General features: G+C 68.0%; 47 protein-coding genes. 21 read left to right on the plus strand and 26 right to left on the minus strand.

Annotated elements, in window-relative coordinates; genetic code table 11:
- Positions 1–116 precede the first annotated feature (116 nt).
- Positions 117–1,376 (plus strand): HNH endonuclease signature motif containing protein, encoded by a 1,260-nt coding sequence (locus DMH03_RS41655; RefSeq protein ID WP_125797499.1) that lies wholly within the window; start codon positions 117–119, stop codon positions 1,374–1,376.
- Between the two features lie 625 nt (positions 1,377–2,001).
- Here the strand turns inward: DMH03_RS41655 and DMH03_RS41660 are convergent.
- The gene (locus tag DMH03_RS41660; RefSeq protein WP_125797500.1) at positions 2,002–2,214 is read right to left on the minus strand and encodes a hypothetical protein; all 213 of its coding nucleotides are present in this window, start codon (positions 2,212–2,214) and stop codon (positions 2,002–2,004) included.
- Positions 2,215–2,229: 15 nt separating this feature from the next.
- Here DMH03_RS41660 and DMH03_RS41665 point away from each other — a divergent pair, with 15 nt between their 5' ends.
- Entirely contained in the window at positions 2,230–2,601 is a 372-nt protein-coding gene (locus tag DMH03_RS41665; protein ID WP_125797501.1) for a hypothetical protein, read from the plus strand.
- Here DMH03_RS41665 and DMH03_RS41670 read toward each other — a convergent pair.
- Positions 2,598–3,506 (minus strand): helix-turn-helix transcriptional regulator, encoded by a 909-nt coding sequence (locus tag DMH03_RS41670; RefSeq protein ID WP_233611956.1) that lies wholly within the window; start codon positions 3,504–3,506, stop codon positions 2,598–2,600. The genes DMH03_RS41665 and DMH03_RS41670 overlap by 4 nt on opposite strands.
- 209 nt (positions 3,507–3,715) lie before the next feature.
- Here DMH03_RS41670 and DMH03_RS41675 point away from each other — a divergent pair, with 209 nt between their 5' ends.
- Both DMH03_RS41675 and DMH03_RS41680 read left to right on the plus strand, forming a co-directional pair.
- The gene (locus DMH03_RS41675; RefSeq protein ID WP_125797503.1) at positions 3,716–4,162 is read left to right on the plus strand and encodes a hypothetical protein; all 447 of its coding nucleotides are present in this window, start codon (positions 3,716–3,718) and stop codon (positions 4,160–4,162) included.
- A 38-nt stretch (positions 4,163–4,200) separates the two neighbouring features.
- Entirely contained in the window at positions 4,201–5,214 is a 1,014-nt protein-coding gene (locus tag DMH03_RS41680; protein ID WP_125797504.1) for a hypothetical protein, read from the plus strand.
- 35 nt (positions 5,215–5,249) lie between these two features.
- Here the strand turns inward: DMH03_RS41680 and DMH03_RS41685 are convergent, their stop codons facing one another.
- Positions 5,250–5,846 carry a TetR/AcrR family transcriptional regulator gene (locus DMH03_RS41685; protein WP_233611957.1) on the minus strand — a complete coding sequence of 199 codons (597 nt, stop codon included), beginning with the start codon at positions 5,844–5,846 and terminating at the stop codon, positions 5,250–5,252.
- A 113-nt stretch (positions 5,847–5,959) separates the two neighbouring features.
- Here DMH03_RS41685 and DMH03_RS41690 point away from each other — a divergent pair, with 113 nt between their 5' ends.
- Genes DMH03_RS41690 through DMH03_RS41700 form a run of 3 tightly spaced genes read left to right on the plus strand, consistent with a single transcriptional unit; the run spans position 5,960 to position 8,667 of the window.
- A complete protein-coding gene (locus DMH03_RS41690) occupies positions 5,960–6,775 on the plus strand; it encodes an oxidoreductase (protein WP_125797505.1) in 816 nt (271 codons plus the stop codon).
- 27 nt (positions 6,776–6,802) lie between these two features.
- The gene (locus DMH03_RS41695; RefSeq protein ID WP_125797506.1) at positions 6,803–7,828 is read left to right on the plus strand and encodes an NADP-dependent oxidoreductase; all 1,026 of its coding nucleotides are present in this window, start codon (positions 6,803–6,805) and stop codon (positions 7,826–7,828) included.
- Positions 7,825–8,667 carry an alpha/beta fold hydrolase gene (locus DMH03_RS41700; protein WP_125797507.1) on the plus strand — a complete coding sequence of 281 codons (843 nt, stop codon included), beginning with the start codon at positions 7,825–7,827 and terminating at the stop codon, positions 8,665–8,667. Before DMH03_RS41695 ends, DMH03_RS41700 begins: the two co-directional genes overlap by 4 nt.
- Here the strand turns inward: DMH03_RS41700 and DMH03_RS41705 are convergent.
- Positions 8,664–9,509 (minus strand): metalloregulator ArsR/SmtB family transcription factor, encoded by an 846-nt coding sequence (locus DMH03_RS41705; protein ID WP_125797508.1) that lies wholly within the window; start codon positions 9,507–9,509, stop codon positions 8,664–8,666. The genes DMH03_RS41700 and DMH03_RS41705 overlap by 4 nt on opposite strands.
- A gap of 102 nt (positions 9,510–9,611) precedes the next feature.
- Between DMH03_RS41705 and DMH03_RS41710 the strand changes: the two genes are divergently transcribed.
- On the plus strand, positions 9,612–10,949 hold the full coding sequence (locus DMH03_RS41710; RefSeq protein ID WP_125797509.1) for an FAD-dependent oxidoreductase: 1,338 nt from the start codon (positions 9,612–9,614) through the stop codon (positions 10,947–10,949).
- Between the two features lie 268 nt (positions 10,950–11,217).
- Here DMH03_RS41710 and arsB read toward each other — a convergent pair whose 3' ends face one another.
- Both arsB and DMH03_RS41720 read right to left on the minus strand, forming a co-directional pair.
- A complete protein-coding gene (arsB, locus tag DMH03_RS41715) occupies positions 11,218–12,297 on the minus strand; it encodes an ACR3 family arsenite efflux transporter (protein ID WP_125797510.1) in 1,080 nt (359 codons plus the stop codon).
- A 33-nt stretch (positions 12,298–12,330) separates the two neighbouring features.
- A complete protein-coding gene (locus DMH03_RS41720) occupies positions 12,331–12,735 on the minus strand; it encodes an arsenate reductase ArsC (protein ID WP_125797511.1) in 405 nt (134 codons plus the stop codon).
- A 127-nt stretch (positions 12,736–12,862) separates the two neighbouring features.
- On the opposite strand from DMH03_RS41720, the gene DMH03_RS41725 reads away from it, so the two are divergent.
- Entirely contained in the window at positions 12,863–13,264 is a 402-nt protein-coding gene (locus tag DMH03_RS41725; RefSeq protein WP_199749238.1) for a helix-turn-helix transcriptional regulator, read from the plus strand.
- Here DMH03_RS41725 and DMH03_RS41730 read toward each other — a convergent pair.
- Positions 13,258–14,733 carry a SulP family inorganic anion transporter gene (locus tag DMH03_RS41730; RefSeq protein WP_125797512.1) on the minus strand — a complete coding sequence of 492 codons (1,476 nt, stop codon included), beginning with the start codon at positions 14,731–14,733 and terminating at the stop codon, positions 13,258–13,260. The two genes, DMH03_RS41725 and DMH03_RS41730, sit on opposite strands and share 7 nt — an antisense overlap.
- A gap of 236 nt (positions 14,734–14,969) precedes the next feature.
- Here DMH03_RS41730 and DMH03_RS41735 point away from each other — a divergent pair, with 236 nt between their 5' ends.
- Positions 14,970–16,583 carry a peptide chain release factor 3 gene (locus tag DMH03_RS41735; protein ID WP_125797513.1) on the plus strand — a complete coding sequence of 538 codons (1,614 nt, stop codon included), beginning with the start codon at positions 14,970–14,972 and terminating at the stop codon, positions 16,581–16,583.
- A 492-nt stretch (positions 16,584–17,075) separates the two neighbouring features.
- Here DMH03_RS41735 and DMH03_RS41740 read toward each other — a convergent pair whose 3' ends face one another.
- Together DMH03_RS41740 and DMH03_RS41745 are read right to left on the minus strand one after the other, a co-directional pair.
- Positions 17,076–17,771 (minus strand): hypothetical protein, encoded by a 696-nt coding sequence (locus tag DMH03_RS41740; protein WP_125797514.1) that lies wholly within the window; start codon positions 17,769–17,771, stop codon positions 17,076–17,078.
- Positions 17,772–17,809: 38 nt separating this feature from the next.
- Entirely contained in the window at positions 17,810–20,797 is a 2,988-nt protein-coding gene (locus DMH03_RS41745; RefSeq protein WP_233611961.1) for a glycoside hydrolase family 3 protein, read from the minus strand.
- Between the two features lie 253 nt (positions 20,798–21,050).
- On the opposite strand from DMH03_RS41745, the gene DMH03_RS41750 reads away from it, so the two are divergent.
- The gene (locus tag DMH03_RS41750) at positions 21,051–23,240 is read left to right on the plus strand and encodes a glycoside hydrolase family 3 C-terminal domain-containing protein (RefSeq protein ID WP_233611964.1); all 2,190 of its coding nucleotides are present in this window, start codon (positions 21,051–21,053) and stop codon (positions 23,238–23,240) included.
- Positions 23,241–23,278: 38 nt separating this feature from the next.
- The gene (locus tag DMH03_RS41755; protein ID WP_125797516.1) at positions 23,279–24,286 is read left to right on the plus strand and encodes a LacI family DNA-binding transcriptional regulator; all 1,008 of its coding nucleotides are present in this window, start codon (positions 23,279–23,281) and stop codon (positions 24,284–24,286) included.
- 75 nt (positions 24,287–24,361) lie between these two features.
- Here the strand turns inward: DMH03_RS41755 and yicI are convergent, their stop codons facing one another.
- From yicI to DMH03_RS41780, 5 genes are all read right to left on the minus strand, one after another.
- On the minus strand, positions 24,362–26,614 hold the full coding sequence (gene yicI, locus DMH03_RS41760; RefSeq protein ID WP_125797517.1) for an alpha-xylosidase: 2,253 nt from the start codon (positions 26,612–26,614) through the stop codon (positions 24,362–24,364).
- The gene (locus tag DMH03_RS41765; RefSeq protein ID WP_199749239.1) at positions 26,611–27,423 is read right to left on the minus strand and encodes a carbohydrate ABC transporter permease; all 813 of its coding nucleotides are present in this window, start codon (positions 27,421–27,423) and stop codon (positions 26,611–26,613) included. The genes yicI and DMH03_RS41765 overlap by 4 nt, the downstream gene beginning before the upstream one ends.
- Entirely contained in the window at positions 27,420–28,304 is an 885-nt protein-coding gene (locus DMH03_RS41770; RefSeq protein WP_125797518.1) for a carbohydrate ABC transporter permease, read from the minus strand. Before DMH03_RS41770 ends, DMH03_RS41765 begins: the two co-directional genes overlap by 4 nt.
- On the minus strand, positions 28,301–29,578 hold the full coding sequence (locus DMH03_RS41775; RefSeq protein WP_125797519.1) for an ABC transporter substrate-binding protein: 1,278 nt from the start codon (positions 29,576–29,578) through the stop codon (positions 28,301–28,303). The genes DMH03_RS41770 and DMH03_RS41775 overlap by 4 nt, the downstream gene beginning before the upstream one ends.
- 312 nt (positions 29,579–29,890) lie before the next feature.
- A complete protein-coding gene (locus tag DMH03_RS41780) occupies positions 29,891–31,057 on the minus strand; it encodes a carboxylesterase family protein (RefSeq protein WP_199749240.1) in 1,167 nt (388 codons plus the stop codon).
- Positions 31,058–31,083: 26 nt separating this feature from the next.
- On the opposite strand from DMH03_RS41780, the gene DMH03_RS41785 reads away from it, so the two are divergent.
- The gene (locus tag DMH03_RS41785) at positions 31,084–32,007 is read left to right on the plus strand and encodes a LysR substrate-binding domain-containing protein (protein ID WP_125797521.1); all 924 of its coding nucleotides are present in this window, start codon (positions 31,084–31,086) and stop codon (positions 32,005–32,007) included.
- A 5-nt stretch (positions 32,008–32,012) separates the two neighbouring features.
- On the opposite strand, the gene DMH03_RS41790 is transcribed toward DMH03_RS41785, so the two are convergent.
- From DMH03_RS41790 to DMH03_RS41825, 8 genes are read right to left on the minus strand one after another with little or no spacing between them, the layout of a single operon-like run.
- Positions 32,013–33,008 carry an amidohydrolase family protein gene (locus tag DMH03_RS41790; RefSeq protein ID WP_125797522.1) on the minus strand — a complete coding sequence of 332 codons (996 nt, stop codon included), beginning with the start codon at positions 33,006–33,008 and terminating at the stop codon, positions 32,013–32,015.
- Position 33,009: 1 nt separating this feature from the next.
- The gene (locus DMH03_RS41795) at positions 33,010–33,531 is read right to left on the minus strand and encodes a 3-hydroxyanthranilate 3,4-dioxygenase (protein ID WP_125797523.1); all 522 of its coding nucleotides are present in this window, start codon (positions 33,529–33,531) and stop codon (positions 33,010–33,012) included.
- Positions 33,528–33,956 (minus strand): RidA family protein, encoded by a 429-nt coding sequence (locus DMH03_RS41800; RefSeq protein ID WP_125797524.1) that lies wholly within the window; start codon positions 33,954–33,956, stop codon positions 33,528–33,530. The genes DMH03_RS41795 and DMH03_RS41800 overlap by 4 nt, the downstream gene beginning before the upstream one ends.
- Positions 33,953–34,720, minus strand: coding sequence for a 2-keto-4-pentenoate hydratase (locus DMH03_RS41805; RefSeq protein ID WP_125797525.1), 768 nt, complete (start codon positions 34,718–34,720; stop codon positions 33,953–33,955). Before DMH03_RS41805 ends, DMH03_RS41800 begins: the two co-directional genes overlap by 4 nt.
- Positions 34,717–35,724, minus strand: a complete 1,008-nt coding sequence (gene dmpG / locus DMH03_RS41810; protein WP_125797526.1) for a 4-hydroxy-2-oxovalerate aldolase — start codon at positions 35,722–35,724, stop codon at positions 34,717–34,719. The genes DMH03_RS41805 and dmpG overlap by 4 nt, the downstream gene beginning before the upstream one ends.
- Complete coding sequence (locus tag DMH03_RS41815; protein ID WP_125797527.1) at positions 35,721–36,653, minus strand: acetaldehyde dehydrogenase (acetylating); 933 nt, start codon at positions 36,651–36,653, stop codon at positions 35,721–35,723. The genes dmpG and DMH03_RS41815 overlap by 4 nt, the downstream gene beginning before the upstream one ends.
- A complete protein-coding gene (locus tag DMH03_RS41820) occupies positions 36,650–37,441 on the minus strand; it encodes a 2-keto-4-pentenoate hydratase (RefSeq protein WP_233611967.1) in 792 nt (263 codons plus the stop codon). The genes DMH03_RS41815 and DMH03_RS41820 overlap by 4 nt, the downstream gene beginning before the upstream one ends.
- The gene (locus DMH03_RS41825) at positions 37,438–38,907 is read right to left on the minus strand and encodes a 2-hydroxymuconic semialdehyde dehydrogenase (protein ID WP_125797529.1); all 1,470 of its coding nucleotides are present in this window, start codon (positions 38,905–38,907) and stop codon (positions 37,438–37,440) included. Before DMH03_RS41825 ends, DMH03_RS41820 begins: the two co-directional genes overlap by 4 nt.
- 543 nt (positions 38,908–39,450) lie before the next feature.
- Between DMH03_RS41825 and DMH03_RS41830 the strand changes: the two genes are divergently transcribed.
- Positions 39,451–40,797, plus strand: coding sequence for an MFS transporter (locus DMH03_RS41830; RefSeq protein ID WP_125797530.1), 1,347 nt, complete (start codon positions 39,451–39,453; stop codon positions 40,795–40,797).
- Positions 40,798–40,807: 10 nt separating this feature from the next.
- Entirely contained in the window at positions 40,808–41,530 is a 723-nt protein-coding gene (locus DMH03_RS41835) for a dienelactone hydrolase family protein (RefSeq protein ID WP_125797531.1), read from the plus strand.
- A 12-nt stretch (positions 41,531–41,542) separates the two neighbouring features.
- Here DMH03_RS41835 and DMH03_RS41840 read toward each other — a convergent pair whose 3' ends face one another.
- Positions 41,543–42,985 carry a CoA transferase gene (locus DMH03_RS41840; RefSeq protein WP_233611968.1) on the minus strand — a complete coding sequence of 481 codons (1,443 nt, stop codon included), beginning with the start codon at positions 42,983–42,985 and terminating at the stop codon, positions 41,543–41,545.
- A 120-nt stretch (positions 42,986–43,105) separates the two neighbouring features.
- Between DMH03_RS41840 and DMH03_RS41845 the strand changes: the two genes are divergently transcribed.
- The 3 genes from DMH03_RS41845 to DMH03_RS41855 all read left to right on the plus strand — a co-directional run bounded on the left by DMH03_RS41845 (position 43,106) and on the right by DMH03_RS41855 (position 44,857).
- Complete coding sequence (locus DMH03_RS41845; protein WP_125797533.1) at positions 43,106–43,951, plus strand: LysR family transcriptional regulator; 846 nt, start codon at positions 43,106–43,108, stop codon at positions 43,949–43,951.
- Between the two features lie 93 nt (positions 43,952–44,044).
- Entirely contained in the window at positions 44,045–44,230 is a 186-nt protein-coding gene (locus DMH03_RS41850; protein ID WP_125797534.1) for a hypothetical protein, read from the plus strand.
- 30 nt (positions 44,231–44,260) lie between these two features.
- A complete protein-coding gene (locus tag DMH03_RS41855) occupies positions 44,261–44,857 on the plus strand; it encodes a gamma carbonic anhydrase family protein (RefSeq protein WP_125797535.1) in 597 nt (198 codons plus the stop codon).
- A 750-nt stretch (positions 44,858–45,607) separates the two neighbouring features.
- Here the strand turns inward: DMH03_RS41855 and DMH03_RS41860 are convergent.
- Both DMH03_RS41860 and DMH03_RS41865 read right to left on the minus strand, forming a co-directional pair.
- A complete protein-coding gene (locus tag DMH03_RS41860; protein WP_125797536.1) occupies positions 45,608–46,435 on the minus strand; it encodes a hypothetical protein in 828 nt (275 codons plus the stop codon).
- 103 nt (positions 46,436–46,538) lie between these two features.
- Positions 46,539–47,252: a GntR family transcriptional regulator gene (locus DMH03_RS41865; RefSeq protein WP_125797537.1), complete on the minus strand. Its 714-nt coding sequence runs from the start codon at positions 47,250–47,252 to the stop codon at positions 46,539–46,541.
- 99 nt (positions 47,253–47,351) lie between these two features.
- Between DMH03_RS41865 and DMH03_RS41870 the strand changes: the two genes are divergently transcribed.
- Positions 47,352–48,506 (plus strand): FAD-binding oxidoreductase, encoded by a 1,155-nt coding sequence (locus tag DMH03_RS41870; RefSeq protein ID WP_125797538.1) that lies wholly within the window; start codon positions 47,352–47,354, stop codon positions 48,504–48,506.
- Positions 48,507–48,605: 99 nt separating this feature from the next.
- Here DMH03_RS41870 and DMH03_RS42210 read toward each other — a convergent pair whose 3' ends face one another.
- Entirely contained in the window at positions 48,606–48,917 is a 312-nt protein-coding gene (locus DMH03_RS42210; RefSeq protein WP_158633173.1) for a hypothetical protein, read from the minus strand.
- Between DMH03_RS42210 and DMH03_RS41880 the strand changes: the two genes are divergently transcribed.
- Both DMH03_RS41880 and DMH03_RS41885 read left to right on the plus strand, forming a co-directional pair.
- Complete coding sequence (locus tag DMH03_RS41880) at positions 48,916–49,398, plus strand: DUF4396 domain-containing protein (RefSeq protein ID WP_125797539.1); 483 nt, start codon at positions 48,916–48,918, stop codon at positions 49,396–49,398. The two genes, DMH03_RS42210 and DMH03_RS41880, sit on opposite strands and share 2 nt — an antisense overlap.
- A 9-nt stretch (positions 49,399–49,407) precedes the next feature.
- A complete protein-coding gene (locus tag DMH03_RS41885; protein ID WP_125797540.1) occupies positions 49,408–50,208 on the plus strand; it encodes an alpha/beta fold hydrolase in 801 nt (266 codons plus the stop codon).
- The last annotated feature ends 364 nt before the right edge of the window (positions 50,209–50,572 follow it).

Below are 50,572 nucleotides of genomic sequence, written 5' to 3' on the forward strand. Positions count from 1 at the left end.
TCCGCGACGCCATCACCGGAAACCCTTGGCTACCAACAAACATCAAAATAGCCTGAACAGTTACGTTGCTTAAAATTACGAACGCTTGTTCGATTGTTTTGCGGTATTCTTGAGGGGTGTCCGAGACTTTCCTTCCCGAGTTGCCGCAGGAACTGTGGCGCGCTGGCAAGCTGGAGCTTGCCCAGGGCGTGCAGCAGTCTTTGCAGGTGATCAGGATGGCCACCGCCGGATTAGGTCAGTTCTTGGCGGAGATCGAGTCTCGGGGCGTCAAAGACTTGTACGGCTATGGCCGCACGGATAAGTGGTTCGCCGATATAGCGGGATTGTCGGTCGGTGAGGCGCGTACGGTGGTGAATCGGGCCATCGCATTGAACCCGACCCGAGCGTTGGACGGCACCGAGGTTCCGCCTGTGGCTCCCGCGACCGCCGCGGTGGCGGCGGAGGGGTTGGTCGGGGATGAGCGGATCGACCAGATCCTGGACATCTTGAAGAACCTCCCGGCCGACACCTCCGCTGAGGATCGGGCCAGTGCGGAGAAGATCCTCGCCAACCTGGCCCCGAACGCCGGGCCACGACAGTTGGTGGACGCCGAAGCGAAACTGCTGGGCTGGCTGGACCCCGACGGCAACGAACCCAAGGAACCCGAACCCAAGGAACCGCGCCGCGAGATCACCCTGGAGCGCCGCAAAGACGGTTACTGGAAACTCACCGGCTTGCTCGACGATGAGACCGGTGCCCGCACCGCGGCGGCTTTGGAGGCGCACGCGGCGCCGCGGCCGGTGGACGAATTCGGCCAAGCCGATCTGCGGATGAAGTGCGAACGCATGGGTGATGCCTGGGTCGACATCCTGGATCTGGCCATCGCCTGCCCGGACCAGCCGGGTACCAGCGGCTACCGCACTCTGCTGCATGTCACCATCGGACTCGACGCACTCAAAACCGGTCTCGGCACCGCGTGCCTCGACTTCGTCGGGACCATGACCGCCCGCGAGGCCCGACTGGCGGCCTGCGACTGCCTGATGCTCCCGGTCGTCATGAGCGCCGCCGGTGAACCCCTCGATGTCGGGCGGCTGCGACGGTTCGTCACCCCCGGCCAGCGACGCGCGTTGAACATCCGGGATGGCGGCTGCGCGTTCCCCGGCTGTCATCGGCGGCCCAAGAACTGCCACGCACACCATATTCATCACTGGGCAGACGGAGGCCCTACGGACCTCCGGAATCTCGTGCTGCTCTGCGGCTTCCACCATCGACTGATCCACCACGGTGATTGGCAAGTCCGGATGGCCGCCGATGGGTTACCGGAGTTCATCCCACCCCAATACCGAGATCCACTCCGAAAACCCCGCCGCAACACCCTCCACCGCATCACCGCTTGATCCGAGGAGCCCGTGGGCCACACCGGCGACGGGCCCCTCGGCATGCCCAGCGGACAACCCTGCGCCAAGGGAGCGTGTTCTGGCAGCCCCTTGCTCACGCACCTACTCGCGACCTGCGGCACCCTCATCTCACGACAGGATTCCGACTTGGAGATGGCGAGCCTCCCGAGCGAGACGCCCCTGTGTGACTACCGGTACCGCTGAGACCCGTGGGGACGTTCCCGTTCCGTGAAGGCCTCCTTGAGGGACTCTGGGTCCCTCAAGGAGGCCTTCACGGAACGACGATCAGGAACCTAGCCAGCAGAAAGCCCTGACAGGACCGGTCACAGCACAACCGTGTGGATTTCGGCTCATCCAACGCACCAAAATCCACACAGTCGCCACTCTCCACACGGCCGAGCCCGCCAGCCATGCCTGCACCTCAAGCAAACCATCCCGCAAGTATCGCCTGATGACCCTGCTGGCCGCCGGCATCGCCGTCGCGACGACGATGGTCGCGCCCGCGACCGCTGTGGCCGCGCCAAACTGCACGTCGGATCTGTGCCTGTGGTCGCGCCGACTACACCGGCACGAAGAGCTCGGCGGGCTACTTCGACAAGAACACCCACTGCTACCCGGACAAGCACTACAACTCCGCGGTCAGCCGCACCGGGTACAGCATCCGGATGTACAACGGCTCCTCGTGCAACGGCCCGTCATTCGTGCTCGGCCCGGGCAAGCAGGTCGCGAAGACCCAGTTCGTGGTGCACAGCTTCCGCCGCGCCTGATCGAAGGGCCGCGCGGCTCCCTCGGTGTCACGTTTCCGGCGGCTCTCTCGTCCGACCGGGGACACGTCCATCGAAGGAGAACCTCAATGCCGAAACCGTTGCGCGTCGCGATCGTCGTGCAGACCCTCGCCGTCTTCCTCACCCCGATCACGGCGGGGCTCCTGCTGACCGTGCCGTACGGCCACGCACTGCACAGCGCCACGTCTTACACGCTGTTCGTCGTGGCGGTGCTGCACGTGCTCACCGCGGTTCTCGTCTGGCGACCGGGCGGCGGCTCCCCCAAGCCGATCGTGCCCGCGGCCGTGTTCCTCGCGCTCACGCTGACCCAGGTGTTCCTGGGGTTGGCGCACGTGACGGCCGTCCACGTTCCGCTCGGTGTCGTGCTGTTCGGCTTCAGCCTCATCCAGCTGGACCGTATTCGGCCCGCTCGGGAAACCGCCGTGCGCTCCGCGTACTAGCGGCCTTCTTCCAGCAGACCCGCCGCCTGGGGGGTCCGCTGGTACAACACGTAGCGCCCGTCTCGGGCCTTGGTGACGAGGCGCGCCCGGTGCAGCGCGGCGAGATGGTAGGAGACGGTGCCGGGCGCGTATCCGAGCCGGGCGGCGAGTTCCGTGGTGGATCGGGCGGTTTCGAGGTCCGCCAGCAGGGCCGCTCGGGCGTTGCCGAGCACTTGCGCGATCGTTTCGGACCGACGGTCCCGGACAGTGCCGATCCCCTGGGCCGGGTAGTAGAGGACGAACTGCCCGGGGGTGTCGACCTGGATGATGACGTCGGGCCAGTTGAGCACGCCGGGCGCGAAGACCAGATCCCGGCCGGTGACGTCGATTTCGCCGTCCCACGATTTGGCGACGGTGACGGCGTCGCCCGCCCAGGCGATGTCGGGGTGGAGCGCTCCGAGCGCCCGGCCGATGCCGTGGGTGGCGATGGCCGTCGCGCGGTGGGCGATGTCCTGGTCGATGATCGAGCGCAGTTCGGGCCAGCCCTCGGCGAGGGCGTCCCGCCAGAACCGGGCGAAGCCGTTGGCGAGACGTCGCTGCATCCGCCCCGATTCCGCGATCCGGCGGGTCGTGGCGAGCAACGGCCTGTTCCAGTGGGTGCGGGTGAAGGTGAAGATCTGGGTTTCGAGGTCTTCCTGCGGCACGGCTTCGATCCGCGCGATCTGCTCGTCGAGCACGTCACGATGCTGCGCGCCGGTCCCCGGCTGCGGGGTGAGCAGGTCGGGTGCATAGGTGTCGCCGTCCTGTGGCAACAGATCCGCGAGCAGAGCGACGTCGGGATGGGCGAGTGCCGAGCGGGCGAGCGGCCCGGGATCTCCGAACACCGGATGCCGTCCCGACGCGGCGGTGAGTTTCAGCCACGCCATGGACTCCGCCGCGGGAGAAGGGGCCAACCGCGTTCTGGACACCGTGTCGGCATCTACACGTAGCGTGAGCACCACCTCGACGGTAGCAGGATTTGAACCGGCTCGAATCCTTTCCGGCCCGAGGTCCGCGTGGGGTTGAGTGATGGAGCCGGACAACGGCGGCAACGTTCTTTCGCATCCGATACCCGAAGAACCTGGGAGTGGTCGTCATGTTGAGGCTCAAGCACAAGGCCGGCGCGGTCGTGGCGGTGGCGGCGTCGGTCGCCGGAATGGTGTTCGCGGCTGCGCCCGCCTCCGCCACCGTCGCCGCGTATCCCACCAGCGACTTCTCGATCGAGGTCGGGGCGAGCTACTACAAAGGCACGGTCACCTGGTACAACCGCTCGGTCAGCGTCAACGGAGCGTTCAAGGCCTCCGGATGCCGCCGGGTGTACGCGGAGGCCATCGCGGGCACCAGATGGCTCGACTGGCAGAGTTCCAGCACCTGGTGCGACGAATCCGGACCGGCGCCCCTTCACCTCAACGCCGACGTCGACGGCGGGGCCACCAAGGTCAATGTCTGGATGACCACCGAAAACGCCTCCAAGGGCCTCGAATACTTCGTCTGCACTCGCGGCTACAGCTTGTGCGCCGGTCCTTATGTGGGAATGCCGTGACGAATCCAGAACGGAAAGCACCGATGAGGAGATCCCCTTTGAACGTCCGCACCTTGGCCGCGACGGCGGTGTTCGCACTGATCGCCTGTCTGCTGGCCGCCACACCGGCACAGGCGGCGACTTCCGCCACCTTCACCCCGCAAACGATTCTGGCGCCCGGGCTCCCGGCGGGAGGCGGGGTCGACCAGAACGTCACTCCCGTCGGCACCATCTCGCTGAACATGACCGCCACGCAAACCGCGTACGTGGTCTCGAAAATGCGAGTCAACAACGCCACCATCCGCAGCCTCTTCGACAACGAGGTCGTCTGCCGGGGTCCGGGCGGCTGGAGCAAGAACATGGTGATCGGGCAGAACGTCTACGACGTGAACTCCGGCTCCCCGTTGCAGGACGCGACGCTCTACACCCGTTTCCTCGTCCACCCCGGCGTCGCCGGCACGGTGACCTGCACCGCGAACGTGCGGGGTAATTCGCTCAACGCCAACGACGCCACCTACCGCTTGGTCAGCGGGTACATCACGTTCGCCGACACCTCGGTCACCAACGCCACCGACGGGCAGCCGGTGCAGTCCAGCGTGAGCGCGGCGGGCGCGCCCCTCAACTCCGGTGCCCCGGTGGTGCGGCAGCCCGCGCTCGACTATTTCGACCTGCCGTCGACCGTGCAGGGCCTGAACGTGGTCGGCGATGTCGAACTGCAGGTCTGCGTGCCGAACACGCCGTGCGACAAGCAGAAGACGGCCTTGGTGAAGTTCACGCTCTTCATCAACCAATGGAAGTCGGACGGCACACTCTGCAAGACCGACAGCAGTGTCGAGGTCACGCACGACGTGCCGTACTGGGTGCACCACAAGTACGTGCCGCTCAACAAGCCGGACTTCACGGTCAGCAAGGCGCCGGGCTGCGTCCCCCGGTTCAACGCCTACGTCAAGGCCGAGTGGCTGGGCGGCGAGACCGCCGGCATCCAGGGGACGGCGCTCAGGCTCACCGACTCGCGCGGCTCGACGACCACGCATGCCTCCGACATGAGCCACGCGTACGTCCTGCCGTACTGATCACTTCCACCTGAAACCTGGGCAGTGCGGTGCACTCAGTGCGCCGCACTGTCCAGTGCCATCAAGGCGTTTCGCACGCCCTGCTCGAGGATGTCGTCGGCGAGTTTCCGGTCGGACAGCGCGCGGGAGAGCTGAAGAGTCCCGACCAGTGAGGCGTAGACGCTGAGGACCTTGACGCGCGCCGACGCCGGATCGTGCGGCGCCAGCCGGGCGGCGATGTCGTCGATGAACGCGAGCACGCTGTCGGTGTAGGCCTGTTTGGTCGGATCGGTGCACCGGGTGATCTCGTCGAGCAGGGCCGCGGACGGGCAGCCTCCCTCGGGATTGTCGCGATGCTCGGGCGAGAGGTACTCGCGCACCATCTGCTCGATTCCGGCGCGGCCGGGCGCGATCGAGTCGAGCCACTCGCGCTGTTCGCGCAACTGTTCGGAGACCGCGGTGGCGACCAGGTCCTCCTTGGATTCGAAGTGCGCGTAGAAGGCGCCGTTGGTCAGCCCGGCGTCCTTCATGAGCGTGGCCACCCCGGAGCCGTCGATGCCGTCGCGTTTGAACCGGCGGCCCGCCGTCTCGACGATCCGGCGCCGCGTCTCCAGCTTGTGCTCTTTCCCGTACCGCACCACGCGCTTCTCCACTCGCCGCGACCGTCACCCATGTTAGTACGATCATAATCCAAATCAGGCCGAACTCTTGCGTCGGGACTCAACCCGTGCTTATGGTATTACGACCATAATCTAAAGGAGTGGCCATGACAACGACCAAGCCGGTGGCGCTGGTGACCGGCGCATCGTCCGGTATCGGCAAGGCGGCCACGCTCGCCCTCTCCGACGCCGGTTTCCGCGTGATCGGCACGAGCCGCGACACCTCGCGGGCCACGGCCGTCGAGGGCGTCACGTTGCTCGACCTCGACGTGACGAGCGACGATTCGGTCGCCTCCGTGGTCCAGGAGGTGATCGCCCGCTTCGGACGTATCGACGTCCTGGTCAACAACGCCGGTGTGGGCGCGAACGGCGCCGCCGAGGAGATCTCCGCCGACCAGGCGCGGCGGGTCTTCGACGTCAACGTCTTCGGCCTCATACGCATGACCAGGGCAGTCCTGCCGCGGATGCGCGAACAGAGTGGCGGCCGCATCGTCAACGTCTCGTCCGTCGGGGGTTTCGTGCCCAACCCGTTCATGGCCGTGTACGTCTCGACCAAGCACGCGGTCGAGGGCTATTCCGAGTCGTTGGACCACGAAGTCCGCGAACACGGCGTGCGGGTGCTGCGCGTCCAGCCCGGCCCCGTCAACACCCCGTTCGACGCCAACGTGGTGCAGGCCGACGCCCCACTGGAGGTCTACGCGCACCAACGGGGTGTCTTCGAGGACGTGATGCGGGAGTCGATGCGCGGCGGTGAAGATCCCGCCGCCGTCGCCAAGGTGATCGTCGCGGCGGCCACCGACGCGAAGCCGAAGTCGCGGTACCTCGCCGGCTCGACCGCCGCCCGCGTCGCCGTACTCCGCCGCGTCGCGCCTGCCCGCGTCTTCGACCGGGGTGTCCGCAAGCTCAACCGGATGACCGGCTGACATTTTCCGTACGGGGAAAGGCAAGCCATGAAGGCATTCATCGTCGACCGCTACGGAAGCAGTGACGGCAACGTCCGGGCGGCCGAAATGCCGGAGCCCGACGTCGGCCCGCACGACGTACTGGTCCGCATCCACGCCGCGGGGGTCAACGCCCTCGACCTCAAGATCAGGGACGGCGAGTTCAAGCTCATCCTCCCCTACCGTCCGCCGTTCATCCTGGGCAACGACGTGGCGGGAGTCGTGGTCCGGGTCGGCGCATTGGTGCGGAAGTTCCAGGCGGGCGACGAGGTCTACGCACGTCCGGACAAGGACCGGATCGGCACCTTCGCGGAGTTCATCGCCGTCCACGAGAACGATCTGGCGATCAAACCGAAGCAGCTGACGATGGAACAAGCCGCCTCGATTCCGCTGGTCGGTTTGACGGCTTGGCAGGCGCTGGTCGAAATCGCCGACGTGCGGCCGGGGCAGAAGGTCCTCGTCCACGCGGGCTCCGGCGGCGTGGGGACGTTCGCGATCCAGCTGGCGAAACATCTCGGCGCCACCGTGGCCACGACCGCCGGCACGGCCAACGTCGATCTGGTCGAACGCCTCGGCGCGGACATCGTCGTCGATTACCGGCAGGAGGACTTCGAGTCCGTCCTGCGGGATTACGACGTGGTGCTCAACAGCCTGGACGACAAGACACTCAAGAAGTCCCTGACCGTGCTGAAACCCGGCGGAAAGCTCATCTCGATCTCCGGCCCTCCGGATCCCGCCTTCGCGCGGGAGCTCGGCAAGCCGTGGATCCTGCGGCCGGTGACGCGGGTGCTGAGCCACCGGATCCGGAAAGCCGCCCGCCGCCGCCAAGTCGCCTACTCGTTCCTCTTCATGCGGGCGAACGGCGCTCAGCTGAGCGAAATCACCTCGCTCGTCGACTCCGCCGTGATCAAGCCGGTCATCGACCGGGTGTTCCCTTTCGAAGCGACCAAAGAGGCCCTGGCGTACGTCCAAAAAGGACGTGCCAAGGGCAAGGTCGTCATCGCCGTCCGAGAGAACCAGAAGGAGACGTCATGACCGTGCTCGCCGGCTACCGGAACGCACCGACCAAGACCATCGACGTCGGCGGAACGACCTTCGCCTACCGCCGGCTCGGCCCGGAGCACGGCACTCCGGTGATCTTCCTCAATCACCTGGCCGCGGTGCTGGACAACTGGGACCCACGGGTCGTCGACGGCATCGCGGCGAAGCGCCCCGTGATCACCTTCGACAACCGCGGAATCGGTGCCTCGCAAGGTAAAACACCGCGCTCGGTGGCGGAGATGGCACGCGACGCCATCGCCTTCATCCGGGCATCGGGCCACGACGAGGTCGATCTGCTCGGCTTCTCGCTGGGCGGTTTCGTCGCCCAGGTGATCGCCGAAGAAGAACCGCGGCTCGTCCGCAGAATGATCCTCGCCGGCACCGGCCCTGCCGGGGGCGCGGGCATCGACAAAGTCACTCCGATCACCCTCCTCGACACGCTGAAAGCCGCCCTGACCTTCAAGGACCCGAAGGAGTACCTGTTCTTCACCCGCACGGCCGACGGCAAGGCGAAAGCGCGTCAGTTCGTGAACCGGCTGAAGGAACGCACCGAAGACCGCGACAAGCCCATCTCCGTCACGGCTTTCCGCAACCAGCTCAAGGCGATCCACCGCTGGGGACGCCGGCGGCCGTCGGATCTGACGGTGATCCGGCAGCCGGTCCTGGTGGCCAACGGTGACCAGGACCGGATGGTGCCGAGCCGCAATTCCGCCGACCTGGCCCGGCGGCTGCCGAACGGCCGGCTCGTCCTCTACCCCGATGCCGGGCACGGCGGCATCTTCCAGTACCACGCGGAGTTCGTCGACGAAGCCCTGAGGTTCCTCGACGCCTAGTTGACGGGGCTGCGGCGTTCGAGGAAGACGGTGTCGTGCCAGACGCCGTCGCGCTGGGCGATGCGTTCTCGGATGCCGACAGTGCGGTAACCGGCGCTGTGGTGCAGGGCGATGCCGGCCCGGTTGTCGGTGAAGATCGAGGTCTGCAAGGTCCACAACCCGGCCGCGTCAGCCTCAGTGACCTGCTTGAAGAGCAGCGCTTTCCCGACTCCGCGTCCGCGATGGTTTTCGGCGACGTAGACCGATGTCTCGGCGACTCCTTGGTAGCACTCGCGCTCCGAGACCGGGGTGGCCGCCGTCCAGCCGGCGACCTGCCCGTCGATCTCGGCGACCCACCGATGCCCGGTCAGCCATTTCGCGTCGAGAGCTTTCCTAGTCGGGACTTCGGTTTCGAAGGTGGCGAACCCGGTCGCGATGCCTTCACCGTAGATCCGGCGGACCGCGTCCCAAGCGTCGTCGCGAAGGGCTCGGATGGTGACGTCCTCCGGCACGTTGTCCGGGCAGCACGGACGCGGCGCGAGCAGGCCCATCACCGCGTCGGCCGCGTGCGGGAGACCGCTGCAGCACGCCTGGTTGATCGTCACGACCGTGGCCGTGCCCTCTTTCCGCAGGTGAACGAAACCCACGTCAGCCAGTTTCCGTACGTGGTGGGAGCAGGTGGACTGACTGGTCCCGAGGATTTCGGTGAGCGCGCCGACGGTCAGGCCGCGGGGCGAGGTCGCGACGGCGTGCAGCAGCTTCACCCGCGTCGGCTCGGCCAGACAGGCGAACCACCCGGCATAGGTCGCGGCTTCGGGCTCAGGCAGGAGACCGGCGAGGGGAACGGGTACGACCGTCGTCATGCGACCCAGTATCGACCAGAATCGATGGTTGCGTCAATCGACGACGGTCGATACATTCCCTGCATCGGTTCAATCGAGCCGGATCGATGAAAGGTGCATGGGATGAACGAGCTGCCTGTCGTGGTGATCGGAGCGGGACCGGTGGGGCTGGCGGCCGCCGCCGAACTGGTGGAGCGGGGTTTCGAGCCACTGGTGCTGGAGCGTGGCGCGCGGGCCGGAGCGGATGTGGCCGAGTGGAACCACGTGCGGTTGTTCTCACCGTGGTCCGAACTCGTCGCCCCCGCGGCCGGGCGGCTGCTGGAGAAGACCGGCTGGACCCGGCCCGACGGCGAGACGTATCCGACGGGTTCGGAGTGGGCCGGCCTGTATTTGCGCCCGCTCGCCGCGGCGCTCGGTGACCGGGTGCGTTTCGGCGCCGAGGTGATCGGGGTGGCACGCCGAGGACGCGACCGGGTCGTGGACAGCGGCCGGGACGAAGAACCGTTCACGGTCCACGTTCGCGCCGCCGACGGCTCGGAAGAGCGCGTCACCGCCCGGGCGGTGGTCGACGCCTCCGGGACCTGGTCGACGCCGAATCCCCTTGGCGGCGAAGGACTTCCCGCCGTCGGCGAACGGTCGGCGGCGGACCGGATCGCCTACCGCGTCCCGGACCTGGGCGACGAGACCGTGCGGGCACGGTATGCGGGCAAGCATGTGGTGGTCGCGGGCAGCGGGCATTCGGCGTTGACGGCGTTGGTCGCGTTGTCCGGCCTGGCGGACGACGGCACGCGGATCAGCTGGGTGCTCCGCCGCGGCGCGGTCGGCAACACCTTCGGCGGCGGCGACGCCGACCAGCTCCCGGCGCGGGGCGCGCTCGGCCTGCGGGCGCGGGCGGCGGTCGAGTCCGGGCAGATCACGGTGGTGACCGGGTTCCGCACCGACGTCGTCGAACGCGACACCGGCGGACGGCTGACCTTGATCTCCTCTGGCGGACAGCGGATCGAGCAGGTCGACGAGGTCGTGACCCTGTCCGGTTTCCGGCCCGACCTGACCTGGCTGTCGGAGATCCGGCTCGAGCTGGACCCGACGTTGCAGGCACCGGTCGCGCTCGCGCCGCTGATCGACCCGAACGTCCACTCGTGCGGAACCGTGTATCCGCACGGCGCCAAGGAACTCGCGCATCCGGAGAAGGACTTCTACCTGGCCGGGATGAAGAGCTACGGCCGCGCGCCGACCTTCCTGGCGATGACCGGCTACGAGCAGGTGCGCAGCATCGCCGCCCAGCTGGCCGGAGACCACGAGGCGGCCGCGCGAGTCGAATTGCGGATGGCCGAGACCGGCGTCTGCGGCGGCGCCGGCCTGTTCGACGAGCCGGACGACGCACCGGCCGCCGGTGGCTGCTGCGCGACACCGGAGCCGGAAGTCCTCACCCTGTCCGCGCCATCGGCCGCCGTGCGCTGACCCGGTCACCCGTCGTCGGCGTCCAGCGAGGTCTGGATGCCGGCGACCGCGGCCCGCGCGGTCATGCCGACACCGATGATCGTGACAGTGGGGCGGAACCCGTGCACCAGATGACCGCGTCGGCGTGCTGACGGGTGCCGTCTGTCCTCACAGGACCCCCGCACCCGTCGGCTGACGGAGCTACGCCACCTTTGCCCTACCCCTCAATAACAGCCCGCGGCGAGGCCGGCCTGTCCCCCGCCGATGACCACTACCCGCGCGGCTCCGGTCACTCCGCGGTCCAGCGTTTCCGCAGCCAGAGGCTCACATAGACCAGCGCGACCAGCACGGGCACCTCGATCAGCGGCCCGACCACCCCGGCGAGCGCCTGCCCCGACGTCACGCCGAAGACGCCGATGGCGACGGCGATCGCGAGCTCGAAGTTGTTGCCCGCGGCCGTGAACGCCAGTGTCGTGGTGCGCTCGTACGACAGACCCGAAGCCTTGCCCAGCAGATAGCCGCCGACCCACATGATCGCGAAGTACACCAGCAGCGGCAGCGCGATCCGGGCGACGTCGAACGGGCGGGAGGTGATGTTGTCACCTTGCAGGGCGAACAGGATCACGATGGTGAACAACAGGCCGTAGAGCGCGATCGGACCGATCTTCGGCAGGAACTTGCCCTCGTACCAGTCGCGGCCCTTGCTCCGCTCCCCGATGCGGCGGGAAAGGTATCCGGCGGCGAGCGGGATACCGAGGAAGATGACGACGCTGAGCGCGATCTCCCACGGCGAGAAGTCGACGCTGGTGGTGTCGAGACCGAGCCATCCCGGAAGCAGGTCGAGGTAGAACCAGCCGAGCACGCCGAACATGATCACCTGGAAGACCGAGTTCAGCGCGACCAGCACCGCCGCCGCCTCGCGGTCACCGCAGGCGAGGTCGTTCCAGATGATCACCATCGCGATGCAGCGGGCGAGACCGACGATGATCAGCCCGGTCCGGTACTCGGGCAGATCGGGCAACATCAGCCACGCCAGCGCGAACATCAGCGCCGGACCGAGAATCCAGTTCAGCACCAAGGAAAGCACCATCGTGCGCTTGTCCTTGGTCACGGTGTCGAGCTTGTCGTAGCGGACCTTCGCCAGCACCGGGTACATCATCAGCAGCAGCCCGAGCGCGATCGGCAGCGACACCTGCCCGATCTTCACCGCGTCCAGCACACCCTGCAGACCGGGGATCACGCTGCCCAACAGCAGTCCTGCCCCCATCGCGACGATGATCCAGACCGGGAGAAACCGGTCCAGAAAGGACAGTTTGTGCAGGACGTCGGCATCGGCCGGGGAACCGGCCTTGTCGGCGGTTTGAGTCACGGGCTGGTCTCCAGAAAGTGTGGAAGGTGAGGGTCAGGCGTCGAGGATTTCGGCGACCAGGCCGCGGACCCGTCGGTCGATCTCGTCGCGGATCGGGCGAACGGCCTCCACGCCCTGACCGGCCGGGTCCTCCAGCGGCCAGTCGAGATACCGCTTGCCGGGGAACACCGGGCAGGTGTCGCCGCAACCCATGGTGATCACCACATCGGAGGCTTCGACGTCCTCTGTGGACAGTTTGCTCGGCACCTCGGCGGTGATGTCCAGGCCCCATTCGGCCAGCGCCGCGGCGGCGGCCGGGTTCACCTTCTCCGCGGGCTCGGAACCCGCGGACCGGACGGCGATGCGCCCGAGGGAGTAGTGCTGCAACAACGCGGCGGCCATCTGCGAGCGGCCGGCGTTGTGCACGCAGACGAACAACACCTCGGGCGTGCGGGTCATACCCGTTTCCTTTCGCCGGTCCCTGACTGAATCGAAGTATGCCGATGCAATTGAAGAGCTTGGATCGAGCTTTGTCAATTCAGTGGGTAAGGTGGCTTCTGCGGACGTCAGCAGCGAAGGAGGCCCCGTGGCGAGCGAGAACGGCCGTACCCGGAAACCGGTCGCGGTGACCCTGCTGATGGCCGAACCCGCCGCGGTCGTCGACCCCGGCGACGCCGAGGCGGCGGCGAAGCTCTTCAAGGCGCTGTCGGACCCGGTGCGGATCCGTCTGCTGTCGCTGGTGCGGTACTCCCCCGGCGGCGAGGCGTGCTTCTGCGACCTGGCCGAGGAGTTCGACATGCCCCAGCCGTCGCTCAGCCATCACCTGCGTGTGCTGGTCTCCGCCGGCATCCTCGAGCGGGAGCGGCGCGGCACCTGGAGCTGGTACACCGTCGTCCCCGAACCGCTCGAAACCCTCGAAAGCCTGCTCCGCTCAGGCGGCCCGCTCGCCGATCGACCGGCCCGTCTCTCCGGGACGGCATGTCAGTGACCGCCGGAGAGTTTCGCGTGCATGCGGGCACTGTGCTTGTTCAGCCCGACGATCTCGACGGCCTTGCCCCGTGACTCGTATTTGGTGCTGATCGCGTCGAGTGCGGCGACGGTGGAGGCGTCCCAGATATGGGCGTCCGTGAGGTCGATGACGACCCTCTCCGGGTCGTTCGCGTAGTCGAACTGGTAGACCAGGTCGTTGCTGGACGCGAAGAACAGCTCGCCGGTGACGGCGTACACGACCTGGGTGCCGTCCGGATCGACCACGGCGGTCACCTCGACCAGGTGCGCGACCCGGCGCGCGAAGATCACCATCGCGGTGATCGAGCCGACCACCACGCCGATGGCGAGGTTGCCGGTGGCCACCACGACGGCCACGGTGACGACCATGACGATGATCTCGCCCCACGGCATCCGCCTGAGCGTGGCCGGGGAGACACTGTGCCAGTCGAAGGTGCCGAACGCGACCAGCACCATCACGGCCACCAGGGCCGCCATCGGGATCTGTGAGACCAGCGGACCGAAGACGATGCACAGGATCATCAGGAACGCCCCGGCCAGGAACGTCGACAAGCGGGTCCGGGCACCGGCGGTCTTCACGTTGATCATGGTCTGACCGATCATCGCGCAGCCACCCATGCCACCGAAGAAGCCGGTCACGATGTTCGCGACGCCTTGTCCGATCGCCTCACGGGTCTTGTTGGAACGCGTGTCGGTGATGTCGTCGACCAGCTTCGCGGTCATCAACGACTCCATCAGCCCCACCAGCGCGAACGCCAGCGCGTACGGCGCGAGCAACGCGAGCGTGCCGAACGTGAACGGCACCTCCGGAACGCCGGGCGACGGCAGCGACGACGGCAGCGCGCCCTTGTCCCCCACGGTCGGAACCGCGATACCGGCGGCGATCGTCAGCACCGTCAAGGCCACGATGGACACCAGCGGCGCCGGAACCACCTTGGTCAGCTTCGGGAACAGCACCATGAGCACGAGCCCACCGGCGAACAGCGGGTACACCGGCCACGGCACGTCGATCAGCTCCGGCACCTGCGCCAGGAAGATCAAGATCGCCAGCGCGTTGACGAACCCGACCATCACGCTGCGCGGCACGAACCGCATCAGCTTGGCCACGCCCAGCGAGCCGAGCACGATCTGGAACAGGCCACCCAGGATCACCGTGGCGATCAGGTAGCTCAGCCCGTGCTCACGGGCCAGTGGCGCGACCACGAGCGCGATCGCCCCGGTCGCGGCGGAGATCATCGCCGACCGTCCGCCCACGATCGAGATCACCACCGCCATGGTGAACGACGCGAACAGCCCGACGCTCGGGTCCACACCCGCGATGATCGAGAAGGAGATCGCCTCCGGGATCAACGCGAGCGCGACCACGAGACCGGCGAGGATTTCGGTACGGGCGACCTTGGGCGACAACCACGACGGGCGCGTGAACAACCGGGTCACGAGACTCGACACAGACCGACGACCTGACCTCTCTAGCGCGATCACTGCCACGGCGCGCTGAAAGCTTGATGAGCACTGAACGTTAGTCGAGCGAATCACCGCGGGACCGAACCTCCCCCGCCGAATGAGGCCGTGATCACGTCGGCGGCCACGGCGGCCGGGCAACCCCGGTTTCGGACGAGGAAGGCCGGTGAGGTGAACTGGACCCAGCGGCAGACGCTGATGATCGCAGTCCGGAGGAGTCGAGTGTGACGGCAGGCAACACAGTCCAGGCCGAACGGCCCGAGGTGATCGCCGAGGCGAGCCGTCGCCGGACGTTCGCCGTCATCAGCCACCCCGACGCCGGCAAGTCGACGCTGACCGAGGCGCTGGCGCTCCACGCCCAGGTGATCTCGCAGGCCGGCGCCGTGCACGGCAAGGCGGGACGACGCGGGGTGACCTCGGACTGGATGGAGATGGAACGCGCACGCGGGATCTCCATCACCTCCGCCGCGCTGCAGTTCGTCTACGGCGACACCGTGATCAACCTGCTGGACACGCCGGGGCACGCGGACTTCTCCGAAGACACCTACCGGGTCCTCTCGGCCGTCGACTCCGCCGTCATGCTGCTCGACGCCGCCAAGGGCCTGGAGCCGCAGACACTGAAGCTGTTCGACGTCTGCCGCTACCGCGGGATCCCGGTGATCACCTTCATCAACAAGTGGGACCGGCCGGGCCGGGAAGCCCTGCAGTTGTGCGACGAGCTCACCGACCGGATCGGCCTGCAACCCATGCCGCTGACCTGGCCGGTCGGGACGGCCGGACACCTGCGCGGCGTCCTCGACGTCTCGAACGGGGAGTTCGTCCGCTACCTGCCCACCGCGCACGGGACGACCCTCGCACTGGACGAGCGTCTCGGCGCCCAGGAGGCGGAGGCCGACCTCGGCGCCGACTGGACACAGGCCCAGGAGGAATCGGAACTCCTGCGTGCCGCCGACGGCGAGTTCGACGCGTCCCGTTTCTTCGCCGCCACCGCGACCCCGGTGCTGTTCGGCGCGGCCGTCCGCAACTTCGGCGTCCGCCACTTGCTGGACCTGCTGGTCGAACTCGCGCCGCGGCCCGCCCCGCGCGCCGACGCCGAGAGCCGGATCCGTGCCTTGGACGCGCCGTTCTCGGCGTTCGTGTTCAAGGTCCAGACCGGAATGGACCCCGCGCACCGCGACCAGGTGGCGTTCGCCCGCGTGTGCTCCGGGGTGTTCGAACGCGGCATGGTCGTCACCAACGCCACCACCGGCAAACCCTTCGCCACCAAATACGTGCAGCAGGTGTTCGGCCAGCAACGCTCCACAGTGGACACTGCCTATCCGGGGGACGTCATCGGACTGGTCAACGCCACCGCGCTGCGGGTCGGCGACACGCTGCACGCCGGCAAGCCCGCCGTGCGGTTCCCCGGCCTGCCCAGCTTCGCCCCCGCTCACTTCGCCGTCGCCCGGCCCACCGATCTCGGCCGCGCCAAGCAGTTCCGCAAGGGTGTCGAGCAGCTCGGCGCGGAGGGCGTGGTCCAGGTACTGCGCTCGGACCTGCGCGGTGACGCCGCACCGGTGTTCGCCGCGGTCGGGCCGATGCAGTTCGAGGTCGCCGCCCACCGCATGGCCGCCGAGTTCGGCTCACCGATCCGGCTGGACCATCTCTCCTACCAGGTGGCCCGGCGCCTCGCCGACCCCAGCCAGCGCCCCCTCGTGGACAAGGGCCGCAACAGCGAGGTCCTCACCCGCCTCGACGGCGCCGACCTGGCCCTCTTCGCCGACGAACTGGCCCTGCGGCTCGTGATGCGCGCGAATCCCGACCTGGCGCTGGAGCCCTTGGTGGCCGAAGGCGGCTGATCGACGCCGGCCGGTGGCGGGGGGCTAGTGTCCTGCATCGGAAGTTCGCGCCGTAAATCCGTATCGATATCCGGCCGTTTCGCGCCTAGTCCAGGGGTCATGGGCTCTTGACCGTCCACAAGGGACGCCGGGCAGGCAATAGTGTCCATTTTGGGTACATTGCGCGGGGGTCGTGAGTGGTAAGTGTCGTTCTAACGACACTTACCACTCACGACCCCACCGAAAACCGCACATTTATCCACAAGCCGGACATATCGCCGCCCGAAAGTGTCCCTTATGGACACTCAAGACGGGGCCGGCTCCCGTGGCCGGTCCGGAACCTCACCATGAAGGCATCCTGGCTACCTTGAAGTCAGCGAAATGCAGCCTTCGGCACCACGTCGAATCACCACCCGAACTTCCGACTCGGGACACTAGTCAGGGCGCCTTCACCCTGGATCCACGGTGGCGAGCCCGTTCATCAGGGTGGCGGGCGGCCCACTCGCTGGCCGATCAGGACGACGAAACGGAGTAACTGTTCGACGAGAAGTTCATCCCGCCGCCGGCCGACGTGATCTCGAAGCCGAACTGCACTTCACCGACCGTCACGTCGCCGTACCAGCCCCGGTTCTTGATCCAGTTCAGCACGGCGAGCACGTCGACCGAACCCGCGTTCGTGTTGGAGGTGCGCAGGAACGAGAACACCGCGTTGGCACCGTTGCTCCCCCGGTAGACGTCCCAGGTGTGGCCGCCGACGGAGACCGTGGTCTCCTTCGAGCCGATCGCGCCCACCGCGCCCTGCTTGTTCATCCACAGCATGATCTCGTAGGCGTTGTTGTTCGCCCAGATGTCGTACGCCGTCGCGTAGGCGCCGCCACCCGGCCTGGACACGTTGAAGCTGCTGGAAAGGCTCCGCAGTCCGCTCAACTGGCGGCCGACGTTCTTCGCCGAATGCGGATACGACTTCACCCCACCGGTGTTCGGGTGGTTCGCCCAAACGCCGAAGTTGCTGGAGGAGTTCGCCCAGATCGACTGCGGGCCGGCGCCTCCGCCCCAGACGTTGTTGCGGACGGTGTAGCCGCCGTTCGACCAGGTCCCCCACTTGTCCGAAGAGCTCCAGGTGGCGGCCTGCGCCGTCCCTCCCAGCACCAGTGTGGCGACCAACGCCAGGACGACACTGCCCATCAAGGATCGTGTTTGCCTACGCATAGCCGGGTTCCTTCCGTGTCTTTTCACCAAATGGACCGCTACCGCAGAGAAAACGTGCTGATTCTCGAATCGGAGGTGAAGACGAGGTAGACGTCGTGCCGTCCACTCAGTCCGGACAATGTCGTGGTGGTCGTCGAGTAGGTGTACTTGTCGCCGGTACTGGCGATCCGAGCGGTTCCGGCCAGTCGGCCGCGCGGGCCGCCGAGCCGGATTTCCACAGTGGACTTTCCTGCTTCGGCGCGAGCCGTTTTGGCGGTGAATGTCCTTGCCCCGGAACGGAAGTCCACGTCGCTGAAGCGCAGCCAGTCTCCCGCGCCGACACCGACCGCGTCGCCGCGGACCTTGCTTTCGTCGACCAGTTCGACACCCGAGTAGTCGTCGAAGTCGATCGCCCTGGTGTCCCGGGTCAGGTCGCGCGGCGGGATCTGCTCCCCACGCACGGGGAGTACCGAGCGCAGCCGGATGTCGGACGCGGACGCGCCGACCATCACGTCGTGGACGGACGATTCCAGCACCCATTTGCCCCGGGTGACGTCCCAATGCCGGAGGTCGGGCACCGACAGGCGCACCGTCTTTGTCTGCCCCGGCTCCAGGCGCACCCGCTCGAAGTCACGAAGCCGCTGATTCGGCTGTTTGTCGCGGGAGACGAGCTGATGGGTGTACAGCTGCACCACCTCGTCGCCGGCACGTTTCCCGGTGTTGGTCACCTTCACCGTCGCTTCGAACGTCCCTTGTGGACCCGGCTTGCCGAGGCGCAGGTCGCTGTAGCGGAAGTTCGTGTAGGACAGGCCGTGTCCGAAGGCGTAGAGCGGATCACCGGTGAAGTACTGGTAGGTGCTGCCGCGTTTCATGATGTCATAGTCGAGGATGTCCGGGAGTTCGGCGTCCGAGCGGTACCAGGTCTGGGTGAGGCGGCCCGCCGGGTTCACGTCGCCGTACAGCACGTCGGCGAGCGCGTTGCCGGTCTCCTGACCGGCGTGTGAGGTCCACACGATCGCCGGGATGTTCTCCTGCTCCCAGTTCAAGGTCGTCGGATAGCTGTTCTCCACCACCACGACGGTGTTCGGATTCGCCGCGCGCACGGCCTTGATCAGCTCGCTCTGGCTCGCCGCCAGCGCCGTCGAGGTGCGGTCGTGGTCTTCCCTGCCGTTGATGAACGGCATGCTGCCCACGACCACGACCGCCGTTTCGGCCGATCGCGCCGCCTTCACCGCGCTTTCGATGCCCGAGGTGAGCTGCTCCTTGCGGAACTTGGTCGCTCCCGCCGCGTTCGGCGAGCCCAAGATCAGCGTGCCGTCGGCGGCGACGGTGAGGTAGCTGTTCGGCCCGTCCCAGTCGTTCGGGAGCTCGTAACCCGCGTACCTGATCACGACCGTCCCGTCACCCGCGTCCTCCAGTTCGAACTGCTGGTGGACGAACCAGTCCCGCGGCTGCGGTGCCTGGTTGAGGAACGGACTGGTGGCATCGGCGAGATTCTGGCGCTCGACGTACTTCCCGTTCGCGACACTGCGCAAGGTCAGCACGCCGTCGCCCCACTCGAAGGCGTCGAACTGTTCCGTGGCCCCGATGCTGGTGGCACCGGTCTTGAGCACCGCGCCAGCATCGCCCGCGCCACCGCTGAGGTACTTGCCGGTGGTGGCGTCACGCAAGGCGATCCTGTCGACGGCCTCGGTGTCGGTGACCTGTGCCCCGCCGCCGAGCCGCGCGCGGATCCCGTCCAGCGGGGTCACCTTGTACGGCAGTCCGCCGGAGTACCAGTCGGTGTACAGGGTCTTCTCCAGCGGCCCGATGACCGCGACCCCGCGCTTCGGGTCCAGCGGGAGGGCGCCGCGGTCGTTCTTCAGCAGCACCATGGCCTCGCCCGCCGACTTGCGGGCGAGCTGCCGGTGCGCCGGACTGTTGACCACGTCCTTGCCGATCTTGGCGTACGGGCCGCCGTCCGGATCGAAGTCGCCGAGCCGGAAGCGCACGCTCAGGACGTGCTTCACCGCCTTGTCGATGTCGGCCTCGGCGAGCGATCCCTTGGCGAGCGCGGACGTGATGATCTTGATGGTGGGGCCGGGATTTTGATTGTCGACGGTGAAGCCGTCGAGACCCGCTTTGAGCGTGGCCGCGAAGCCTTCCTCGTTGGTCCCGTAGTACTTCTCGGAGCCTGTCAGGTTGTACGGGGCGGACGCGTCGCTGACGTTGTAGAGCGTCTTGCCGGTCCAGGTCCGCACGACGTCGTCGAGATCGGGGTTGACCGTCGCGGGCCTTCCGTTGACGAGGTTGTACGACCCCATCACGCCGGTCGCCGCGTCGGCCGCGATGGCCGGTTTGAACGCCTGCTCGTCGTATTCGCGCAGCACTCGCGGGCGCAGGTTGGACGACGTGGTGTCGCGGCGGATCTCGTTGTTGTTGGCCAGGTAGTGCTTCAGTACCGGAGCGGTTTTGAGATACTCCGGATGGTCGCCGGCCATCCCCTTGCCGTACGCCGTCGAGATGGCCCCGGTCAGCAGCGGATCTTCGGAGTACCCCTCCTCGTTGCGTCCCCATCGCGGATCACGCAGCAGGTTCACCACCGGCGCCCACAGCTGAAGCCCCCAGAATCCGGGATCCTGCGAGTGGTAACCCCGTGCCTCGTCACCGACGACCGAGCCGACCTGTTTGATCAACGCCGGATCCCAGGTCGAAGCGAGCCCGATCGCCTGGGGGAAGACCGTGGCGTTCGCGGTCACGACGGCGCCGTTCGTGCGCTCCGTCGTCCAGCCGAGACCGTGGAGCGCTTCGGTTCCTGTTTTGAATTCGGGGATGCCCAGCCGCGGGATCGCCGGCTGGAACTGGTGCAGCAACGACACCTTCTCCGCGAGGGTCAGCCGCCCCACCAGATCGTCCACCCGCGTGGCCAGCGGAAGGCCCGGATCGCGGAACGGAAGAGCGTTCAGCTCGTCCGCGACCGCGGGTGAGGCGAGGCCCAGCACCAGGGCGATCGTCGTGGCGACCATACCCATCCGGCGCGGGCGGACAAGGAGAGCTGCTCTGCTCATGAAGACTCCATCGCGAGGTAATCGAAGCGCTTCGACGAAACGGGGCGGCGATATTCGGCGGGTTTCGTGCGGTGGTGATCGTGGGGCGATCGAGCGAGAGATTCGATTGTCGAAACGATTCGACAGTCGCGTTAAGGCGATGTTAGCGGACAGGACACGACGAGACAATGCTCGCCCGGCCGTCCCGTGCCGACGGCGTATCCGTCTGGCACTCTCGAACACAGTGGACAGTTCCCAGCCGGAAGGAATCCCGTTGACCTCCCAGATCGAACCCACCGGCCTCACGCTCGAACAGAAGGCGTCACTGCTGTCCGGCCGCGACTTCTGGCACACCGAGGCGATCGAGGCCGCGGGGATCCCGTCGATCCTGCTCTCCGACGGCCCACACGGCCTGCGACGGCAGGACAGCGAGGCCGACAATCTCGGCGTGCACGACAGCGTGTCCGCCACGTGTTTCCCGCCGTCGGTCGCGGTGGGTTCCAGCTGGGATCCCGAGGTCGCCGCGCGGATCGGCGCGGCCATCGGCAGGGAAGCCCGCGCGGCCGGGGTCTCGGTGGTACTCGGCCCGGGCGTGAACATCAAGCGGTCCCCGTTGTGCGGCCGCAACTTCGAGTACTACTCCGAAGACCCGTTGCTGAGCGGGGTGCTCGCCAGCGCCTACGTGCGGGCCATGCAGTCCGAAGGCGCGGGTGCGTCGGTGAAGCATTTCGCGGCCAACAACCAGGAGACCGACCGGATGCGGGTCAGCGTGGAGGTCGACGAGCGGACCCTGCGCGAGATCTACTTCCCGGCGTTCGAACGCGTCGTGACCGAAGCGCGTCCCGCGACGGTGATGTGCTCGTACAACCGGGTCAACGGCGTCTACGCCGCCCAGAACCGCCGTCTGCTCACCGACGTCCTGCGTGACGAATGGGGTTTCGACGGCGCCGCCGTCTCGGACTGGGGCGCGGTGAACGACCGGGTCGCCGCGCTCGCGGCCGGGCTGGACCTCGAGATGCCGGGCACCGGCGGCAGCGGCGACGCCGAGATCGTGGCGGCGGTCCGGAGCGGAGAACTGGACGAGGCCGTCGTCGACCGGAGTGTCCGCCGCGTTCTCGCCCTCACCGGCCGGGCGTTGCCGCCGAGCGGCGACGTGGACCCCGACGAGCAGCACCGGGTGGCGAAAGAGGTCGCCGCCGACTGCGCCGTCCTGCTGAAGAACGACCGGGACACGCTCCCCCTGGCCACGCAAACCGCGGTGGCGGTCGTCGGCGAGTTCGCCGCGAACCCCCGCTTCCAGGGCGGCGGGAGCTCCCACGTCAATCCCACCCGGGTCGACACCGCGCTCGACGCGATCCGGGCACTCGGCGAATCCGTGACTTACGCGAGCGACCTTGCCGGCAACGCCGTCGAGATCGCCCGTGAGGCGGACGTCGCGGTGGTCTTCGCCGGACTGGGCGAAAGGGACGAATCCGAGGGCTTCGACCGGGACACCATCGACCTTCCCGCGGCACAGGTCGAGCTCATCAAGGCGGTCGCGGCGGCGAGCAGGCGCACCGTGGTCGTCCTCTCCCACGGCGGCGTGGTGTCACTGGAGGGCTGGCACGACGACGTCGACGCCATTCTCGACGGCTGGCTGCTCGGCCAGGCAGGCGGCAGCGCGCTCGCCGACCTCCTGTTCGGCGTCACCAACCCGTCGGGGCATCTCGCCGAGAGCATCCCGTTGCGTTTGCAGGACAACCCCAGCTATCTCAACTTCCCCGGCGAGTCGGGCCACGTCCGGTACGGCGAAGGGGTCATGGTCGGTTATCGCTACTACGAAACCGCCGAGGTCGCTGTCCGGTACCCCTTCGGCCACGGCTTGTCCTACACGACCTTCGAAACCGGCGAACTGACGGTCACGGCGACGGGCGACGACTCCGCCACCGTCGCGGTGAACGTCACCAACACCGGAACCCGCGCCGGTAAACACGTCGTCCAGGTCTACGTCGCCACCGGCGCGGCTCCCGTCCGCAGCCCGGCACGGGAGCTCCGCGCGTTCGCCAAGATCTCGCTCGAACCAGGCGAGACCCGGCGGGTCGAGCTGGCCCTCGATCGCCGCGCTTTCGCCTGGTACGACATCGAACTGAGCCGATGGGTGGTCTCGCCCGGCGACTACACCGTCCAGATCGGCCGGAGCGCCGCGCACATCGTCGCCGAAGCGCCCATCACGCTGGCCGGCGACGTCATCATCCCGGTCCTGTCCATCGACTCGACGGTCGAGGAGTGGTTCGGTCACCCGATCGTGGGTCCGAAGCTCGGCGAGCTGCTCGCCGGACAGAGCAACCGGGTTGAGAGCAGCGTGGACTGGATGCGCATGGTCGCTTCGATGCCGATGCGCCAGTTCACCAAACTCATGGCCTACCGGGGTGTCGAGCTGCCGACTGACGCCTTGCCGCGGTTGATCGAGCTGAGCAAGGGCTGAACCCGTCGAATCGATTCGACTCCCTCTATCATCGGCTGATGGTCACCATCGCAGACGTCGCCCGGGCGGCCGGGGTTTCCCCGAGCACCGTGTCCTACGTGCTGTCCGGACGGCGTTCGATCTCGGAGGACACCCGCCGCCGCGTCCAGCACAGCATCAGCGAACTCGGTTACCACCCGAACGCGGGCGCCCGCGCGCTGGCCAGCAGCCGCACCAACGTGCTCGCGCTCGTCGTCCCGCTGCGGACGGACCTGAACGTCCCGGTGGTCATGCAGTTCGTCGCGGCCACCGTCACCGAGGCACGCACCTACGACCACGACGTCCTCCTGCTGACCAAGAACGAAGGCCCGGACGGTCTGCGCCGGATCGCCGCGTCCGCCATCGCGGACGCGCTGATCGTGATGGACGTCGAGACCTCCGAGCCCCGCCTCCCGGTGCTGAGATCCTTGCACCGGCCGGTGGTGTTGATCGGGGTTCCCTCCGACCCCGGCGATCTGACCTGCGTCGATCTCGACTTCACCGCCGCCGGCGCCGCAAGCGTCACGCATCTGGCGGACCTCGGCCATCGCGAGGTCGCGCTGATCGGCCCCTCCCCCGCGGTCTACAAACGCGGCACGAGCTACGCGGGACGTTTCCTGCGCGGCTTCCGCCAGACGGCCACGAAACGCAAGGTGCGCGCCGGCTCGTTCCCCTGCGCGCCTTCCTACGACGCGCTGCGTGACTGCCTCGACGACGTGTTCGCCAAACACCCCGGCGTCACCGGGCTGGTCGTGCACAACGAGGCCATCCTCGGCCCGTTGCTGTCCGAACTGAACCGTCGCGGCAAGCAGGTCCCCCAGGACATCTCGGTACTGGCCGTCTGCCCGGAGGACATGGCCGAGGCGCAGTCCGTCCAGCTCACGTCGATCGCCATCCCCGCCGCCGAACTCGGCAGCCTCGCCGTCGAGATGGCGATGCGCCGTCTCGACGACGGAGGCCAGGCCGAGGTCCGGTTGCTGTCGCCCCGCTTGACCGAACGGGGCAGCACCGGCCCGGCCCCTTCCTAGGTGCTGCGTGCCGTGCGCCCAATGTGGCATTGGAGGCGCTGAGCGTCCCCAATGCCACATTGGGCACACACTCCCCTAGGCCGGGGAGCCAGCGCCGCGAATAGTCAACGAGCTTCCTGTCGCCACGATCGTTTCGTCATCCTCGGGAAAGGCCACCTGCCAACCGTCGGGCGCGGAGTCGACCTCGATATGGACGCTGTCGCCATCCCGGCGGGTGCGGAAAGTCGAGCCGCCGACGGTGGTCGTGATCCTGGCACCATCCTCCAGCCGGTACGGCCGCAGCGTGACGCCGTCGGCGTAGTCGTAGTCCGGCCGGTCGTCGACGGCGCCCAGCGGCAGAACGGTGTTGGGACGCACCAGCAGCGGGACGGTGAGCATGTCGCAGACGGTGGTCACCCATCTCGGCCCCTGGATCTCGTCGCCGGTGAAGAAGTCGGTCCACACACCGTCCGGGACGTAGTACGTCACTTCGCCCTCGTCCGAGAACACCGGCGCCACCAGGAGCGAGTCGCCGAGCATGTACTGCCGCTCCAGGTGGGCGCACGCCGGATCGGCCGGGAACTCCAGCGCCATCGCCCGCATCATCGGCGTGCCCTCGGCCGCCGCCTGTGCCGCCGCTTGCCACAGGTACGGCATCAGCCGCGCCTTGAGCTTGGAGAACACCCGCAGGACGTCGACGGCCTCCTCGTCGAACAGCCAGGGCACCCGATAGGACGAACTGCCATGCAACCTGCTGTGCGAGGACAGCATCCCGAACGCGATCCAGCGTTTGAACAGGGCCGGATCCGGGGTGCCCTCGAAGCCGCCGATGTCGTGGCTCCAGTATCCGAAACCGGACAGGCCGAGGGAAAGCCCGCCACGCAGGCTCTCGGCCATCGACTCGTACGTCGATTCGCAATCGCCGCCCCAATGCACCGGGAACTGCTGCGAGCCCGCGGTCGCCGAGCGCGCGAACACGACGGCTTCGCCCTCCCCACGCCGTTCGCGGAGCACGTCGAAGACGGTCTGGTTGTAGAGATAGGTGTAGTAGTTGTGCATCCGCTCGGGATCGGATCCGTCGAAGTAGACGACGTCCGTCGGCACCCGCTCGCCGAAGTCGGTCTTGAAACAGTCCACGCCTTGTTCGAGCAGAGCGTCCAATTTGGACGCGTACCACACGCGTGCGGCGGGGTTGGTGAAGTCGACGAGTGCCATCCCCGGCTGCCAGAGATCCCACTGCCACACGTCTCCGTTCGGTTTCCGCAGCAGGTATCCGCCCGCGACCCCCTCGGCGAACAACGGTGACCGTTGCGCCACATACGGGTTGATCCACACCGAGATGCGCAGGTCCCGAGCTTTCAGCCGTTCCAGCATGCCGACGGGGTCCGGGAACGTCCGCGGGTCCCATTCGAAATCGCACCAGTTGAACTCGCGCATCCAGAAGCAGTCGAAGTGGAACACGCTCAGCGGCAGATCGCGTTCGATCATGCCGTCGACGAATCCCGAGACGGTCTCCTCGTCGTAGGACGTGGTGAACGACGTCGACAGCCACAGCCCGAAGGACCACGCGGGCGGGAGCGCCGGTCTGCCGGTCAGCGCCGTGTACTTGCGCAGGATCTCCTTCGGGCTCGGGCCGTAGATCACGAAGTACTCCAGCGACTGGCCGACGACGCTGAACTGCACCCGCGACACCGCTTCCGAGGCGACCTCGAAGGACACGTGCCCCGGATGGTTGACGAACACGCCGTACCCGGCGTTGGTCAGGTAGAACGGGACGTTCTTGTAAGCCTGCTCGCTGCTCGTGCCGGCGTCGGCGTTCCAGATGTCGACGACCTGCCCGTTGCGCACCAATGGCCCGAATCGCTCGCCGAGCCCGTAGACCTGGGTCCCCACTGAGAGGTCCAGCTGGTCACGGACATGGTGCTCGCCGTCGAGGCTCATGAAGCCCATGCCCTTGGCCCCGCTGGAGGTGAGCACCTTGCCGTCCGCGACGAAGTCGACTTTCCACCCCTCGCCGCGATGCAGCCGGACCGACAACGCGCCCGCGGTGAGCGTGTGCCCGTCCTCGGAGACTTTCGCCTCCTCGTCGACGGCCGATAGTTCGAAGCGGGGTTCTCGCGGCAGCCCGCCCTCGAAATGCGTGACGCTCACGCCGATCACGTCCGGCATCGGCGAGGAGAACCCGACCGTCGCCACCGGTCCCTTCAACAGGTCGCCGCGGTGGCGGACGGGATGGGTCGGCGCGTGCACCACGATCCGGCCGTCCCCCGCGGTGAGGTCGTACACCTCCACCGGATGCGCCGCCTGTACCCCGTCGCGCAGCAGCCAGTAGCCGTTGCTGAACTTCATTTGACCGCCCCTGCCGTGATGCCACGTGTCAACGTCCGCTGGAAGATCAGGAAGAAGGCGATCGCCGGGATGACCCCGAGCAACGCCGAGGCACTGGTCATGGTCGCGTCCATCATCCGCTGGCCCTGCAGCACACCCAGTGCGACCGGGACGGTCTGGGTGTCGTTGGAGATGAGCAGGATCAGCGGCAGGAAGAACTCGTTCCACGTCCAGATGAAGAAGAACACGAACAGCACGCCGAGGGTCGGCCTGCTGATCGGCACCACGATCCGCACCAGGGTCTGCCATTTGTTCGCCCCGTCTAGATAGGCGGCCTCGAGCAGTTCGTGCGGGAATCCGACGAACGTCGAGGACAGCAGATAGGTGCCGAACGCGGCCTGGATGATCGTGAAGATGATGATCACGCCGAGCTGCGTGTCGTAGAGACCGGTCTCGTTGGCGAGGAAGTACAGCGGGTACGCCAATGCTTCCTGCGGCAGCGTGTTCGCGATGAGGAAGGCGACCAGGATCCACGTCCGGCCGCGGACCCTGCCGATGCCCAGCGCGTAGGCGTTCAGCACCGAGATCACCACCGCGAGCACCGCGACCGACCCGCTGATCACGACGCTGTTGAGCAGTTTCTGCCCGAACCCGACCCGGACCCAGAAGTCGATCAGCCCTTGCAGGTACACCCCGTCCGGAAAGGACAACGGGCCGTCGGCCGCGTATTCGGCCGGGGACTTCAGCGCGTTCAACGCCACGACCAGGAACGGCGCCAGCATCACGACCGCGAGAACGATCAACGACCAGAGCGTCACATGCCGTTTCACGCGTGCTCACCTCGCCTCTGGATACGGAGGAACACCGTGGTGAGCACGAGGATCAGCACCGTGAGCACGGTCGCGATCGCCGCGCCGTAGCCGACCTGCGTCTTCTCGAAGAAGTTCTGGAACGAGTAGTACGACGGCACGTTGGTCGACCCTCCCGGGCCTCCCCTGGTGAGCACGTAGATCGGCCCGAACACCTTCAGCGCGGCGATGGTGCACGTCAGCAGGACCACGAACACCTCGGGCCGCAGCTGCGGCACGGTCACATGCCAGAACCGGCCCCACCACGACGCGCCGTCCAGTTCCGCCGCCTCGTGCAGCGAGGGATCCGCACGCTGCATCCCGGCCATGAAGATGACCACCGGATAGCCGACCTGGATCCACACCATCACGCCCATCACGCTCCACAGCGCGAAATCCGGGTCGCCCAGCCAGTTCTGGCCGAGCGAGCCGAGGCCAACGGCGGAGAGGAGTTCGTTCACCGCGCCCTCGGGCGCGAGTATCCAGCTCCACACGATGCCGGCGACCGCGATCGGCAGTACCTGCGGCAGGTAGACGCAGGCTCGCAGCACGCTGGCCGCCCGCGTCCCGAACCGTTTGGCCACGAAATCGAACAGCGCGGCCGCGATCACCAGTCCCGCCACGGTCGGCACGATGGCCATCGCCACCACCAGCCCGAGGTTGTGGCGGAACGACGCCCAGAAGACGTCGTCCGCGAACAACCGCCGGTAGTTGTCCAGCCCTGTCCACTTCGGATCGCCGGCGCCGGACCACTGGGTGAAGCTGATGCCGATGTTCATCGCGAACGGCACCAGGATCACCGCGATCAGCAGCAACGCGCCGGGGATCAGGAAGAGCAGGTAGTTTCCCCGTCCCCTGGTCATTTGCCGACGTTCGCCAGATTCTCCTCGTAGGGCTTCGCGAGTTCGTCGAGCACCTGCGACGGCTCGGCGCTCGAGGTGATGAGTTTCTGCGTCGCCGAGACGTGGACGTCGTAGTACCCGGGAGCGGGCCAGTCGGGATAGAACGCGAGCCTGTCCTGTGTGGACAGAGCGATGAAGTCCTCCACCAGATCCTTCAGCCGCGGCTCGGCCGGTGGGATGGGGCTGTTCACGACCGGGACACCGCCGGCCTCACGCAGCTTGTCCTGGATGGGCTGGGACATCGTGATCGCGATGAAGTCGAGCGCGAGGTCGCGGTTCTTCGCGCCCTTGGGGATGACCCACATGTTGCCCGCGGAACCCGAGGTCATCCCCGGCCACGGGACCGAACCCCACTGGAAGTCCTTGATGCTCTGGACCAGCCTGCCGTACCACCAGCTGCCGCTGATCATGATCGGGTACTTGCCCTGCATGAACGACATGCCCATACCCTCGGCGTCGACCCCGGCCGAATCCTTGCTGATGTAGCCCTTCTTCACCCAGTCGGCGAAGGTCGTCGCGCCGTAGGTCCACGCGGCGTCGTGGAAGTCCACCTTGCCGGTGTAGCGCTGGTAGCGGTCCACCCAGCCGCGGTCGGCCTTCGTGAGGGCGAGCTGATACAGGACCTGGTGCGCCGGGTACTCCGAGCCGCCGACGGCCAGCGGCGTGACCCCGGCACCGGCGAACTTGGCCATGGCCGCGGTCAGCTGCTCGATGGTCCTCGGCTCCTCAAGGCCCTGCTGCGCGAACATGTCCTTGTTGTAGAAGATCTTCACGTACTCGGCGTAGTTCGGGACGCCGTACCAGTTGCCGGATCCCATCACGCCGTTCTCGTCGTAACGGGCGGTGGTCTGGAGGGCCGGGGTGAGCTGCTTGTCCCAGCCGCGTTTGGCGACCTCTTCGCTGATGTCGGTCAGCAGTCCCTGTTTGGACAGCAGTCCCGCGGTGGCGTTCCCCTTGTTGTATTCCAGGACATCCGGCGCGTCGCCCGAATTGAGCACCATCGGCGCCGTCTTCTGGATCTGTTCGAAGCCCTTCTCCTCGAAGGCGACCTTGACGCCGGGATGGGTCGCTTCGAACTGCTCGATCGCCTCGGCCCAGGCCACGCCCATCGCACTGTCCGGCGGCTCGTAGTGCCACAGCTTCAGGGTCTTCGGGTCGCCGCTGCCGGATCCGGACCCGCAGCCCGCGACGGCCAGCATGGCGACCATCGCGGCGGCCAGTACTCGCTTCGACATCAGAGGTTCCCTCCAGAGAAGTGGTGATGCTCGCCGGCCATCGTGGCCTCCTCGGAATCCGCGGTGATCCGAACTGTCGAAGCGCTTCGATGAACACGATAGAACCGCGCGCCCGGTCAGCACAACGTCTTGACCGGGCGCGCTCCCACCTCTACTGTCAGGGCTTTTTCGCCGAGCCCGCGAGTTCCTCTCGATGTGTCCGGAGCCGTAACTCACGTGCTTCGAGGCGTATCTCGCGTGTCTGGAGCCGTAACACACGCGATGCGCGAGTTCCGTCTTCAATCACGTGAGTTACGGCTTCAAGCACGCGAGTTACGGGCCGAAGCGGACGGGGTGGCTCGCGACCGGAGTGGGGTCGAGGGTGCCGGTGCGGGCGAAGGTCGCCCAGACGGCGCGGAGGGCGGCGCCGAAGGCATCGACCTCGGGCCACGGGACCGTGCCGAGCATCGGGCTGTCCTGCCAGGCCCGTTCGGTGCCGAGCAGCAGCGGCAGTTCCAGGCAATGGGTGGCGCCGAACTCGGACCCCTCGGGCCGCCAGTCCAGGCGATACGACCAGACGCCGGCTCCGGCCGAGCGCAACTGGTCGCCGAAAGCGGCCAGTGGTTCGACGTAGACCTCGTCGGTGCCGGCGGCGCCGGGGAACGCGGTCATGTCGTCGGCGTTCCAGCCGTACAGCACTTCGAGGTCGCGCGCGTTGTCCGCGAAGGACGCCTTGTCGAGCGTGTCCACCGGAATGAACGCGGGCTCCATCGGGTCGCCGGTGAGCCGCAGGTTGGTCAGCGCGGTTTCTCTCTGCGCCGCAAGGATTTCCGAGATTTCGGCGGTGCGTGGGTCGGTGCCGAGGGCGTCGGCGAACACCTGGCCGAGTTTCTCCGCTCGTTCAGGCGAGCGAGACCCGAGGCCGAGCGGCGCGCTCTGCAGGATCGCCCGCCGGAACAGGCCGCGTGCCTCGGGCAGATCCATCAGCAGCCGGATGGAGATGCCGCCCGCGGACTGTCCGGCGACCGTCACGTTGTCCGGGTCGCCGCCGTAGGCCGCGATGGTGGCCCGCACCCAGCGCAGCGCCTCGACCTGGTCGGCCAGCCCGAGGTTGCCGGGGCTGACCCCGTCCAGACACAGGTAGCCGAGCGCGCCGAGCCGGTAGTTGACGCCGACCACCACCAGGTCGCCTTCGGCCGCCAGCGCGCCGCCGTCGTACCAGTCCAGCAACCCGCCGCCGCTGGAGAATCCGCCGCCGTGCAGCCACACCAGCACCGGCCTGCGTCCGTCATCCAGGCCGGGGGTGCTGACCGTCAGGTTGAGACAGTCCTCGCCCTGCGGCAGGCGATCGCTCGGTGGCCCCATCACGCGGTCCAGCCGGGACGGCGGTTGCGGACTGATCTCCCCGCTGGACGGCGCCTGCGCCGAAACGGCGACCGGCGGCGCGAACCGCGCCGCTGTGGCATAGCGAATCGGTCCGGTTCGGACAATCGTGGTCATACGCACCTCGCGGGTAGGATCGGCTGGTGATCTTGCCTCGCCTGCTGGACGGCCGACTGAAATTCCGCCATCTCGTCCTGCTCGACGCGCTGGCCAGGCAGGGCACCGTGGTCGGGGCCGCCGCCGAGTTGCACGTCACGCAGCCGGTGGCCACCCGAAGTCTGCACGAACTCGAAGAGATCCTCGACGTGCGGTTGTTCGAACGCGGCCCGCGCGGCATCACCCCGACCGTGTTCGGCGAGGCGTTCACCGGGCACGCCCGCGCGGTGCTCGCCCAGCTCGCACAGGCCGGGAGGCACGTCGCCGAGCTGGCCGACGCCGAACGCGGCACGGTGGTGGTCGGCACCCATCTCGCGGGGTCGAACATGCTGCTGCCGCGCGCCATCGCGGCGATCAAGACCGAGCGGCCGTACCTGACCATCGTGGTCCGGGAGGGTTCTCCGGAAGCGCTGCTGGTGGAGCTGGAGGCGGGCCGGGTCGACCTGATCATCGGCAGGCTGACCGCGCCTTCGGACGAGCGGATCGAACGGCGCAAGCTGTACGACGAGTCGGTGGATCTGGTGGTGCGCACCGCGCATCCGCTGGCGGGCGCGACCGGCGTCGAGCTGGCCGACCTCGCCGAGTATCCGTGGATCCTGCCGGGAGCGGAGACCGCGCTGCGCCGCGAGCTGGAACAGTTGTTCACCCGCAACGGCTTCCCGCTCCCGGCGAACCGGGTGGAGACCACGTCGTTCCTCACCGTGCGGCAACTGCTGCTGGAGACCGACGTGATCGCCGCGCTGCCCAGCCTGATCACCAAGGACGATCCGAGGATCACCAGGGTCGCGCTGGCGCTGGAGCCCATCGGGCACAGCGTCGGGCTCACCCTGCCCGCCCAGCGCACGCTCAGCCCGTCGGTGGACGCGCTGATCCGCAGCCTGACCGACGTCGCCACCGGAATGTCCCCTTAGGACGGTCACGACAAGGACAGGAAGCGTTCGGCGTTCCCGCTGGTGATCAGCTGCCGCTCGGTCTCGCTCAGGAAACCGCTTTTGCGCACCACCTCGCCGACCGGACGTTCGCCGAGCGGGTACGGGTAGTCACTGCCGACCATCACCCGCTCGGCGCCGAGCGTGTCCACGAGCAGCCGCAGCGCCCGCTCGTCGAAGACCACCGAGTCGACGTGGAACCGGTCGAGGTAGTGCGACGGCGGGAACTCCGAGGTGCCGATCACGTCGTTCCGCCGATGCCAGGCGTTCTCCATCCGGCCGAGCCAGAACGCGAACGACCCGCCGCCGTGCGCGAAACAGATCTTGAGGCTCGCGTCGATCCGGTCGAAGACCCCGCCGAGCACCAAAGCCAGGATCGACAGATGCGTTTCGGCGGGCATCGCGGTCAGCCACCGCGCCATCCACCGGTCCAGCCGGGGCGAATCAGCCATGTCCCACGGGTGCACGAACACCGGGACCCCGAGCGACGCGCAGTGCTGCAGGAAGGTTTCCACCCCGGCGCTGTCCAGATCCTGGTCGCCGACGTGGTTGCCGATCTCCACCCCGCGATGCCCCGCCGCCAGGCAGCGTTCCAGTTCGCGGCACGCCGCGTCGGGGTCCTGCAACGGAACCTGGCAGAACGGGATCAGCCGGTCCGGCGCCGGTGCCACGATCTCCAGCGCCAGGTCGTTGAAGATCCGGGCGATCCGGCCCGCCTGCTCGCCGGTCCGGCCGTAGTTGAAGAACGCGGGCGTCGGGGAGACCACCTGGGTGCGCACGCCGTCGGCGTCCATGTCCAGCAGCCGGGTCTCCGCGTTCCAGCAGTCCGCGCCGATCCGGCGGAACTCCTTGTCCCCCATCATGATCATCGCCTCGGACTCGGTCTCCGCACGCAGCCACGGCGCGTCCGGCCCGGCGTCCGCGCGCAGATCCGGCCAGCCGTTCGGCACGTAATGCGTGTGGATGTCGATCAGGCCGGTCATCTCAACCCTTCCCGGGGTGGAGGGCGCCGCAGCCACCGCAGGTGCGGGCCTTCTCGTCGCCGTAGAACGCGGTGAAGACCGGCGGCAGATCCTCGACGATGTCGCGCACCTGGAGTTCGACTTTGTGCACCAGCGCGGCGCATTCGAGGCAGTACCACTGGAACTTCTCCAGCGTGCCCTCCTCGCGGACGCGTTCGATGACCAGGCCGATCGAGTCGGCTTCCGGGCGCTGCGGCGAGTGCGGGATGTCGCCCGGCAGCAGCCAGGTGTCGCCTTCGGAGATACGGACGGTCTTCTGGCCCTCGTCGGTCATGATGTTCACGTGCATGTTGCCCTTGAGCTGGTAGAACCATTCCTCATAGGGGTCGACGTGGAAGTCGGTGCGCTGGTTCGGCCCGCCGACGATCTGCACGATGAAATCGTTGCCGAGCGCCATGGTCCGGTTGTTCACCGGCGGCTTGAGCAGATGCTCGTGCTCGGCGATCCAGGCCTGGAAATTGACGACGTCGGGAATGCGGGTCATCGCGGGACCTCCGTGTCTTTCGGTAGATGAGCGATTGCCTGGATTTCGATCAGCAGATGCGGATGCGGCAGCTGGTGCACGGCGACCGTGGTGCGGGCAGGGCCCGTTTCGTCGAAGTATTCGCCGTAGATCTCGTTGTAGCCGCCGAAATCGTTCATCGAAACCAGGAAGGTGGTGATCTGGATGATGTCGGTGAGGTCGGCGCCGACCTCGTGCAGGATGCCGCGGATGTTCTCGATCACCGCGCGGGTCTGCGCCCGGATGTCCAGGTTCGTGGTGCCGAGTTCGTCCACTTCGACGCCGGCGAACGTGTTGTCCGGACGTCGAGAGCTGGTGCCGGACACGAAGATCAGGTCTCCCGCGACCTTCACATGCGGGAACCGGCCCCTCGGCTTGGCCAGCCCGGAAATCACTCGCCCGCTCATACCAGCCCCCGCACCGAAACCCGGCCGAGTCCGGCGATGTCCGCCTCGGCGACGCCGGGCGCGAACGGGACCGCTTCGGTCGCCGCCGCGGCCAGCACCACCTGCCCGGCCCGCAACGGGATGTCCCGTTTCCGGCACAGTTCGACCAGTGCGTGCAGCGCGCGCACCGGATCGCCGAGGATGGCCGCCGTCGAGCCGGTCACCTCCCGGTCCCCGGACCGCAGCCGCACCGCCCGGTTCGCCACCTCGCCGAACGCGCGCCACGGTCCGAGCACGAACCCGGCGGCCGAGGTGTTGTCCGCGACCACATCGGTGTGCGTGAACCGGAAATCGCGGTACCGGGAGTCGATGATCTCGATTGCCGGAGCCATCGCGTCCACAGCGGACTCCACGTCGAACGCGGGGTCTGCGAGGTCGACATCGCGGGCCAGCCGGTACGCGACCTCCGGCTCCACCTTCGGGTGAATGAAGCCCGCCAGCGAGACCTCTCCGCCGTCGGCGACGCGCATCGCGTCGGTGAGTCTGCCGGCGATCACCTCGGACACGCCCATCTGCGCCATCTTCGCCTTGCTGGTCAGCCCCAGCTTGACCCCGAGCACCCGCTCGCCACGACTCTCCCGGCGGGCCACCAGCGCGGCCTGGATCGCGTACGCGTCGGCGATGTCGAACTCGTGATCGTCGGCGAGGCTCCGGGTGTCCACACGCGACGTCTGCGCGGTGTCCAGCCGGTCGGCGAGCGCCGAGATCTCCGCGGTGGCCATCATGTGCTGCTCCGTACCAGGTCGAGTGCGATGTCCACGATCATGTCCTCCTGCCCGCCGACCAGCTTCCGCCTGCCGACCTCGGTGAGAATCCGCCGGGTGTCCAGTCCGTAGCGGGCGGCCGCGCGCTCGGCGTGCAGCAGGAAGCTCGAGTACACCCCGGCGTAACCGAGGGTCAGCGTCTCGCGGTCAACCTGGACGGGTCGTTCCCGCAGCGGGCGGACCAGGTCGTCCGCCGCGTCCTGCAACGCGAACAGGTCCGCGCCGTGCTCCCAGCCGAGCAGGTCGGCGACCGCGGCGAACGGCTCGGCCGGGCAGTTGCCCGCCCCCGCGCCCTGCCCGGCCAGCGCGACGTCCACCCGGTAGGCGCCGTGCTCGACCGCGGTCACGCTGTTCGCCACCGAAAGGGAAAGGTTTTCGTGCGCGTGGATGCCGATCTCGGTGTGCTCGCCGAGCACCTGCCGGTACGCGTCGATCCGCTCGGCGACCCCGTTCATCGTCAACCGTCCGCCGGAATCGGTGACGTACACACAATGCGCGCCGTAGGACTCCATCAGTCTCGCCTGTTCGGCGAGCGCCGCCGGCGGGGAAAGGTGGCTCATCATCAGGAATCCGGACACGTCCATGCCCTGCTCGCGAGCCCAGGCGATGTGCTGCGCGGCGACGTCGGCCTCAGTGCAGTGAGTGGCGATCCGGACGCTGCGCACCCCGAGGTCGTGGGCGCGGCGAAGCTGTCCGATGGTGCCGATACCGGGCAACAGCAACGTGGTCAGCGTGGCGTTCTCGATCACCTCCGCGGCCGCGGTGATCCACTCTTCATCGGTGTGCGCGCCGAATCCGTACGTCGCGCTGGACCCGCCGATCCCGTCGCCGTGCGCGACCTCGATCGCCGCCACGCCCGCCTTGTCCACAGCGGACACGATCCGCCGGACCTGGTCCACTGTGTACGCGTGCCCCATCGCGTGCATACCGTCGCGCAAGGTCACGTCCTGGAGGTAGACCTTCATCCGAGCCACCCCCTCAGTTCGGCGATCCGCTCGGCCGTGCGCAGCGCCGCCGAGGTCATGATGTCGAGATTTCCCGCGTAGTCCGGCAGATAGTGGGCCGCGCCGAGCACTTCGAGGAACACCGAGACCTTGAGTCCGGAGATCTCGCGGCCGAGCTCGGGCACCCATTGCCGGGACACCGGGTCGAATTGCACTTCCTGTTTCAGTGTGTAGCCGGGCACGTACTCGCGCACCCGCTCGGCCATCTGCCGCACCGACGCCGCGATCTTCTCTCGGTCCGGCTCCCCCTCGACCAGGCAGTACACCGTGTCCCGCATGACGATCGGCGGATCGGCCGGGTTCAGCACGATGATCGCCTTGCCCATCGCGGCGCCGCCGACCTCGCGGATCGCGGCCGCGGTGGTCTCGGTGAACTCGTCGATGTTCGCCCTGGTCCCCGGCCCTGCCGAGCGGGACGAAATCGACGCGACGATCTCCGCGTACGCGACCGGCGCGACCGAGGACACCGCGGCCACGATCGGGATCGTGGCCTGTCCGCCGCAGGTCACCATGTTCACGTTCGGTGCGGCGAGGTGCTCGTCCAGGTTCACCGGCGGCACCACGAACGGGCCGAGCGCGGCCGGGGTCAGGTCGATCATCAGCTTGCCGTGCGCCTCGGCCACCTCGGCGTGCCTCCGGTGCGCGCCGGCCGAGGTCGCGTCGAAGAGCACCCGCACGTCGGCGAACTCCGGAAGCGCGGCGAGGCCGTCGATACCGCCGTGGGTGGTGGCCACCTTGAGCCTGGCCGCCCTGGCCAGCCCGTCCGAGGCCGGGTCGATACCCGCCATCGCGGCCATCCGCAGCGTCTTCGACAACCGCAGCACCTTGATCATCAGATCGGTGCCGATGTTGCCGGAGCCGATGACGGCGACCGGAACCGTTGCTGTCACTGAGTCTCCTCCTCGATCACCGCGCCGACCTCGCCGAGTCCGTCGAGCCGCAGCCGGAACCGGCCCGCACCCGTGACCGGCACCATCGGGCCGAGCGCCCCGGACATCACCACGTCACCCGCGCGCAACGGCTGCTCGCGGGCGGCCAGCTCGCGAGCCAGCCACGTGACCGCGACCACCGGCGAGCCGAGGCAGGCGTGGCCCGCGCCGAACGACACCGCTTCCCCGTCCAACTCCAAGGTCATCCCGGTCGCGGCGAGATCCCGGCCGGTCAACGAGAACGGGGTGCACCCCAGCACCACCGCGCCACTGGACGCGTTGTCCGCCACCGTGTCCACGATGGACAGATCCCAGGCGTCGATCCGGGAGTCCACGATCTCGATCGCGGGCAATACGAACTCGGTCGCCCGCAGCACGTCCGCGACCGAAGCACCCGGTACGTCCAGATCGCGGCCGAGCACGAACGCGATCTCGCCCTCGGCACGGGGCTGCAGGAAACGCCGGTACGGAACGGGTTCGGTGTGCGCGTACAACATGTCGTCGAACAGCACGCCGAAGTCCGGCTGGTACACGCCGAACTGCCGCTGCACCGAAGGCGCGGTCAGCCCGATCTTCGCCCCGGCGACCCTGGCGCCCGCCGCGACCCGCTCGTCACGCAGTCTGCGCTGCACCGCGTAGGCCGCGTCGACATCTTGCGTGCCAAGGAGTTCGCGCACCGGCGGGCACGGGGTCGCGGTGCTCGCCGCGGTCGCGAGCCGGGCGGCGGCCGCTTCGATCGGCGCGCTCACAACCGCACGCACACATTCGTCGGCTCGGTGTAGAAGTGCAGCGAAGACGCGCCGCCCTCCCTGCCGATCCCGGAAAGCCCCATCCCGCCGAACGGCGAGCGCAGGTCGCGCAGGAACCAGGTGTTCACCCAGGACATGCCGACGTGCATGGCCTGCGCGACGCGGTGTCCCCGGCGCAGGTCCTGGGTCCACACCGAGGACGCGAGCCCGTATTCGGTGTCGTTGGCCAGCGCGATCGCCTCGTCCTCGGTGTCGAACGGGATCAGCGCGGCCACCGGGCCGAAGATCTCCTCTCGCACCGGCCGGTCCTTGTTGGTCAGGCCGGTCCACAGGGTCGGCTCCAGCCACGAGCCGCCGTCGAGTTCCGGGCCGAGCTCGGGAATCCCGCCGCCGGTCAAGGTTTTGGCGCCGGCCTGCTCGGCCAGCGCGAGGTAGTCCAGCACCTTGCGCCGGTGTTCCGGTGAGATCAGCGGGCCGGTGGTGGTCCGCTCCGCGGACGGGTCGCCGAGCCGCAACTCGCGCGCCCGCTCCACCAGCCCGGCGGCCACGTCATCGAACACCGAGCGCTGCACGTACACCCGCTCGGTGCACAGGCACACCTGCCCGGTGTTCGCGAACACCGACCGGGTCAGCCCGGCGAGCGTCTCGTCGAGATCGGCGTCCTCGAACACGATGGCGGCGTTCTTCCCGCCGAGTTCGAACGAGACCGGCCGGACCCGGGGCGCGACCGTGCGCATCACCTGGGTTCCCGTGGCGGATGAGCCGGTGAACGTCACCCCGTCGATGCCGGGGTGCTCGGTCAGGTACTGCCCAGCCGAGTCGCCGCCGAAGCCGTGCACCACGTTGTAGGCACCCGCCGGCAAGCCGACCTCGGCCAGCACCTCGGCCAGCAGGGTCGCGGTGGACGGGGTCTGGTCGCTCGGCTTGACGACGACCGCGTTGCCGCAGCCGAGCGCGGGGGCGACCTTCCAGGTCAGCAACAGCAGCGGCAGGTTCCACGGCACGATCACCGCGACCACGCCGAGCGGCTTGCGCACCGCGTAGTTCAGCGCCTGCGCCCCACCGGGCAGATCGGTGACGAACGATTCCTGGCCGGCGGCCGCGATCACGTCGGCGAACGTGCGGAAGTTCGCCACCGCGCGGGCCACGTCCAGCTCGCGGGCCTGGGTGACCGGCTTCCCGGTGTCCGCGACCTCGGCCGCGACGAACTCCTCGAACCGGGCCTCGATCCGGTCGGCCGCCCGGCGCAGCAACGCGGTCCGCTCCCGCACCGGGGTGTCCGCCCAGCCGTTGTGCAACGCCGCGCGCGCACCGGTGACCGCGCGGTGCACCAGCTCCCGGTCGGCCTCGTGCACCCTGGCGAACTCCGCGCCGGTCGCCGGATCGACCGCCGGGAATCCCGGCCCGTCCGGCTCGGCGAACTCACCGTCCACGAAGTTGCGGATCCACCGCACTGACTGCGTCATGCCGTTCACTCTGGCGGCCCGTGCCATGCGGAACAAATGCGTATCTGCTCGTTAGGTATACCTGAACGCACATATCGGAGACGATCTCCTGACGTCGGTTGGCCCGGTCCGTGAAGGTCGCCACACCTGCCCCAAGTACATCAGCGACCACAGCAGCCACAGCGGCCGCGCGTGAAGGCCCCCTTCCCTCGGCTCAGCCGAGGAAACTCGACCTTCACGCCTTCCCAAGCACATGAAGGCCTCCTTCCTTGCGCCTGACGCAAGGAAGGAGGCCTTCATGTACTTCAGACGGGCACAGGCGCCGGTACCGAGCCCACCGAACGCGTCGCGAGTGGCAATTCGGGTTACCACGAATCGCCACTCACGACGGTCCAGCGAGCGTGTTGCGGAACCGGCTCGCGTCGCCACCTCCCGAGCTATACCAATTCGGGCATAGCAGACCGGGAATTCGGCATTTGTGGCCTATGCCTCACAGTGTCAGGCTTCTGCCCAATCGCCGGCAGCCGCGCTCGGCTGTCGCCCGAGCCGATTGGGTTTTCGCAGATGAACGCACCCGCGCCCCGCAGAATCGCCGCCGCCACGCTCGCCGGGACCACCCTTGAGTGGTACGACTTCTTCCTCTACGGCACCGCGTCCGCGCTGATCTTCAACAAGCAGTTCTTCCCCTCGCTGAGCCCCACGGTCGGCACCCTTGCCGCGTTCAGCACCTTCGCCGTCGGCTTCATCGCCCGCCCGCTCGGCGGTCTGGTGTTCGGCCACTTCGGCGACCGGATCGGCCGCAAGTCCACCCTGGTGGTGTCGCTGATGCTGATGGGCATCGGCTCGACGTTGATCGGGTTGATCCCGAACTACCAGGCGATCGGCATCTGGGCGCCGATCCTGCTGGTCGCGATGCGGATCGTGCAGGGCATCGGGCTCGGCGGCGAAGGCGCGGGAGCGACCCTGATGTCGATGGAACACGCGCCCGCCGATCAACGGAACCGGTATGCCGGGTTCCCGCAGATGGGTACCCCTGCCGGGCTGGTGCTGGCGAATCTGCTGTTCCTCGGCAGCAGCGCGGTGATGCCCGCGAGCGCGTTCGCCGCGTGGGGCTGGCGGATCCCGTTCCTCCTGAGCTTCGTGCTGGTCGCGATCGGCCTGATGATCCGGCTGCGGATCACCGAATCACCGTCCTTCACCCAGGCGGCCAAGAACGACAAGGTGGTCCGGTTCCCGCTCGGCGCGGCGCTGAAGGTCGGCTTCGGCAGGCTCGCGCTGACGCTGCTGGTCGGCGTCGCGAACTCGGCGGTCGCCTACGTGTTCATGGTCTTCACCCTGTCCTACGGAACCCAGAACTTGCACTACGACCGGCAGTTCCTGATCCTGTCGGTGACCGGATCGGCCGTGCTGTGGTTCGCCACCATCCCGATCTGGACGCGCATCGCCGACCGCCACGGCAGGCGCACCATGTTCGTCGCCGGGTCGGCCGCGCTCCTGCTGTGGTGCCTCGCCTTCTTCCCGTTGCTGAACACCGGCAACACCGGGTTCGCGATGCTCGCACTGGCCGGTATGGGCCTGGTCGTCCCGATCACCCACTGCGTGCAGGGCGCGATCATCGCGGACACCTTCCCGGTCAACGTCCGGTTCTCCGGTATGTCGCTGCTGCTTCAGGGCGGCGCGATCCTCGGCGGCGGGCTCGCTCCGATGATCGCCACCGCGGTGCTCAACGCCACCGGCTCGACCACCGGCATCACCTGGTACCTGGCCGCGATCTGCGGCGTCAGCATGATCAGCGCGATGGCCCTGTTCCGGCTGATCCCGTCCCGCGCCCCGGACTCCACAATGGACGGACGCCGCGACGCGGTTCCGCTGTCCGTGAACACCCGCCCGTCCGGGCTCGACGATCATTAGAGTCCGTTTCATGCCGGTCACCACACGCACGGTCGAATACCCCGCCGACGGACTCACGATGATCGGACACCTCGCGCTCCCGGCCGGTACCGGCCGCCGGCCCGCGGTCCTGATCGGGCCGGAGGGGCCGGGGCTGAACGATTTCCAACGTCGCCGGGCCGACGCTCTCGCCGAATTGGGGTACGTGGCGCTGGCCTTCGACATCAACGGCGGGCGCTGGTTCGACGATCCCGACGAGATGCTGGCGTACGCGATGCCCCTGCTCGACGACCACGGCCGGATGCGGGAGATCGGTCACGCGGCCCTCGACGTGCTGCGCGCCGAGCCGCGGACCGATCCGGACCGGATCGCCGCCATCGGCTACGGCACCGGAGGCGCGATCGCGCTGGAACTCGGGCGGGACGGCGTCGACCTGCGTGCGATCGCGACGGTGAACGCGCTGACCACGGGCAGGCCGGGCGAAGCGGCGCACATCCGCTGCCCGGTCTGGGCCGGGGTCGGCTCGGAAGACCCGATCATGCCGCCCGCGCAACGAGAGGCGTTCACCGCCGAAATGCAGGAGGCGGGTGTCGACTGGCGCCTCGTGGTCTACGGCGGCGCCCTGCATGCCTTCCACCACCCCACGGTCGACCACGCCGTGCTTCCCGGCGTCGGATACCACGCGCGTCACGCGCAGCGGGCCTGGCACGACGTCGTCGGCCTGCTCGCCGAATGCCTGCCCGTGCCAGAGTGATCCGTCTTCGCCTTACCGCTCAAGCCATTCCGCGGGCGAACTGCCGAGCCGAGGGGTGGGCGAAGACCAGCGCGGCGGTGTCTCGCTCATCCGGATGACGGGGCCGAGACTCTTGAGGTCGCCGTAGACCGTGTTCTCTTCGATCACGGCGTAACGCTCGAATTCACCGGTGGTCAGGCGACCGGGGGCCTCCGCGAAATCGTCGATCAATCCTTGGCGTTGCACCAGCATCGAGGATTGGCACAACGAGACCTGGACGCGGTACGACCCGCCTTCGCGGGCACGGCGGGCGAGCGCGAGCATGGCGCCGTAGCCGGCGAGGAATCCGGTGAGGAAGTCGCAGAGGTAGACCGGCGTCAGCTGCGGCCGGCCATCGTCGGCCGCGTTTCCCTGGATCACACAGGCGCCGGTGACGGCTTGGGCGACCTGGTCCCATCCCGCTCGGTGCCCGAACGGGCCGCCGGAACCGAAGCAGTTGACGCTCACGTACACCAGCCCTGGACGAAGTTCCGCCAGTTCTTCGGGACCGAAGCCGTGTGCCTCCATCCTCTGTGGACGGTAGCCCTCGACGAAGACGTCCGCGCCGCCTACCAGTTCGCGCAGCCGGGCGGCTTCGTCCACGGCGGTGTAGTCGAGGTAGGTACTGCGCTTGCCGTGGCTGGTGTCCCGGACGAACGGCGGCACCTGTGGCAGTCGCGGAGCGTTCACCATCAGCACGTCGGCCCCGTGTTCGGCCAGGCTGAGCGCGGCCGTCGGACCGGCGAGGATACGGGTCAGGTCCAGCACCCGCACCCCGGACAGCGGCTCGGTGGCGTGCTCACCGCCGGGCGGCGACTCGGGGGCGCTGTCGCCGATCTTGGTGATCTCCACGACCGGACGGGCGGCGAGGTAGGCGCTTTGGGGATGCGCCGACCACTCTTCCGGGGTGCGGACGACCCCGCCGCAAGCGTCGGCGGCGGCGATGGCTTCCTCGAGGTCGTCCGCTTTCCATGTCGCGACCGCGTCCCGGACCGACGCGGGAGTGGGTTCGCAGCGCAGTACGTCCAGCACTCGTCGTTCGAGGTGGGGAAGGTTGAAATGCGGCAGGAACCATCGGTCGTCGGCGGTCGGCCATGGCTGCGTCAGCGAGACCATGTGCTCGACGGCGGGCGAAAGGGGCGCGGGCCGGTATTCGCCGTCGGCGCCCCGGACGAGCGTCATGTCCTCGCCGCCGAGCGCGGTCGCGGCCGCGGCACGCACGTCGACCGCGATCTTCTGGCGGCGGCCCGTCCGCAGCTCCCAGAGGTCGTTCGCCGCGACCGCGCGGGCAGCCAGTGCGTCGGCGAGCGTCGAGCCGATCCGGAACGGTGACGCGAACAGCGGATCCGCTCCGGAGATCGTGACCTCGCCGCTCGCGGGAAGGGGGCCTTCGCGCAGGGCCATGAGCTCGTCGAATGCGCCGGTTTTCCTGGGCATGTCCATTTTCTTTCCTTGCCGGTGGGGTCACTTTCCACCGTAGAGAGCCAAAAGCCGGGACGGAAATGCCGATGAACGGGCCGCCATGCGTGCCGGGCATAGCTGGGTAGGCTGCCTGCCATGGAGGTGGAGCTACGGCATCTGCGCGCGTTCGTCGCCGTCGCCACGCGACGTACGTTCACGGCGGCGAGTCGCGATCTGCTGATCACCCAGCCGGCGCTGAGCCGGACGGTCCAGCAGCTCGAAGAAGCGGTCGGAGCGCGATTGCTCGAGCGCGGCTCGCAAGGCGTCGAGCCCACCGAGGCCGGGAGTGAACTGCTCGATCGGCTGCGCGGAGTGCTGCGAGACCTCGACGCCGCCTTGGCCGCCGCCGGTGGGCACGCGGCGCTGCGGATCGGCTTCCACTGGGCGCTGCCCGATCCGTGGACCAGTGATCTGCTGTCCGCGTTCGAAACCGCGACCGGTGCGAGGACGACACTGGTGCGACGCGACGACATCGTGACCGCGCTGCACTCGGGCGACGTCGACGCCGCACTCGTCCGCGGCGACGTCCACGCCTCCGGGATCACCGGCACGCTGCTGTTCGAAGAAGACCGGCTGGCCGCCGTCTCCACCGGTTCGGAACTGGCGGCCCGCGGGGAGCTGGACTGGTCGGAGCTCGCCGACCATCCTGTGGTCGTCAACACCGTCAGCGGAGCGACGAGCCCGGACGACTGGCCGCCGGGGAACCGGCCCGAGCAGGTGATCACCTGCGGCAGCTACGACGAGTGGCTCGCCATCATCGCGGCGGGCCGCGGCATCGGATCCACCACGGTCTCGGCGGCGCGAGCGCACACCCACGCCCGCGTCACCTACCGGCCCGTGCGCGGCGCACCACGGGTCGCGCTCAGGTTGCTGTGGCCGGCGCGCGGCGATCGCGACCCGCTGCTGCGCCGCCTGAGCGAATTCGCTCGCTCGGTGTCCTGAACCCGTCGGACGCTTGCCTGGCGATTCGGTTGCCGTCGAAGGGGTACTCCAAGAAAGCACTTCGACTCGCGCACTGGCATAGGGAGGACCGCGATGCTCGACGACGACAAGCCTCAGGCGGACGTGGCCGACCAGCTTCGTCCCGTCCACACGGCGGACAGTGATCTCGACGACGAACCGGCCGAGACGTCGGGTTCGGTCCCGGAGGCCGATCCCGCCGACGTAGCCGACCAGCGACGCAGTGTTCCCACGTCCAGCGGCGAAGAACCGTGGCGCTGAAAGTCGTCTGCACCGGGTTAGCGTGGGGCCATGCTGATCGAACATCGAGGGCGGCGGCCCGTGGTCCCCGACTCGGCGTACGTCGCCCCGTCCGCGGTGCTGTGCGGCGCGGTGGTGCTCGGCGAGCGGGCCCGGGTCCTGCATGGTGCCGTGCTCACCGCCGAGGACGGGGAGATACGCACCGGGTCGGACGTCGTGATCATGGAGCACGCACTGGTCCGCGGTCGCGCGCGGCATCCCGCGATACTCGGCGACGCGGTCCTGATCGGGCCGCACTCCCATGTCAACGGCGCCACCGTCGAAGATGAGGTGTTCGTGGCGACCGGCGCGTCGCTGTTCCCCGGCTCGCACGCCGGCGCCGGGGCCGAGTTGCGGATCAACAGCGTGCTGCACGTCAATTCCCGGCTGGAACCCGGTGCCGTGCTCCCCATCGGCTGGATCGCCGCCGGGGATCCGGCCACGCTGTTCTCGCCGGATCGGCACGACGAACTATGGGAACTACAGCGCACCTTGGACTTCCCGGGCACGGTGTACGGCGTCCCGAGAGAAACCACGATGCGCGAGATCATGTCCCGGCAGACCCGGTTCTACGGCGCGCACAAGGACGACAGGACACTCGAAGACTGACCGAAACGCTCAAGGCCTCCTTGCCTACCTGAAGGTCAGGGTCCCGGCAAAGTCGCATAACCGCTGGTGAAGTGGGTGGCGAGTGACGATTCGGGTTCTGGTGACGGAGGGGGCTCGTCACAGGTCGTTCTAACACCTTCTCGACTGTCCACAAGGGACTCTGTGGCGCTTCTTGCGTGATGCCAGCTTGAAGTACATAAAGGACCCCTCCCCTGCTCTTCAGCGCTTCCAACGGCCCGGCGTCGAACTCCTATGTCGTGAAGGGCACCTTTGAGACCTTCAACGTCTCAAAGGTGCCCTTCACGACATCCCCACGATCGCGAAAACTCACGTGAGCGCCTGCCTGGAGTCCTTTGGGTACCTGGGGGAGGTGTGAAGGTCGAGTTTCCTCGGCTGAGCCGAGGGAAGGGGGCCTTCACGCGCCACTGTTGTGACTGCTGGCGCCTGTGGGGCGAACGCGGCGATGACCGAGTCCGGGGCCTGGCATCAACCGCAGCCTCAACCACGTCGGCACCTAAGACACCCTTGGCTCTAACGATCATTGCCACTCACGACCCCCATCGAGAACCGCATATCTAGCCATCAATCAGACATTTCACCGGGCGAAAGTGTCCCTTGTGGACACTCAAGGGCTTGACGCGCGCCTTGAGTAGCTCACGACCCAGAACCGAACAGCGATTATGCGACTTTGCCGGGACCCTGAGAGTAGGGAAGGAGGCCCTCACCACCCTCGGCACGGACGCTTTCGGCTCACTGCGTTTCCGAGGGGAGATCCACGTCGGAGCGCACGGGGGTGCCGTAGTCGCCGGGCGGAAAGGCCGGACGGTCCCCGGACCGACGGCGGGCGACCAGCGTCGCACTGACCGCCAGCGCGGCATAGCCGACCAGCCACCAGGTGAATTCGGCCGGAACCCGGCTGGTGAACACCACGTCGACCAGGATCGCCACCGCGAAGATGGCGGGCTCGGCGAGACGGCTGTCCTGGAACCGTAGTTCGGAATCGACGGCGATCGACGCGGCGTCCTCCGCACGAGTCCGGCGGAAGGCCGAGCCGGCGAGGATCGTGCCGGTGGACAGCGCCGCCCAGCCGAGGGCGATCAGCCAATTCTCCGCGAAGGTCTGTGCCGTGGTGCCGGCGTACATCGCCGCGGCCAGTGCGGCGCCACCGCCGAAGGTGATCACGTAGGTCGTCAGATACCAGCCGCCCAGGACCCGTAAAGCCGACGGCCGCCGGTCACCCACCGGCAGGCCGCCCAGTTCCCGTTCGCGGTACAGCGACGACACCCAGGACCCGAGCTGGGTCGTCGCGAACACGACGAAGGCGTACCGGCTGTAAGTCGTCTCGCCGTCCGGATCCAGGAGAAATTCTTGGACCCCCAAGGCGATCAACAGTCCCAACCCGGCAAACCCGAAGCACGCGGTCAAGATCATCTTGCTGGTGGTGTTCGCCGTCTGGCGCGCGCCGACCCGGACGGCGATCAGCCTGGCCGGCGTTTCCACCTCGACACCACGTTCGCCCAGCCACGCGCGGGTGGCCTCGATCTCCTCAGGCGTGGGTTCGCCCCGTTTGGTCCCCATACCCTGTCCCTCTCGTCCGCGTACCGGATGTACGCGTGGCACCGGCCCGTGGTTGCCTCGGACACCGAGGTGGCCGCCGGTCGCCTGACCGCTCTCCACCGCGTCACAGCGCGGGAGGCGGCAACTCCACGAAGAACTGCGCGGAACCCGGGCGGACCACGGTGACGACGGCCTCGATCACGGTCCCGTCTTCCGTCCGGGTTTCCCGGCGGCGCTGCATGGCGGGCACACCGGCCTCGCTCTCGAGCAGCTCGGCCTCGCGCGCGCCGAGTACGACCGGTTCGAGGTAGACCCTGAGCGGGCCCAGCGGGATCTTCTTCGCGGCGAAATAACGCAGGCTCACGAAGTCGGCGAGGTCCTCGTCGAGCAGGTTCGGCGCGACCGAGAAGAGGATCGCGTGCCGTTCGAGAGTGCGCGGCCGCTCCTGGAGGTCGAGCTTGACGCGCACCAGCTCGACGACCGCGGAATCCGGGTCCGCGCCAGGGATCTCGACGACCGCGTCGCCTGCCCGCACGATCCGTTGGGACACCACCTGATGCCTGCCCGGCACGCCTTTCTCGGCCGCGCCGGGGGCGGCGAAGTTCAGCAGGTTGATCTGTTGCCGGACGTCGGCGACGAACGTTCCGTGCCGTCGCCTTCGCACGACCAGCCCGGCATTGGCCAACTCGTTGAGCGCTCGCTGCGCCGTGGCCCTGCTCACCCCGTACTGGCTTTGCAGTTCCGCTTCGGTGGGCAACCGCGCGCCGGGCGGGAGGTCGCCACGCTGGATCTTCTCCTCCAGCTCACGCCGGATCTTCAGATGCAACAGCGCGGCCATGATCGAACCATACAAATCGCGATTCGATCGGTCAATCGGACTATTGACCGGTCTAAGCGTGTTTTGTACGGTCATTTGCAGGCCGGAAGGAGAGAGCAAATGAAGATCATCGTTGTCGGCGCCGGAATCGTCGGCGTGAGCGTGGCGCGTGCACTCGCCGTCGCCGGGTCGGACGTGGTGCTGCTGGACCGATGGGGCCCCGGACGTGGGACGACCGCCACGACGTTCGCGTGGACCAACGCGAACCACAAACCCGATCCCGCCTATCAACGGCTCAACGTCGCCGGGATGGAAGAACACGAGAAGCTCGCCAAGGAACTCGGTGGCACGCCGGCGTACTTCCGCGGTGGCGGCCTGCACTGCGCGGACGCGCGCGGCGAATCGTGGCTGACCGAGAACGTCGAGCGGCTGCGGTCGCGGGACTACCCGGCACAGTGGGTCGATCGCGACGAAGCCCGGCGGATCGCCGGCGACGTGCGGATTCCGGAAACCACCACGGCGATCGCGCACTTCCCCAGCGAGGGTTACGTACTTCCGGAACGCCTCCTCGCCGCGGTACTCGACGATGCCCGCCGACACGGCGCGACGCTGACGATCGGGGAGGTCGTGGCTGTCGGCGACGGGCCGGAGGGCGCGTCCGTCACGCTCGCCGACGGAACGGTCCTCGGCGCCGACCGGGTCGTGGTCGCCACCGGCAGGTGGACCGACGGGCTCGCCGCGCGCAGCGGCTTCGACATCCCCATGGTGACCGACGCCCGTCGCGGCTCCCCGATCGTCGGCCTGCTCGGGTACGTACGTTCCCCCGCGATCGACCTCCGCTGCGTCCTGCACACCCCGGACCTCAACCTCCGCCCCGACGCGGACGGCGCCACCGTGGCGCAGGCGCTCGATCTGAGCTCCTCCGTCGACCCCGCGGACGGCGAAGCCGACACCGGCATCAGCGCCGCCGTGGCCGCGCGGTTCACGGCCCTGACCGGTCGTCCGTCCCCGGAAATCGACTTCCGGGTGGCGATCCGGTCCATGCCCGCCGACGGGCACACCATCGCCGGATACCCGCTGGAGAGCGCACGGATCTACTTTCTCGTCACCCACAGCGGGATCACGCTCGCCCCGGTCCTCGCCCGGCTGGCCGCGGCGGAGATCGTCACCGACACCGCGCAGGACGCCCTCGCCGCCTTCCGCCCGGCCCGGTTCGTGGGAGTGCCGCGCTCGGAGCCCGCGGTCAAGCGGCCCACTCGCCTCGGTGAGCAGTGAATCCTTTGCACGACAACGTCACATCTGGACTCGTACCCCCTACCCGTATAGTGTTCCTGGCGACCGACCGACAGCATCCGGAGGAGCCGTGCAGCGTCTTCATTCGCTCGACCCGGCGGACGCGCCTGCCAAGTCGGCCGAGTTGCTCGACGAGATCATCGGACGGCGCGGCTCGGCAGGCCCGATGATGATGACCGCGAAGGCCGGGCTCAGCGAGACCGACGTCTCCCTGGCCAGGCAAGGCACGGCGAAGCGGACATCGCCGAGTTGCGAGAGCACGGCTGGAGCGATCAGATCATCGCCGACACGGTGGGACTGGTGGCACTCGACCTGCTGACCGGTTCGTTCAATCTCGTCGCAGGACTCGAACCCGCGCCTGCCGAGCAGTCCACAAAGGAGAAACCCGCTCATGTCCACTGAGCATGAACATCACGGCCACGAGCACCACGCGGCCAAGGCGTCGTGGGGTATGGCGGCGTCGGCCACCCTGCACTGCCTCACCGGCTGCGCCATCGGCGAGGTGCTCGGCATGGTGATCGGCACCGCGCTGGGCTGGGGCAACGTCGCGACCATCGTGCTCGCCGTCGCGCTGGCGTTCGTCTTCGGCTACGCCCTGACCATGCGCGGCGTGCTCCGCGCGGGTGTCGGGTTCAAGCAGGCCCTCAAGGTCGCCCTCGCGGCGGACACCGTGTCGATCCTCGTCATGGAGATCATCGACAACGGAGTGATGCTCGTCGTCCCCGGCGCGATGGAAGCCGGCCTCGCCAGCTGGCTGTTCTGGGGCGCGCTCGCCTTCGCCCTCTTCGTCGCCTTCCTGCTCACCACCCCGGTCAACAAGTGGCTCATCGGCCGCGGCTCCGGACACGCAGTGGTGCACGCCTACCACCATTAGGAAGGCCCGATGGAGACCATCACGTACCACGGCTTCGACGGCTGTCCGCTCTACGCGGTCTCCCTCGGTTCCGGGCCACACCTTGTGCTTCTGCACGGGGGCGGCCCTGATCATCACAGCCTCGTCCCGCTGGCCGAGCGGCTGGCGGACCGGCACACGATCGTCCTCCCCGACGTGCGCGGATACGGCCGATCGGTATGCGCCGACCCGGCCCGGCACACCTGGACCCAGTACTCCGACGATGTCGCGGCGCTTCTCGACCACCTCGGCGAACAGCGCGCCGTCGTCGGCGGAACCGGGCTCGGCGCCACGATCACCCAGCGCATCTGCCTCGAACATCCCGGCAGGGTCCGCGCCGCCATCCTGATCAGCGTCGAAGACATCGAAGACGACGAAGCGAAACAAGCCGAGATCGCGTTCATGGACGCGTTCGCCGAACGTGTCCGGACCGGCGGTATCGAAGCGGCGTGGGCGCCGGTTCTGCCCGAGCTCGCTCCCGTCATCGGCGCGCTCGTGCGTGACGCCATCCCGCGCTCCGACCCCGCGAGTATCGCCGCCGCGGCCGCCATCGGCCACGACCGCTCGTTCCGGTCCGTCGACGAACTCGCCGCGATCACAGCCCCCACCTTGGTCTTCCCCGGCATGGACGAACGGCATCCGGCCACGCTGGCGGAGAACGCCGCCCGCGTCATACCCGATGGGCGTCTCGCTCCGGCTTCCCTGTCGAGCACTCTGCGCACGGCCGAAGATCTCGCCGACGCCTTCGCGCCCGCCATCCGCCGATTCCTCGCCGAGCTGCACGGTCATTAGCCGGCGGCCTGGCAAGCTGCGTCGTCGAAGCCGCGCCGAGGCGGACCGGCAGATCCGCGAAGCCTCCGAAGCGATCGCACGCCTGGTTCGCTCCTAGCGTGGTCGACCGGTTCAGCCACGCTCTTCCTTCGATTCGGCAACTCGATTTCGCGGCGATCCGTCCGCCGCCGTAGCCTGCTGACCGGGCACGCCGGTCCGTGAAGGCCTCCTTCCCTACCCTGAGGGTAAGGAAGGGGCCTTGGGTTCACGGGGTCGTTGCAACACCGATTGTGGTCGGAGGTTGTGTTGGCGGGTCGTGTGCCGTTGGTGCGGGATGTGCGGGTGGGGTTCTGGGAGGGGATTCGGGCGGGGCGGGCTGTGACGC

Source organism: Amycolatopsis sp. WAC 01376 (assembly GCF_003947415.1).
Taxonomy (GTDB): domain Bacteria; phylum Actinomycetota; class Actinomycetes; order Mycobacteriales; family Pseudonocardiaceae; genus Amycolatopsis.

Coding starts and splice junctions, on each gene's coding strand:
- DMH03_RS41880 (WP_125797539.1), top strand. CDS start 48,916: ATGTCCACTGAGCATGAACATCACGGCCACGAGCACCACGCGGCCAAG.
- DMH03_RS41870 (WP_125797538.1), top strand. CDS start 47,352: ATGAAGATCATCGTTGTCGGCGCCGGAATCGTCGGCGTGAGCGTGGCG.
- DMH03_RS41845 (WP_125797533.1), top strand. CDS start 43,106: ATGGAGGTGGAGCTACGGCATCTGCGCGCGTTCGTCGCCGTCGCCACG.
- DMH03_RS41670 (WP_233611956.1), bottom strand. CDS start 3,506: ATGGCGTGGCTGAAACTCACCGCCGCGTCGGGACGGCATCCGGTGTTC.
- DMH03_RS41790 (WP_125797522.1), bottom strand. CDS start 33,008: ATGACCGGCCTGATCGACATCCACACGCATTACGTGCCGAACGGCTGG.
- DMH03_RS41865 (WP_125797537.1), bottom strand. CDS start 47,252: ATGGCCGCGCTGTTGCATCTGAAGATCCGGCGTGAGCTGGAGGAGAAG.
- DMH03_RS41700 (WP_125797507.1), top strand. CDS start 7,825: ATGACCGTGCTCGCCGGCTACCGGAACGCACCGACCAAGACCATCGAC.
- DMH03_RS41855 (WP_125797535.1), top strand. CDS start 44,261: ATGCTGATCGAACATCGAGGGCGGCGGCCCGTGGTCCCCGACTCGGCG.
- DMH03_RS41755 (WP_125797516.1), top strand. CDS start 23,279: ATGGTCACCATCGCAGACGTCGCCCGGGCGGCCGGGGTTTCCCCGAGC.
- DMH03_RS41795 (WP_125797523.1), bottom strand. CDS start 33,531: ATGACCCGCATTCCCGACGTCGTCAATTTCCAGGCCTGGATCGCCGAG.
- DMH03_RS41710 (WP_125797509.1), top strand. CDS start 9,612: ATGAACGAGCTGCCTGTCGTGGTGATCGGAGCGGGACCGGTGGGGCTG.
- DMH03_RS41720 (WP_125797511.1), bottom strand. CDS start 12,735: ATGACCCGCACGCCCGAGGTGTTGTTCGTCTGCGTGCACAACGCCGGC.
- DMH03_RS41825 (WP_125797529.1), bottom strand. CDS start 38,907: ATGACGCAGTCAGTGCGGTGGATCCGCAACTTCGTGGACGGTGAGTTC.
- DMH03_RS41780 (WP_199749240.1), bottom strand. CDS start 31,057: ATGACCACGATTGTCCGAACCGGACCGATTCGCTATGCCACAGCGGCG.
- DMH03_RS41665 (WP_125797501.1), top strand. CDS start 2,230: ATGCCGAAACCGTTGCGCGTCGCGATCGTCGTGCAGACCCTCGCCGTC.
- yicI (WP_125797517.1), bottom strand. CDS start 26,614: ATGAAGTTCAGCAACGGCTACTGGCTGCTGCGCGACGGGGTACAGGCG.
- DMH03_RS41830 (WP_125797530.1), top strand. CDS start 39,451: ATGAACGCACCCGCGCCCCGCAGAATCGCCGCCGCCACGCTCGCCGGG.
- DMH03_RS41835 (WP_125797531.1), top strand. CDS start 40,808: ATGCCGGTCACCACACGCACGGTCGAATACCCCGCCGACGGACTCACG.
- DMH03_RS41690 (WP_125797505.1), top strand. CDS start 5,960: ATGACAACGACCAAGCCGGTGGCGCTGGTGACCGGCGCATCGTCCGGT.
- DMH03_RS41675 (WP_125797503.1), top strand. CDS start 3,716: ATGTTGAGGCTCAAGCACAAGGCCGGCGCGGTCGTGGCGGTGGCGGCG.
- DMH03_RS42210 (WP_158633173.1), bottom strand. CDS start 48,917: ATGAGCGGGTTTCTCCTTTGTGGACTGCTCGGCAGGCGCGGGTTCGAG.
- DMH03_RS41775 (WP_125797519.1), bottom strand. CDS start 29,578: ATGTCGAAGCGAGTACTGGCCGCCGCGATGGTCGCCATGCTGGCCGTC.
- DMH03_RS41860 (WP_125797536.1), bottom strand. CDS start 46,435: ATGGGGACCAAACGGGGCGAACCCACGCCTGAGGAGATCGAGGCCACC.
- DMH03_RS41850 (WP_125797534.1), top strand. CDS start 44,045: ATGCTCGACGACGACAAGCCTCAGGCGGACGTGGCCGACCAGCTTCGT.
- DMH03_RS41805 (WP_125797525.1), bottom strand. CDS start 34,720: ATGATGGCCACCGCGGAGATCTCGGCGCTCGCCGACCGGCTGGACACC.
- DMH03_RS41740 (WP_125797514.1), bottom strand. CDS start 17,771: ATGCGTAGGCAAACACGATCCTTGATGGGCAGTGTCGTCCTGGCGTTG.
- dmpG (WP_125797526.1), bottom strand. CDS start 35,724: ATGAAGGTCTACCTCCAGGACGTGACCTTGCGCGACGGTATGCACGCG.
- DMH03_RS41745 (WP_233611961.1), bottom strand. CDS start 20,797: ATGAGCAGAGCAGCTCTCCTTGTCCGCCCGCGCCGGATGGGTATGGTC.
- DMH03_RS41695 (WP_125797506.1), top strand. CDS start 6,803: ATGAAGGCATTCATCGTCGACCGCTACGGAAGCAGTGACGGCAACGTC.
- DMH03_RS41885 (WP_125797540.1), top strand. CDS start 49,408: ATGGAGACCATCACGTACCACGGCTTCGACGGCTGTCCGCTCTACGCG.
- DMH03_RS41800 (WP_125797524.1), bottom strand. CDS start 33,956: ATGAGCGGGCGAGTGATTTCCGGGCTGGCCAAGCCGAGGGGCCGGTTC.
- DMH03_RS41660 (WP_125797500.1), bottom strand. CDS start 2,214: ATGGACGTGTCCCCGGTCGGACGAGAGAGCCGCCGGAAACGTGACACC.
- DMH03_RS41840 (WP_233611968.1), bottom strand. CDS start 42,985: ATGCCCAGGAAAACCGGCGCATTCGACGAGCTCATGGCCCTGCGCGAA.
- DMH03_RS41705 (WP_125797508.1), bottom strand. CDS start 9,509: ATGACGACGGTCGTACCCGTTCCCCTCGCCGGTCTCCTGCCTGAGCCC.
- DMH03_RS41770 (WP_125797518.1), bottom strand. CDS start 28,304: ATGACCAGGGGACGGGGAAACTACCTGCTCTTCCTGATCCCCGGCGCG.